The sequence below is a fragment of the Armatimonadota bacterium genome (assembly GCA_017303935.1).
In the GTDB taxonomy this organism is placed as follows: domain Bacteria; phylum Armatimonadota; class Fimbriimonadia; order Fimbriimonadales; family Fimbriimonadaceae; genus JAFLBD01.
In genome coordinates this window covers 1-57,671 of the sequence record JAFLBD010000001.1, presented here as the reverse complement: position 1 = coordinate 57,671, position 57,671 = coordinate 1, and the positions used below count along the sequence as shown (strand labels likewise).

Annotated in this window: 59 protein-coding genes (1 of these 59 running past the window's edge); 32 read left to right on the top strand and 27 right to left on the bottom strand. The window is 52.6% G+C overall.

The window, feature by feature from the left end:
• On the bottom strand, window positions 1-16 hold the 5' end (the start) of the coding sequence (locus J0L72_00295; protein ID MBN8689206.1) for an ATP-binding cassette domain-containing protein. Its footprint begins 671 nt before the window's first position; only the first 16 of its 687 coding nucleotides appear in the window; it begins with the start codon at window positions 14-16; the stop codon falls past the left edge of the window.
• A 37-nt stretch (window positions 17-53) separates the two neighbouring features.
• Between J0L72_00295 and J0L72_00290 the strand changes: the two genes are divergently transcribed.
• The 10 genes from J0L72_00290 (at window position 54) to J0L72_00245 (ending at window position 8,935) form a co-directional block, all read left to right on the top strand.
• Window positions 54-479: an acyl-CoA thioesterase gene (locus J0L72_00290; GenBank protein ID MBN8689205.1), complete on the top strand. Its 426-nt coding sequence runs from the start codon at window positions 54-56 to the stop codon at window positions 477-479.
• Between the two features lie 10 nt (window positions 480-489).
• Window positions 490-2,439, top strand: a complete 1,950-nt coding sequence (locus J0L72_00285) for a hypothetical protein (protein ID MBN8689204.1) — start codon at window positions 490-492, stop codon at window positions 2,437-2,439.
• Window positions 2,436-3,260, top strand: coding sequence for a diaminopimelate epimerase (dapF, locus tag J0L72_00280; GenBank protein MBN8689203.1), 825 nt, complete (start codon window positions 2,436-2,438; stop codon window positions 3,258-3,260). Before J0L72_00285 ends, dapF begins: the two co-directional genes overlap by 4 nt.
• A 199-nt stretch (window positions 3,261-3,459) precedes the next feature.
• A complete protein-coding gene (locus J0L72_00275) occupies window positions 3,460-3,870 on the top strand; it encodes a hypothetical protein (GenBank protein ID MBN8689202.1) in 411 nt (136 codons plus the stop codon).
• Complete coding sequence (locus tag J0L72_00270) at window positions 3,867-4,199, top strand: hypothetical protein (GenBank protein ID MBN8689201.1); 333 nt, start codon at window positions 3,867-3,869, stop codon at window positions 4,197-4,199. Before J0L72_00275 ends, J0L72_00270 begins: the two co-directional genes overlap by 4 nt.
• Window positions 4,199-5,557 (top strand): acetyl-CoA carboxylase biotin carboxylase subunit, encoded by a 1,359-nt coding sequence (accC, locus tag J0L72_00265; GenBank protein MBN8689200.1) that lies wholly within the window; start codon window positions 4,199-4,201, stop codon window positions 5,555-5,557. The genes J0L72_00270 and accC overlap by 1 nt, the downstream gene beginning before the upstream one ends.
• Entirely contained in the window at window positions 5,554-6,168 is a 615-nt protein-coding gene (gene nusB / locus J0L72_00260) for a transcription antitermination factor NusB (protein ID MBN8689199.1), read from the top strand. The genes accC and nusB overlap by 4 nt, the downstream gene beginning before the upstream one ends.
• 92 nt (window positions 6,169-6,260) lie before the next feature.
• Window positions 6,261-6,806 carry an elongation factor P gene (gene efp, locus J0L72_00255; protein MBN8689198.1) on the top strand — a complete coding sequence of 182 codons (546 nt, stop codon included), beginning with the start codon at window positions 6,261-6,263 and terminating at the stop codon, window positions 6,804-6,806.
• Window positions 6,807-6,809: 3 nt separating this feature from the next.
• Window positions 6,810-7,871: a hypothetical protein gene (locus J0L72_00250; protein MBN8689197.1), complete on the top strand. Its 1,062-nt coding sequence runs from the start codon at window positions 6,810-6,812 to the stop codon at window positions 7,869-7,871.
• A complete protein-coding gene (locus J0L72_00245) occupies window positions 7,871-8,935 on the top strand; it encodes a hypothetical protein (GenBank protein ID MBN8689196.1) in 1,065 nt (354 codons plus the stop codon). Before J0L72_00250 ends, J0L72_00245 begins: the two co-directional genes overlap by 1 nt.
• Here J0L72_00245 and J0L72_00240 read toward each other — a convergent pair.
• Window positions 8,932-9,318, bottom strand: coding sequence for a VOC family protein (locus tag J0L72_00240; GenBank protein MBN8689195.1), 387 nt, complete (start codon window positions 9,316-9,318; stop codon window positions 8,932-8,934). The two genes, J0L72_00245 and J0L72_00240, sit on opposite strands and share 4 nt — an antisense overlap.
• 66 nt (window positions 9,319-9,384) lie before the next feature.
• Between J0L72_00240 and J0L72_00235 the strand changes: the two genes are divergently transcribed.
• From J0L72_00235 to J0L72_00225, 3 genes are read left to right on the top strand one after another with little or no spacing between them, the layout of a single operon-like run.
• Window positions 9,385-10,101: a hypothetical protein gene (locus J0L72_00235; GenBank protein ID MBN8689194.1), complete on the top strand. Its 717-nt coding sequence runs from the start codon at window positions 9,385-9,387 to the stop codon at window positions 10,099-10,101.
• Window positions 10,098-10,820: a hypothetical protein gene (locus J0L72_00230; protein MBN8689193.1), complete on the top strand. Its 723-nt coding sequence runs from the start codon at window positions 10,098-10,100 to the stop codon at window positions 10,818-10,820. The genes J0L72_00235 and J0L72_00230 overlap by 4 nt, the downstream gene beginning before the upstream one ends.
• A complete protein-coding gene (locus tag J0L72_00225; protein ID MBN8689192.1) occupies window positions 10,821-11,729 on the top strand; it encodes a glycosyltransferase in 909 nt (302 codons plus the stop codon). It begins immediately after the preceding gene.
• Here the strand turns inward: J0L72_00225 and J0L72_00220 are convergent.
• A complete protein-coding gene (locus tag J0L72_00220) occupies window positions 11,640-12,725 on the bottom strand; it encodes a stage II sporulation protein M (protein MBN8689191.1) in 1,086 nt (361 codons plus the stop codon). The genes J0L72_00225 and J0L72_00220 overlap by 90 nt on opposite strands.
• A gap of 298 nt (window positions 12,726-13,023) precedes the next feature.
• On the opposite strand from J0L72_00220, the gene J0L72_00215 reads away from it, so the two are divergent.
• Window positions 13,024-13,881, top strand: a complete 858-nt coding sequence (locus J0L72_00215) for an RNA polymerase sigma factor RpoD/SigA (GenBank protein MBN8689190.1) — start codon at window positions 13,024-13,026, stop codon at window positions 13,879-13,881.
• Here J0L72_00215 and J0L72_00210 read toward each other — a convergent pair.
• Window positions 13,866-14,759 (bottom strand): carbohydrate kinase family protein, encoded by an 894-nt coding sequence (locus J0L72_00210; GenBank protein MBN8689189.1) that lies wholly within the window; start codon window positions 14,757-14,759, stop codon window positions 13,866-13,868. The two genes, J0L72_00215 and J0L72_00210, sit on opposite strands and share 16 nt — an antisense overlap.
• A gap of 11 nt (window positions 14,760-14,770) precedes the next feature.
• On the opposite strand from J0L72_00210, the gene J0L72_00205 reads away from it, so the two are divergent.
• Complete coding sequence (locus J0L72_00205; protein MBN8689188.1) at window positions 14,771-15,175, top strand: hypothetical protein; 405 nt, start codon at window positions 14,771-14,773, stop codon at window positions 15,173-15,175.
• The gene (locus J0L72_00200) at window positions 15,172-15,768 is read left to right on the top strand and encodes a hypothetical protein (GenBank protein ID MBN8689187.1); all 597 of its coding nucleotides are present in this window, start codon (window positions 15,172-15,174) and stop codon (window positions 15,766-15,768) included. The genes J0L72_00205 and J0L72_00200 overlap by 4 nt, the downstream gene beginning before the upstream one ends.
• On the opposite strand, the gene purE is transcribed toward J0L72_00200, so the two are convergent.
• The 12 genes from purE to J0L72_00140 form a co-directional block, all read right to left on the bottom strand.
• Window positions 15,752-16,258, bottom strand: a complete 507-nt coding sequence (gene purE, locus J0L72_00195) for a 5-(carboxyamino)imidazole ribonucleotide mutase (protein ID MBN8689186.1) — start codon at window positions 16,256-16,258, stop codon at window positions 15,752-15,754. The genes J0L72_00200 and purE overlap by 17 nt on opposite strands.
• Window positions 16,259-16,273: 15 nt before the next feature.
• Window positions 16,274-17,128, bottom strand: a complete 855-nt coding sequence (locus J0L72_00190; protein MBN8689185.1) for a M48 family metallopeptidase — start codon at window positions 17,126-17,128, stop codon at window positions 16,274-16,276.
• Window positions 17,129-17,211: 83 nt separating this feature from the next.
• Window positions 17,212-17,694: a chemotaxis protein CheX gene (locus J0L72_00185; GenBank protein ID MBN8689184.1), complete on the bottom strand. Its 483-nt coding sequence runs from the start codon at window positions 17,692-17,694 to the stop codon at window positions 17,212-17,214.
• Window positions 17,695-17,722: 28 nt separating this feature from the next.
• Entirely contained in the window at window positions 17,723-18,085 is a 363-nt protein-coding gene (locus J0L72_00180) for a response regulator (GenBank protein ID MBN8689183.1), read from the bottom strand.
• Window positions 18,067-18,876, bottom strand: a complete 810-nt coding sequence (locus J0L72_00175) for a protein-glutamate O-methyltransferase CheR (protein MBN8689182.1) — start codon at window positions 18,874-18,876, stop codon at window positions 18,067-18,069. The genes J0L72_00180 and J0L72_00175 overlap by 19 nt, the downstream gene beginning before the upstream one ends.
• Window positions 18,866-19,909 carry a chemotaxis response regulator protein-glutamate methylesterase gene (locus tag J0L72_00170; GenBank protein MBN8689181.1) on the bottom strand — a complete coding sequence of 348 codons (1,044 nt, stop codon included), beginning with the start codon at window positions 19,907-19,909 and terminating at the stop codon, window positions 18,866-18,868. Before J0L72_00170 ends, J0L72_00175 begins: the two co-directional genes overlap by 11 nt.
• Complete coding sequence (locus J0L72_00165; protein ID MBN8689180.1) at window positions 19,906-20,784, bottom strand: HDOD domain-containing protein; 879 nt, start codon at window positions 20,782-20,784, stop codon at window positions 19,906-19,908. Before J0L72_00165 ends, J0L72_00170 begins: the two co-directional genes overlap by 4 nt.
• The gene (locus tag J0L72_00160; protein MBN8689179.1) at window positions 20,781-21,260 is read right to left on the bottom strand and encodes a chemotaxis protein CheD; all 480 of its coding nucleotides are present in this window, start codon (window positions 21,258-21,260) and stop codon (window positions 20,781-20,783) included. The genes J0L72_00165 and J0L72_00160 overlap by 4 nt, the downstream gene beginning before the upstream one ends.
• 29 nt (window positions 21,261-21,289) lie before the next feature.
• Window positions 21,290-21,946, bottom strand: a complete 657-nt coding sequence (locus tag J0L72_00155; GenBank protein ID MBN8689178.1) for a chemotaxis protein CheC — start codon at window positions 21,944-21,946, stop codon at window positions 21,290-21,292.
• A gap of 64 nt (window positions 21,947-22,010) precedes the next feature.
• Window positions 22,011-22,865, bottom strand: coding sequence for a bifunctional 5,10-methylenetetrahydrofolate dehydrogenase/5,10-methenyltetrahydrofolate cyclohydrolase (locus tag J0L72_00150; protein MBN8689177.1), 855 nt, complete (start codon window positions 22,863-22,865; stop codon window positions 22,011-22,013).
• Window positions 22,866-22,898: 33 nt separating this feature from the next.
• Window positions 22,899-26,852: a caspase family protein gene (locus tag J0L72_00145; protein ID MBN8689176.1), complete on the bottom strand. Its 3,954-nt coding sequence runs from the start codon at window positions 26,850-26,852 to the stop codon at window positions 22,899-22,901.
• A gap of 15 nt (window positions 26,853-26,867) precedes the next feature.
• Window positions 26,868-27,719 (bottom strand): caspase family protein, encoded by an 852-nt coding sequence (locus tag J0L72_00140; GenBank protein ID MBN8689175.1) that lies wholly within the window; start codon window positions 27,717-27,719, stop codon window positions 26,868-26,870.
• A gap of 264 nt (window positions 27,720-27,983) precedes the next feature.
• Here J0L72_00140 and lipA point away from each other — a divergent pair, with 264 nt between their 5' ends.
• Complete coding sequence (gene lipA, locus J0L72_00135; GenBank protein MBN8689174.1) at window positions 27,984-28,907, top strand: lipoyl synthase; 924 nt, start codon at window positions 27,984-27,986, stop codon at window positions 28,905-28,907.
• Between the two features lie 73 nt (window positions 28,908-28,980).
• Here lipA and J0L72_00130 read toward each other — a convergent pair whose 3' ends face one another.
• Genes J0L72_00130 through J0L72_00110 form a run of 5 tightly spaced genes read right to left on the bottom strand, consistent with a single transcriptional unit; the run spans window position 28,981 to window position 32,354 of the window.
• The gene (locus tag J0L72_00130) at window positions 28,981-29,217 is read right to left on the bottom strand and encodes a hypothetical protein (protein ID MBN8689173.1); all 237 of its coding nucleotides are present in this window, start codon (window positions 29,215-29,217) and stop codon (window positions 28,981-28,983) included.
• 43 nt (window positions 29,218-29,260) lie between these two features.
• Window positions 29,261-30,037, bottom strand: a complete 777-nt coding sequence (locus tag J0L72_00125; protein MBN8689172.1) for a prolipoprotein diacylglyceryl transferase — start codon at window positions 30,035-30,037, stop codon at window positions 29,261-29,263.
• A 54-nt stretch (window positions 30,038-30,091) separates the two neighbouring features.
• Window positions 30,092-30,658 (bottom strand): guanylate kinase, encoded by a 567-nt coding sequence (gene gmk / locus J0L72_00120; protein MBN8689171.1) that lies wholly within the window; start codon window positions 30,656-30,658, stop codon window positions 30,092-30,094.
• Window positions 30,655-31,968 carry a uridine diphosphate-N-acetylglucosamine-binding protein YvcK gene (gene yvcK, locus J0L72_00115; GenBank protein ID MBN8689170.1) on the bottom strand — a complete coding sequence of 438 codons (1,314 nt, stop codon included), beginning with the start codon at window positions 31,966-31,968 and terminating at the stop codon, window positions 30,655-30,657. Before yvcK ends, gmk begins: the two co-directional genes overlap by 4 nt.
• Window positions 31,965-32,354 carry a phage holin family protein gene (locus tag J0L72_00110; GenBank protein ID MBN8689169.1) on the bottom strand — a complete coding sequence of 130 codons (390 nt, stop codon included), beginning with the start codon at window positions 32,352-32,354 and terminating at the stop codon, window positions 31,965-31,967. Before J0L72_00110 ends, yvcK begins: the two co-directional genes overlap by 4 nt.
• 145 nt (window positions 32,355-32,499) lie before the next feature.
• On the opposite strand from J0L72_00110, the gene J0L72_00105 reads away from it, so the two are divergent.
• From J0L72_00105 to prmC, 10 genes are all read left to right on the top strand, one after another.
• The gene (locus J0L72_00105; protein MBN8689168.1) at window positions 32,500-32,829 is read left to right on the top strand and encodes a hypothetical protein; all 330 of its coding nucleotides are present in this window, start codon (window positions 32,500-32,502) and stop codon (window positions 32,827-32,829) included.
• 101 nt (window positions 32,830-32,930) lie between these two features.
• Window positions 32,931-36,011: a preprotein translocase subunit SecA gene (locus J0L72_00100; GenBank protein MBN8689167.1), complete on the top strand. Its 3,081-nt coding sequence runs from the start codon at window positions 32,931-32,933 to the stop codon at window positions 36,009-36,011.
• Window positions 36,012-36,067: 56 nt separating this feature from the next.
• On the top strand, window positions 36,068-37,300 hold the full coding sequence (locus tag J0L72_00095; protein MBN8689166.1) for a bifunctional 3,4-dihydroxy-2-butanone-4-phosphate synthase/GTP cyclohydrolase II: 1,233 nt from the start codon (window positions 36,068-36,070) through the stop codon (window positions 37,298-37,300).
• Window positions 37,301-37,340: 40 nt separating this feature from the next.
• Window positions 37,341-38,258, top strand: a complete 918-nt coding sequence (locus J0L72_00090; GenBank protein MBN8689165.1) for an endonuclease/exonuclease/phosphatase family protein — start codon at window positions 37,341-37,343, stop codon at window positions 38,256-38,258.
• A 17-nt stretch (window positions 38,259-38,275) separates the two neighbouring features.
• Window positions 38,276-39,325, top strand: coding sequence for a M42 family metallopeptidase (locus J0L72_00085; protein ID MBN8689164.1), 1,050 nt, complete (start codon window positions 38,276-38,278; stop codon window positions 39,323-39,325).
• 113 nt (window positions 39,326-39,438) lie between these two features.
• A complete protein-coding gene (locus J0L72_00080; GenBank protein MBN8689163.1) occupies window positions 39,439-39,708 on the top strand; it encodes a MerR family transcriptional regulator in 270 nt (89 codons plus the stop codon).
• A 19-nt stretch (window positions 39,709-39,727) separates the two neighbouring features.
• Window positions 39,728-41,782, top strand: a complete 2,055-nt coding sequence (locus J0L72_00075) for a tetratricopeptide repeat protein (protein MBN8689162.1) — start codon at window positions 39,728-39,730, stop codon at window positions 41,780-41,782.
• 23 nt (window positions 41,783-41,805) lie between these two features.
• On the top strand, window positions 41,806-42,327 hold the full coding sequence (locus J0L72_00070; protein ID MBN8689161.1) for a hypothetical protein: 522 nt from the start codon (window positions 41,806-41,808) through the stop codon (window positions 42,325-42,327).
• Window positions 42,327-43,595, top strand: coding sequence for a GTPase HflX (gene hflX / locus J0L72_00065; GenBank protein MBN8689160.1), 1,269 nt, complete (start codon window positions 42,327-42,329; stop codon window positions 43,593-43,595). The genes J0L72_00070 and hflX overlap by 1 nt, the downstream gene beginning before the upstream one ends.
• A 35-nt stretch (window positions 43,596-43,630) precedes the next feature.
• Entirely contained in the window at window positions 43,631-44,422 is a 792-nt protein-coding gene (prmC, locus tag J0L72_00060) for a peptide chain release factor N(5)-glutamine methyltransferase (GenBank protein ID MBN8689159.1), read from the top strand.
• Here the strand turns inward: prmC and J0L72_00055 are convergent.
• Together J0L72_00055 and J0L72_00050 are read right to left on the bottom strand one after the other, a co-directional pair.
• Window positions 44,381-45,475, bottom strand: coding sequence for an AI-2E family transporter (locus J0L72_00055; GenBank protein ID MBN8689158.1), 1,095 nt, complete (start codon window positions 45,473-45,475; stop codon window positions 44,381-44,383). The two genes, prmC and J0L72_00055, sit on opposite strands and share 42 nt — an antisense overlap.
• 29 nt (window positions 45,476-45,504) lie before the next feature.
• A complete protein-coding gene (locus J0L72_00050; protein MBN8689157.1) occupies window positions 45,505-46,896 on the bottom strand; it encodes an HD domain-containing protein in 1,392 nt (463 codons plus the stop codon).
• 18 nt (window positions 46,897-46,914) lie between these two features.
• Here J0L72_00050 and J0L72_00045 point away from each other — a divergent pair, with 18 nt between their 5' ends.
• Together J0L72_00045 and J0L72_00040 are read left to right on the top strand one after the other, a co-directional pair.
• Window positions 46,915-47,754, top strand: a complete 840-nt coding sequence (locus tag J0L72_00045) for a polyphosphate kinase 2 family protein (protein MBN8689156.1) — start codon at window positions 46,915-46,917, stop codon at window positions 47,752-47,754.
• Window positions 47,755-47,826: 72 nt separating this feature from the next.
• A complete protein-coding gene (locus J0L72_00040; protein ID MBN8689155.1) occupies window positions 47,827-49,278 on the top strand; it encodes a vanadium-dependent haloperoxidase in 1,452 nt (483 codons plus the stop codon).
• Here the strand turns inward: J0L72_00040 and J0L72_00035 are convergent.
• Window positions 49,275-51,626: a right-handed parallel beta-helix repeat-containing protein gene (locus J0L72_00035; protein MBN8689154.1), complete on the bottom strand. Its 2,352-nt coding sequence runs from the start codon at window positions 51,624-51,626 to the stop codon at window positions 49,275-49,277. The two genes, J0L72_00040 and J0L72_00035, sit on opposite strands and share 4 nt — an antisense overlap.
• A 241-nt stretch (window positions 51,627-51,867) precedes the next feature.
• Here J0L72_00035 and J0L72_00030 point away from each other — a divergent pair, with 241 nt between their 5' ends.
• Window positions 51,868-53,994: a DNA gyrase subunit B gene (locus J0L72_00030; GenBank protein ID MBN8689153.1), complete on the top strand. Its 2,127-nt coding sequence runs from the start codon at window positions 51,868-51,870 to the stop codon at window positions 53,992-53,994.
• Window positions 53,995-54,036: 42 nt separating this feature from the next.
• Here the strand turns inward: J0L72_00030 and J0L72_00025 are convergent, their stop codons facing one another.
• The 3 genes from J0L72_00025 to J0L72_00015 are packed head-to-tail and all read right to left on the bottom strand — an operon-like array spanning window position 54,037 to window position 56,017.
• A complete protein-coding gene (locus tag J0L72_00025; GenBank protein MBN8689152.1) occupies window positions 54,037-54,669 on the bottom strand; it encodes a DedA family protein in 633 nt (210 codons plus the stop codon).
• A 33-nt stretch (window positions 54,670-54,702) separates the two neighbouring features.
• Window positions 54,703-55,164, bottom strand: coding sequence for a GyrI-like domain-containing protein (locus tag J0L72_00020; GenBank protein MBN8689151.1), 462 nt, complete (start codon window positions 55,162-55,164; stop codon window positions 54,703-54,705).
• A complete protein-coding gene (locus J0L72_00015; GenBank protein ID MBN8689150.1) occupies window positions 55,157-56,017 on the bottom strand; it encodes a deoxyribonuclease IV in 861 nt (286 codons plus the stop codon). The genes J0L72_00020 and J0L72_00015 overlap by 8 nt, the downstream gene beginning before the upstream one ends.
• 40 nt (window positions 56,018-56,057) lie before the next feature.
• Here J0L72_00015 and J0L72_00010 point away from each other — a divergent pair, with 40 nt between their 5' ends.
• On the top strand, window positions 56,058-57,416 hold the full coding sequence (locus J0L72_00010) for a phosphomannomutase (protein ID MBN8689149.1): 1,359 nt from the start codon (window positions 56,058-56,060) through the stop codon (window positions 57,414-57,416).
• A gap of 42 nt (window positions 57,417-57,458) precedes the next feature.
• Window positions 57,459-57,671: S-layer homology domain-containing protein (locus J0L72_00005; protein ID MBN8689148.1), on the top strand; the 213-nt coding region annotated here is incomplete at its 3' end.

The following is a 57,671-nucleotide window of genomic DNA, read 5'->3' as shown; positions in this document are numbered from 1 at the left end:
ATGGCGAGCCCGTCATCCGTAAACAATCAGCGTACCCGCGTCATACTCTTGGCGTGAGCGAAAACGTGACTTCCGAGAAAATCCGAGTCCGATATGCCGAGACCGACCAGATGGGGCATGCGTACTACGCCAACTATTTGGTTTGGATGGAACAAGCTCGATCGGCGTTCTTCCGCGAACGAGGCTTGCCCTACAAGCAAGTCGAGGAGTTGGGATTCAAGCTTCCTGTCGTTGAAGTCGGGTGCCGCTACAAGAACGAAATCAAATACGATGATCTTGTTGAGGTTCGGACTAGGCTCGGCGAGATAAAACGTGCCGCCATCAAAGTCGAGTACGAAATCTTTAATGCCGAGACGGGCGTGTTATGCGCCACCGGGTTCACATGGCACGTTCTGGTTGGGCCAGAATTTAAAGCGGTTTCCATTCCACCATTCCTTCGCGAAATCTTGGAAGCCAGTCCTGTCGTAGACAAAGCGTAGGTTTTTTGTTTTGAGTTCTTTCTGTCCCTCTCACGCCGCGATCTTCAAAGAGCTAGACGCTATCGCACCTGGTGCACCGTTCCTCGCTCTCGGTCAGACCGCACTCTGGGATGAACCGCTGAAGATCGGCGTGGCGAATTGCGCCAAAGAACTCGGATACGAGCGAAGATTCATCGCCGGCGTTCACGACACCGACTATTTCGCCAAGCACAGTCGCAAGTTGGCAGGTGACGTTGACTATGCGATTCTGCCCCACAACGACACCACAACCAGAGAACTTTGGAGTGCCGCGGGTGAGATCTCCACATTGTTCGGTAGTGAAACCGTGGTTACCCGCGAAAAGCTGCAAGCGTCTGGCGCCAAACTCGCCAAAATCGCCAAATCTCGGCCCACGCTGCTCGATGAAATCACAGAAGCTTGGGGATGGCGGGGTGTTGCATTCATGGGCGATGAAACGCCCGTCATTGCTGAAACAGCACTAGGACCGCTGGAGGCCAAACTGCTCGAGGCAATCGACTGGGCGATCAGTGAGTCTCTTTCCCGAATTCCGGGGTGCCAGATCTGTATTCCAAAGCAAAAAGCTGCGGAACTCCGAAGCTTGGTTTGTGATGCTATCGAGCAAGCAAACGGGCAATCTCTAAGTCAGTTTTTCCGTGCTCTGCTGCCCAGGCTCCACGAGTTTGTCGCCGGAGTACCCAGCGTTGCTGAGACAACAAGCACGACCGAACTTCTGAGGTTTAACACCAGTACAGCGTCGCTCGCACGGTTTAAGCTCGTCGATCTTTTCCTCCGACCTGAGACCAGTGAGATCGCCAAAGCTGCCTACAATGATGCCGTCAGGCATTCCGAGATTTACACCTTAGATAAGTTCAAATCGTGGGCTATCCCCTTCGATTTGGTCGTGCCAGGACATGGCCGCGGGACATTGAGGATCGCGCCAAAGGCCATCATCGTCATGGCTCAAAGGCCGCTCTTTATCACGACCAAGAAGCCTGTGAAGTCGATCGAAGACTTGGCAGCGGCGATCGAATCCAAATTTGGGCCGAAATGTACGCTGGTTGGAAAAGCGGTGAGCCTCATTGGGATGCTAGCTCAAGAGCACGTGTTTGTGTTCCACGAAGGCGCGTCAAGCTATGTGCCGCGGTCAACCCAATTCCACAAGAATCTCGGCGAACACTGCCCACCGATGAACCCGATCCTTCGAATCAAGTATTCGACCTGGGATGAACTGGCGAACTGCAAGGTTTGGTTGAGCCTTCCCGATCCGTTCCGAAGGCCATTCGGTGCGGACGATATCTCATCCTCTTCGTTTGGGTCACTTTGGCGGACTACTGTCAAGCAACAATCTGAACTGCTCGACCGGCTCAAAGATCTGCGGCGCCCAGTTGATCTGGTGAATTTCCTGAGCACGCAGCAAAGCTCGGCATGGTCGGACCTCGCGAATCGGTACGAAGTGATCCAAGAGGGGATGATCAACCTTCAGTCAAACGTTGAGAAATTCCGAGTCGAGAAGGCGGAACTGCTCAAAGAGATCAAACTTTTAAAGCAAATCAGAAATACGACTGAACACGACAAGGGGCGACATTGGCGGGCTGAGATTTTTGAAAAGTCTCCGTCGCCAGAAGAACTTGAAAAGCGCGCATCGTTCGAATCTAGAATTGCCGAAATTGATGCCCAAATTGCGGACGGCTGGGTCAAATATGCCGATATCCGAAGCAAGCAAAATTCAGTCGTTTCTTCGGCCGAAATTCAAGAATTACACAAGTCCCGCAAGGATTTGGACCTTGAGGTGGAACTCAAACGGCTGCGACTCGTCCGAGATGCCGTGACCGTTTCAAAAGGGCTTGTGAAAGCAGGATTACGACCCTCTGCATGGTGGTTCCCATTGGTTTGTCCCGATGGTGGTTGGTATCACGATACCGTTGCCTCGGCTCAGTATTCGTTGGAGCACGTTCGTTGAGATTCTGGAAGTACGAAGCTGCTGGGAATGACTTTGTTCTGGTTCACCATCCTGGGTTCCAACTAGATCTTGAGCAACTTGCCCAGCGCACCTGTTCACACCATTTTGGAATCGGCGCAGACGGGCTCTTGGTCCTAGACAAGGGCCAACTGCGCATGTTCAACCCCGATGGGAGCGAGGATTTTTGTGGAAACGGACTGCGCTGTGCGGCAGTCCACGCTCACGAGATCGGATGGCTCCGAGAACATGACGTCATCCACCACTTCTCTCGAGATGTGGAGGTTTGGATCACGGGCCCTTCATCGGCAAAGGTGAATATTGGCTCGGGCTCGTTCAATCCGGACGCGATTCCAGCGATCACCGAAACCGAGATCTTCGACTATCCAGTGCAATTGAACGGCCGAGAGTGGCGGATTTCGAGCTTATCTACCGGTTCAGCCCACACGATTATCGACGATCAACCGTTTTCCGACGCCGAGTTCTTTGAAACTGGTGCCGCTCTGGAACATCATCTGCTTTTCCCTGAGCGGACGAGCACAATGTTCGTCACGACGATCGCACCAGGGCAATTGAGGATGCGACCATTCGAGCGCGGGGTGGGTGAGACGAGGGCTTGTGGAACGGGTTCGGCCGCTGCGGCGATCGTCCATTCTAGGAAAACCGGGACCACTGGAACGATTGAAATCTTCAATACTGGCGGGCTCGTCAAGGTCGGCTTGGAGCACTATGAATCCGAAGTAACATTGGAATCCGAAGTGCGGTGCGTGTTCTCTGGTGCGATTTCGTCGCAAGTGATTCAGGAAATCGAATCTAGGACTTAAGTCGCGGTTCAAGATTTTCCAAATCAATCGGAACTTTCTTTCAGGTTTAATGCGTTTAACATGCAGAAGGGCATAAGTATAAGCCCTCACCTAAAATCGAAGCGAAAATCGCAAACGAAGACAGCTATTAAGCGGGTGCAACTCTCCTCCCAAGCCAGAAATTGCGCCCGCCCTTTTTTTGTCCGGTACACTCGTTCTCATGTCTGGTTTGGATGGAGAAACCATTAAGCATGCTCTTGAGGCCGCCAAGGACCTCGGTTTCCGGCATGTTAGGCTCAAAAATGGCGACGAAAAGTTCTCCGCGGTGATTCAAGCAGAGGCTCCTGCTCCGATCGCGATCCCATCGCATGCCGTCGCTGAATCGGATTCTGTCGAACTTGCGCCCGACTTCAAAGAAGTGAAGAGCCCTTGCGTCGGGTTCTTCCAAGAAGGCAAAGTCGAACTGAAAGAAGGCGCCAAGATCTCCAGCGGCGATGTGATTGGGTTTGTTGTCGCTCTCGGGATCAAGAATGAAGTCGTCTCCAACGTCAGTGGTGAAGTTACGGAGACTCTAGTCGTGACCAATCAACCAGTGCAATATGGCCAAGCGATCGTGAAGGTGAAGCCATGACCCTGAAGTACATCGCAGTTGCCGGGCTTTTAATCTGCCTCCAAGGGTGCCTTTCCGTGGACGGAAACCAGCGCGCGGACAAAGTTGGCAATACCGTTGTGGGCCAATCGATGGCCCGCGCGAAGGACGAAGTTTGTATGGCAAACCTGCGGCAGATTCGACAAGCTGTTGCCGCATACATGACCTCTGACGAGACTCCTCCATCCGATATGTCCGTCTTAAAATTGCCGCCAGAAATGTTGGCAGACCCCATCGGCAAAGAGCCGTATGAGTATGACCCAGCGACCGGAAAAGTAAAGTGTCTCCACCCAGGACACGGGAAATACTGATGTTCAAAAAAGTTCTGATTGCAAACCGTGGCGAAATCGCCGTACGTGTCATTCGATCCTGCAAATCGCTTGGCATCCCCACCGTCGCCATTTATAGCGAAGCGGACCGGGAGAGCCTCCACGTCAAGCTTGCCGACGAAGCGATCTGCGTAGGTGAAGCGACCAACACAGATTCGTATTTGAACCTCGCGAACGTTCTGATGGCGGTCGAAATCAGTGGGGCCGATGCCGTACACCCTGGTTATGGCTACTTCAGCGAACGACAAACTTTTGCTGAATCACTGGAGCGGATCGGAGTCAAATTCATTGGGCCTCCACCAAGCGCAATCTTTTCGATGGGTGATAAGGCAGAGGCCAAAAAGGCTGCGATCAAGGCGAATTGCCCTGTCGTGCCCGGTTCCGAAGACGTCGTCCCCACAGAGCAAGAAGCCATCGAGCTATCCGAAACGATTGGCTATCCAGTTCTGCTGAAAGCTGTTGCCGGCGGCGGAGGTCGCGGAATCCGACGTGTGGACGGACCCGACGATTTGGTCAAGCAGTGGAAGATTGCTCAAGCCGAAGCACAAGCGAGCTTTGGAAATGGCGACATGCTTGTCGAGAAGTGCGTTGTCGAACCGCGGCACGTCGAAGTTCAAGTGTTGTTCGACGAGCATGGCAATGGCGTCTACTGCTTTGAGCGCGAGTGCAGCATTCAGAACCTAAGACATCAGAAAATTGTCGAAGAGGCGCCCTTCGCCGGGATGCCAGAATCACTTCGCAAGGAGATGGGCGAAGCGGCTGTTCGAGTCGCGGCATCTGTTGGCTATTGGAACGCTGGAACGGTCGAGTTCTTGGTGGACAAAGACTACAAGTTCTATTTCCTCGAAATGAACACCCGGCTCCAAGTCGAGCACCCGGTCACCGAATTGATCACTGGCCTTGACCTGGTTCACTTGCAGCTTCGAATCGCAGCGGGAGAGAAGATGCCGTTCAGCCAAAATGACCTGAATATTAACGGTCACGCGATCGAAGCGAGAATCACCGCACAAGATCCGGACAACGACTTCGCTCCATCAACTGGCATCGTCACCCAATGGATGGCGCCTGGTGGAATTGGTGTCCGGATGGACACGCACATCTACACTGGCTTTTTGATCTCGCCATTTTATGACCCGATGATCGCCAAACTGATCGTCTACGGACCAGATCGGGCGACAGCAGTGAACCGACTTCGTGTGGCTCTAGATGAGTTTCATGTCGAAGGCATCAAGACCAATATCCCGTTCTTGCGGCGACTTGTTCGAACTGAAGGGTTCATCTCCGGTGAGTTTTCAACTGCGTTCGTGCCTCAAATGATGGAAGTCGAGCTCGTCCAATGAGTGACGAATTGAATCCGGAGGAGCAGGAACAGCCGGTTAAATTGGTTCGGAGCCGACGGTTGGCGCGTGAATCAGCGTTTCAAGCATTGTACGAAATCGATACTGCCGAAACAGAGGTTGATGAAGCGATTCAATCGGCGACAAATCGCGAACCGTTTGTTCCAGAAGCGATCGAGTACATCGAATCACTCGTCAAGGGCACGGTCGAACAACTTGAAGTCATTGATGAGCAAATCTCAGCACTTCTCTCAAAGAATTGGGATTTGAGCCGAATCGCCAAAGTCGATCGAGCGATCTTGCGCATGGCGTTTTTCGAGCTCGATCACATCGAGTCGATGCCACCCAAGGTGACGATCAGCGAAGCGGTGATCATGGCGAAGAAATTCGGCTCCGAAGAAAGCGGCCGGTTCGTAAACGGCGTTTTGGGCAAATATCTCCCGAGTTCCTCGAAGGCAGTCTGGGACCCGAGCAAAGTTGGCACTTCGACACTCAGCGAAGACGATGAGCAAACCCCACAACCAATAGAAGTGGATCACATGGACGTAGAGGAAGGTTCTGAGGAACATGAATTACTGCGAAAAGGTGGTTGGTTACTTAAGCGCGATTCGTAGTTGCTGCGGCGGTACAATAGCCTCTTGAATCTACCAAGAAGGTAGAAACGGAGAAACTTTTGGCAGTAGATACCAGTGATTTTCGTAATGGCATGGCCATGAAGATTGACGGCGCAACCTATGTGCTCGTCGAATTTCAGCATGTAAAACCCGGAAAGGGCGGCGCATTTGTTCGCACAAGACTTCGCCGAGTCGATAACGGGAACGTCATCGAAAAGACCTTCCGATCGGGTGAAAAGGTGGATGCGGTGTTCCTTGAAAAGAAGGAATTGCAGTTCCTCTACAAGAACGATATCGACCAAGAAGCGGTCTTGATGGACTTGGAAAGCTACGATCAGCTCTATGTCCCGCTGAACATTCTGGGGCAAGGAGCCGAGTTTTTGAAGGAAGAAAGCAAGATCATCGGGCTAGCCGTCGACGATCAAGTCATTACTTATGAACTTCCAAACTTTGTAGAGCTTCGTATTGTTGAGGCAGAGCCAGGCATCAAGGGAGATACCGTTAGCGGAAGCTCGACCAAGGGCGCGGTAGTTGAAACTGGTGCTAAAGTTCAAGTGCCTTATCATATCAATGAAGGCGACACGATCAAGATAGATACCCGCGACGGTAACTATATCGAACGCGTCAACAAGAAATAACGCATGCGAAAATCTGGAGAAGGAGTAGAGGACTTTCTAAGTGGTCTGCAGGATACTGTCAGCAGGCTTTTGTTTTATGCCGGGGGAATCGGACTCCTCGGCGGTATAGGATTTCTCCTTTACTACTTCTTCAGCTTTGCCGGTGCACAGCCGACCGATGTCGCCAAAGCGACCCAGATGGTCGACATGTTTGGCCGAGTCGCCGCGATCAGCGGACTGATCATGGCGATTGGTGCCGCCATCGTTTTTTGGGGCGAAGAAGTCCTCAGCGTCTTACTCATCATCGTCACGATAGCGATCGTGATGGCCCCAGTTTTCCTGCCTCAATTCGTAGGGGGTAGTGTCGAACAAGTTGCCGCGACGGCGCTCCAGCGAGTTCAAACGGCTGGGTTCGCGATAGGAATCGTCACGGTCATCGTCACCCTTTTCGACGTCATCACGCGCGTTCGTGACCGGGCAAAAGAGGGCAGCAAAGCTGATTCGCTCAAGTACGGCAAGGGCGTTCGCGAAGAAGACGATCGCCAAAACGTGTTCATGGGCAAGTGCTGGCAGCTGCCGTACTGCCGAAAATTTGTCCGCGAAAAATGTCCGATCTATCACACTCGTCTTACCTGCTGGAAGGAGCGCGTCGGGTGTATGTGCGAAGAAAAGGTGATTCAAAACGCGATGGAGGGCAAGCCGATCCCGAAGGATGCAATTGCCGCCGCAAAGTTCATTCCGTATAACACCAGTTTGCCGATGGAGATTAAGATCAAGCGTTGCCAACAATGCGTGATCTACAACGAACATCAGAAGCATAAGTACAAGCTGTTGCTTCCACTCACTCTCCTCTTCGTCCTTTCGATTTACCTGGTTGGCAGAGATGCCATAAAAGCTGGAGTGGGTGGGATTTTGAGTTTCGCCGACAAGTTCTTGGGGCAAGCAACTCTCACGGGCAAACCAAACATCGCTCAAAACGATCAACTTCCAATCATGCAGGAAGTCTTGAGCGTGCTTTTGATGATCATGGTGCTGGCGTACCTTCTCAAAATGCTGGAATACATGATCTTCAAGCTCAAAATGTAATGCGAGCCCAACAAGATCCGCTGGTCATCAATGGCTCTCAGGGCGAAGGCGGCGGCATGCTACTGCGCACCGCGCTTTCTCTAGCAGCGTTGACCGTTCAACCCGTGCGAATCCATCACATTCGAGGCGGAACGCGCAAGCCAGGCTTAACCAGTGAAGACCTCACGTTTTTGCAGGCCGCGGAATATATTTGTGAGGCTAAACTCGGCGGCGTTGATCTCGGATCGGAAGAAATCCTGTATGTCCCCACTCGCGCTCCCCGTCCATTGAAGGGCATTTATGACGTCGGTAGCCACGAAAAAGGCAGCATTCCGGGCAATGCGTTGATGATCATCGACTCCTTACTACCGATCTTGGCGAAGTCTGGGGCGTATTCCACCTTCAGCGTCAAGGGGGAGACATACAACCCAAATACCTTGACCTTTGACGCGTTTCAGCAAGCGACCTTGCGCCTTCACGCCGCACAAGGGCTCGTGGCGTTTGCAGAGCAAAATCTCGCCGGATTTGGGTTCGCTGCCAAGGGCGAGGTGTTTGCTGAAGTCGAACCAAGCGCACTCCATGGATTTGATTGGTCTAACCGCGGCGAACTTGAATCCGTCGTTGCCGTCGTCAGCCACTCCGGAATATCGAAGGACATTCCCGAGCGCGCAGTGAAAGCGATGACGGAGTTTTGCGAACGGCTGTGCAAGACTTTCGAAGTCGAAGCTTGCGAAGTTCCGTCCAAAACCAACGGCATGTTCGTCACGTTTGTCGCTCGGTACGAACGTGGCATCGGGTGCGGCACAGCCATGGGTGGTCGCGGAATCCGAACGGAACAAGTCGTAAGATCAGCAGGTGAAATGCTGATGCGATTCGTCAAATCTGACGCCACATTGGACCCATTCTTGGCCGATCAAGCGTTGGTCGCCGGTGCGCTCGCTTCGTCACCGACACGATTCAAAACCTTGACCATCACTCCCAGGCTCCAAACCATGGCTTGGGTCATACGGCAATTTATGCCGATCAGCATCACGATTTTGGGTCAACCAGGAATGCCAGGGACTGTGACGATCAACCCAAGTTAATTCATCAAAGCGGAATTTTCGCTCAGCATGACGGCGTAACCGTCTGGGTCGGCCACCAACAACGACCGCTCGCCCAACGAGGTCGATTCAACGTTTCGCAAAACCTTGATTCCAGTATCTTGAATCTCGGTGAACAGACCTAGAAGGTTGTTTACATTGAAGTTGAGCACGACTCCACCAGCCCGATCATATGCGCTGTTTTGTTCAAATGGCGAGCGTTGGACCAAAATCACTTCGGTTTTTCCCGCGAGCAACGACGCCAACTTAACGCCATCGAGGTTCGAGTGGTGCTGAACCGATAGGTGCAAGATGCCCTCATAGAACTGGAGCGAACGATCCAAATTCTCGACATCTAAAATGAGTTGGCTGAACGACGAGGCCATTGCCGTATCCTCCGTTTTCGACAATTCTGCGCCGATGTCCTTCAACTAGACCATAATCAATTGTTCATGTCGGACAATTCTCTTTATCTGCTGTACCGGCTTCACCTAGTCGATACCGAATTGCTCCATCTCAAAAAGCGAGCCGCATCGCTTGATGGAGGCAAAGCTCTGGTGCAAGAAATTCGAGACCTAAAGCAAGCCAATTTAGAGATTTTGGAAAGGCCAGCGAAGCTCAAAGCTGCTTTGAAAGAGCTCGAAGACAAAGTTACCGCGAGCACCGAAAAGAAGAAAACTCTGGACAAAACTCTGTACGGTGGTTCTGTCGTGAACAGCAAAGAGGCAGCAAGCATTGAATTAGAGATTGCTTCTCTAGGGCAAAAAATCAGCGATTACGAATTGCAAATGCTAGAGATCATTGATCAAGAACCAGCGGCTCTGGCAGAAGCCCGCCCGATCGCAAGCCAGATTAACCAAATGGTTAAAACTTTGGAATCGAAGAAGACGGGCGACGCGCAGCTTTTAGAGGAAATCAAAGCCAAGTTTGCTGCGAAGCAGGTGGAGAGGACCTCGGCGGCCAAGGAAGTCGAACGTGGATTGCTCGACAAGTACGAAGCCATTCGAGCCAAATATCACGGAATTGGGATGGGCGTTGTAGAAAATGATAAATGCACCGCATGCGGAACGTCTCTGGCGCGTCGAATCATTGAAGCGGTGAATACCGACAAATTGATGACCTGCGAAACATGTCATCGAATCCTGTTTAAGGTTGTTCCTTCCGAATGAAGATTCTGAAAAATCGGCTTGTTGCGCTAGGCGGGAGTGGTCTTCTGCTGGTCTTGGGCGGCTGTGCCAAATTCCCAGCGACCGGAACTCCGCGATCGACGCGGCTGATCTTTTCTTACACGATGAGCGGCCCTGTTCGTACTGGAGCCGAGACCGGCGCAGGTGGCGTTCCCTACGTGTATATGGTGGCGATCAATTTTTCTCCAGATAGCCCACCGCCGACCCAAGGTCCAATTCCGGTGATTGCTCCACCATGGGGCAACGGCTTTGTTGCCGGAAACGCTACCCACTTCGTTTGGTGGGACCCGACACAATCCAACGATTATCTAATTTACAAATTCCAGACTACGGACCTGACAACGTTCATCACGACGGGCGTCCCGATCTCTGGCGATTTGGTTAATGTCGGTTCGCGCCGTATTCGGTTCGAACTTGACCTCGCGCAAATGATCCCGGATGAGACCGAGCGCAACAATACACGGGCAATGCAGATCAACTTCCTGACGATGGACCGTGTGCCAGCTTCCGGCACCGACAAACAGTGGGATGCGCTAGGCGACGGCCGTTTTCCTTCGCAAATCAATACCGTCGTGAATATCCCATTGGACCGCGCAGGAACTTACAGCAACACGACCGCCGGCAACATTGAACCGACTGGCGACCAGCCGAATCCAGAATTGGATATTGAGGACTGGAGTGTCGAGGTGAGATTCGACTAAATGCCGAAAGTATCTGTACTGCTCACCAGCTACAATCACCGCGATTTTTTGCCCCTCGCCGTCGAATCGTTGCGTGCCCAGACTTTTAAGGACTTTGAGATTCTCGCCCTCGACGATGGGTCGACCGACGGCTCCCGCGAGTGGATCGCCGAGCAACCCGATCTGATCCCGCACTTTCATCCCAAAAATCTGGGCACCTACGGAAACCTGAATTTTGGAATTGAGCATTCGAAGGGTGAGTACATTGCGGTTTTCAACGACGACGATCTTTGGGGGCCGGAGAAGTTAGCGCAACAAGTTCAAGCGCTCGATTCAAACGCGAAGGCAGGATTGGTACACACTGCCGGGTGGTTCATCGACGACCAAGGCAACGAGATTCCAGGTGCGCCGCTTGGGTTTCCTTGGCCCAAGACCGAATCTGGTGATGTGTATCTGGACTTGATGGAGCGCAACAAAATCATCGCGAGCTCAGTGATGTTCCGCCGTTCAATCACCGAAAAAGTGGGGCTGTTTGAGCCCGGATTTTGGGGATGCGGCGATTGGGATATGTGGCTGCGAATCGCACAAGTTTCAGAAGTGGTCCATATCGATCAGCCACTAACGTTTTACCGAGTTCATCCAAATCAGGCGTGTCGGTTTGAAGACCGAATGAATGAAGATGGAGTGGTCATTCGCACCAAGTTGGCAAAGATCGCCGATGAGATGGCAAAGATATCGGCGCGTCACCAGCAAGCTTTCGCACATAACTTCGCTTGTCTCGGCACCGAGATGATGTGGCGCGGTAACCGGGCTGAAGCGCGAAGAAATTACCTTGAGTCGCTACGCTTGAACCCGCTCCGTTTCAAGAGCATCCTCCGATTGGTCGCCACGTACGTTCTGCCAACCCGAGTATTCAAGCGGCTGGGTTGACGGCTCGCGGACAAACGAGCGGATCTTGCTCACATTCTTCTTCGTCCTGCCGGCAAACAACCAGAAGGACATCCAAAGTGCGAAAATGATCAACCCAACGATCGCTTTCAATGGTTGGCTAAATGCTGGGCTGAAGCTAAAGAAAGCTTCGAACGGCGCTGCGATGTACATCATGACCACCCCCATGACAAAGAGGGCCATCGCATCTTTGGATTTTTCGACGAGTGAGTCGATTCGCCGCCTGCGACCAGGCACGAGAATTGCCCACCCCAAGGAGTAGCCCGATGCACCTGAAATGATCATCCCAGAGAGTTCCGTCGCACCATGCGGAGCAAGTGATGTGGCCAAAAATCCTAGCTTGCCCACCGACCTCATGTCTTGCCCCAATGCCCCAAGCAAAATGCCGTTCTGCCAAAGCGAGTATGCTGAGCCGATCCCTAGTGTCGAGGCGCCAATTGCCGCGGTTCTCAGCGAAACATTCGGGTTGTTGCTCGCATACATCGCGAGCATTGAGAGATTCTCTCCGCCGGATCTCTGCTCAAACTCCGCCTTCTTCCATTGTGTAAACAGCTCTTCCTCGCTTGGTGGAATGACCGCATATCGCAAGTCTGGGCGATTGGCCAAAGTCAAACTCGCGACCATCGTACCGGCGATCACGGTGAACAGGCTGAGCAAAACGAACCGGTATTGCCGTCGAAACGCCTGCGCGCAGAATACGATTGCATTTAGAATTCCTGCGCCAACTTTGCGCTTTGGCTTTGAATAGAACGAGGAATATCCTTGAGCAACGAGGTTATTCAGGCTCCCAATAAGATCTGGATTCGTAGACTCGGCACGTGCTCGGGCAAGGTCGCTTGTCGCCTTTCGGTACAACTCAAGAAACCTCTCGATTTCTCGCGGCAGCAAAGTACCCGGCGAAACTTGAAGCCGGAGACTGAGGTTCCTGAGCTCTTCCCACTCCTCCTTATTTGAGTTTACAAATTCTGTTTCGTTCAAATGGGTACCTCGTGAGGTTGCTGGTTTTGCAGTTCACCACGAAATCGGTTTGCTCTATGAGATAATATTCAATACGCTCTCGTTTGGTTGCGAATGAGGCCACTTTAGATTGTTTTCTCGCAAACTTGCGCGCGCACCACGCAGAAAAAACTTCGTCTGAACATCACTACTTTTTTTGGCGTCAGACGTAGAAACGGATAGATTGGCACGAAAATTGTTCTAGCCATCTTTTGGGCACGCGTGTGCCGATTCGAGGATTGCTTTTCAAAGCAGGAATCTAAAGGAGAAATATTAAGAGTTGACGCGGCACACTTCAGCCGACTCGGATGACGGGCACAACAGCTATTGGGGACGACTTACCCAAGCGCCGTTGCTGACGCCTGAGGAAGAGGTCTCACTCACCCTCGCCGCTCAGCGTGGCGACGAGCAAGCTCGTGAGCGCCTCATCGAATCCAATATGCGCCTCGTGATCAACATTGCGCGGAGCTATCGTTGCCAAGCGATTCCTCTTGAAGATTTGATCCAGGAAGGCGCGATTGGGCTCATGCACGCCGTCAAGCGATTTGATCCTACAAAGGGCTTCCGATTCTCGACTTATGCCACGCACTGGATTCGCCAGTCCATCGGTAGGGCGCTCGATGGTAAGTCCAAGGCGATCCGATTGCCAGCTCACATTTCACAATCCATCCGCAGGATTGAGCGCGAACGACTACGCTTGACCCGCGAGTTAGGACACGAACCCACGCACGATCAGCTGGCCAAAGCAATTGGACTCAGCCCCAGAAAACTCACCCATTTGATGGTTGCATCGCAGGATTTGCTGAGCCTTGACATGCGAATCGGCGACACTGAGCAAACAACTTTGGGAGCGATGATCCACGACACCAACTGCGAGAACCCGGAAGACGAAGTGCTGTTCGCTGAACGGACCGTTGAGCTCCAAGAAATCCTGAAAGAGTTGAACGAAAGAGAGCAGCGCGTTATGTCGCAAAGACTTCGGTTAGAAGACAATGAGGAAGTGACAATGCTCCGAGATCAGCTCGCTAACGAAATGCGAGTCAGCCGCGAGCGAATCCGTCAGATAGAGCTTTCAGCGATCAAAAAGCTGAGAATCCTCGCCCAACAGCGCAAACTCCGCGACTATCTCGGGCGATAAGCCGCAGAGATTTCTGGTTGCTCCGCAATCAATTGTAGTGCTTCAAGCATCGTCGGCGCGCCTGCACTGGCGCCTTCCTTTGTAGCGTTCAACGCCCCGACCGCAGCACCGAGCATCAGTGCCTCCTCAAATGGCTTTCCTTCGTTCAACCCCGCAATCACTCCCGCTCTAAAACAATCGCCACAGCCCGTGGCGTCAACTACCTGTGGAATTCTGAAGGCAGGATAATGTCTGAGCGCGTCACCTCTGCCAGCGAGGCACCCTTGTGCACCAGCAGTCAGAATCCCGTTGAACCCATATTCATCTGTGAACGCTGCAAACGCATCATGATTGTCATGCAGGTTGCCCTTGTTGCCCCACCAATCGGTGCTCGATTGCCAGATCGTAATGCAGTCGTATGGATCGTCTGGTTGAAAGAAGTCCATACCGTAAGTCTTTTTGCCTTGGCGAAAGGCTCGTCGCAACTCTTCACGGCTGGCTTCGCCTAGATTCGGATCACACGAAACCCACTCGATGTCATTTCCCCACGGCACTGAATCCGGTGCTAGAAGCTGTCTCCCGAACATCGTCCGTTCACCGTCAGGCGTGAGGTAGATGTCACAGCTAGGTTCGGGTGAATCGCTGATTGGACAACCGTGAACGTCGATTCCATTTTCGATTAGCCAAGGGTGGATGTGCTGCCCATTACCGACATAGTTGGATCGAAGGACGACGCTTTGCCCAAGTCGATGCAGTGCTACAGCAGTGTTTGCGGCCTCCCCGCCAAGCTGTAAGGCCTCGTGGTGATATTCGGCATAACCTCCAACTTTCGGCATTTCCATGATGTGCCGAAACCGGTCCATGACCACCGTTCCAAAGACTCCAATAGGCGCGCTCACTGTTCGAGATTATGGCCGCCATCGGGTACCTTGAACTCGTGATCTTTCTTCAAGGCTTACCCGCACTCATCCTGTGGCTCGGCTACGGCCTTTGGATGCGCAAGCAGTCAGAGAGATTACACACCAAGCTACTCTCTCGGCCAAGGAACAAAAACATCGGGCTCGGAATGCTCGGCTTCTTCGGTTCGGCGGCGATCATGCTCGCAGGGCTCTTTGCCATCTCGGCATTGGGTGGGATGACAAAGTCCGGCCCATCGATTTTGGCTTGGATCGCCATTGCTGCCCTCGGGCTCATCTTCGTGCACCTACAGGTTCTGGCGGCAGCGAATTTCGTTGTCGTGTTGGAACAGAATGTAACGCCACCTCCCGCCAAACCGTCCCAACTACAGGACTTCCCGGAAAACAAGAATTCATGAACTTCAAATGGACCTTTAGTATTATTGCGACGCTCATTTTGGGCACGATTGTCAGCGCACAATTGACGCAAGCAGAACGCGCCCGCCGCTCGGACGAAATTCTAGCGAAGGCGCGCCAGGTTGAGCTGATGAACCAGTTGTTGCCGTTGCTACTCACTCCAGAACAGATCGAAAAGCTGGTGCCGGTGATCGAACAAGCGCGAAAAAACGTTCAGGAAGCGGAGGTCAAAGAGTACGAAGTCTTGTTGAAGCTTGAGCCAAAGCTCGATGCTGCGATCACCGAAGGCAAGGATAAAAAGCAGATCCCCAGCCAGACGCTGCTCGCCGAAATGAAGAACACGTTCAACGCGCTCAACATGTCGCGCGAGATTTTGATTTCGCAGAACGTGGACATGATCATGCCGGTGATGAAGTCGACGTTCAATAAGGGACAATTGCGAGCGGCGATTTATGCGATCAAGCCGCAGTTATTCGATCCGAGCCTCGACCCAACCAAGCTTGATGACGACGCCAAACTCCGGTTTTTCATCAAGGTGATCATCCTTGATCAGCACTGCGCACCGGTTTTGAATTCTCTTAAAGAGAAGAAGTAACGTTCTCGTTCATCTTCTTCACTTTTTCGCTAAGCTGGCGGCGATGGTCTGCCAGCTTTGCGGCTAAGTCAGCATCGCTTAGCGCGAGAATCTGGATCGCGAGGAGTCCCGCGTTCTCCGCCCCACCAATCGCGACGGTCGCGACGGGAATTCCAGCTGGCATCTGGACGATGCTATAGAGCGAATCGACACCGCTCAAAGCTTTGGTTTGGATCGGTACGCCGATAACGGGAAGCGTCGACATGCTCGCAGTCATACCGGGCAGATGGGCTGCCCCTCCGGCGCCAGCTATGATCACCTTGATGCCACGATCTGATGCGGACTTCGCGTACTCCACCATCCGATCCGGTGTCCGGTGAGCAGAAACAACTTCGACTTCGAACGGAACGCCGAATTCTGAAAGCACATCGGCAGCCAGCTTGAGCGTGGGGAAATCGCTTTCGCTCCCCATGATGATTCCTACAATCGGCGTCGTGGCTGGCGTGGACATACTCGATAGGATAGCTTAGACGGTGGCGACTTCTCTTGGGTAATCGCCGGCCATGATTCTGCCAAAGTCGCCCATCTCGACCCAACGATCCAACATTTGCACGCGGTGTACAAACATCGGGTGAGTGCTTTGCCAGTTTGCAACCAGGAACCAGATCACCTTCCCTAGCGAATCCCAAGTTGGCATGTCGTGGTAGACGCGAGCTTGGTCCAGAAACGCATCGGAACTTGCCTCATGCGACAATCGGTTTGGCCCTGCGCACATATTCAGACTGGCGTCCAACGAGATTTGGAGTTGCTGAGAAACCAACAAACCGGCGCGATCCGCGCTGATCTCGGCTTGGCGCGACCACTCGTAGAACGCCAAGATCAGACCATAGCTCAACGCATCGCCCAGACCAAGCGTACGGCGACCGATCAGTTCGAGAAGCGGCAAGAGGAGCGAAGCGACCGAGAAGTAGAGTACGTGCCCTGCCTTGATGTGGCCAAGCTCGTGGCCGATCAAATGATAAAGCTGTTCGTCAGTTAAGTTTTCGATAATGCCGGAGCGCAGGACGATATACGGCCGCTCTACTCCGCCAGCAAACGCATTCGGAAATGGATTGCTGCTCAAATAGAGCTCTGGTTCTGGCATATCCAGAACCTCACAAGACTCACGCAGGATGTTGTAAAGCGTAGGATATTGATTGGGTCCACACCGAACCGCACGGCCCATGTTGTAAACGTACATCCATCGGTCGAGCCCCATCTCATAGAACTTCTTGACGATGTCGTTGAGCAGCGGCACCTTCTTCAGTGCATCCAGCGCGCGGCGATCTGCGTCCGATACAAACGCGTTTGCAGAGATGTCAGGAAAAGTACGTCGCTCCATGGCTATCAAGATTACGACAAAAGCCAGCAGTGGGTGGCACCCAATTGCTGACTTTTGTGACTTCCGTTCTTTAAGATTTGGTGTTAGGCAGCGGCGCGAGCTTTTCGCTCTTGCAAGCTGACGTTGATTTCGATTTCGCCAATGTTAGCAATGGTTATCGGAATCACCAAGGCGGGGATATTTGCGGTGAGAATCCGCACATTTGATCCGCGGATGATTGTCGGCGGAGTAATGTCGCATGTGTAACCCGTTGACGCCAGCTGGGTCATCGAATTGCCGCTGATCATATTGCCCATTTCCGCAATCGCCGATGCCGCCAGGGCATCAAAAGTGGTGATTGCTTGACCAATCATGAGTCCTGCGATCTTATCTGCGGTTTGAACGCTCATTCCGTAGATAACTTGACCTTCGATCATGCCGGTCACGCCGCAGACAACATTGATCTGCTGCGTGGTAAAGATCTGTGGACGCGCGCCCAATGCTCCTCTCTCTGGCTTAGACGAGAGCAGCATTTCTAGAACCGACATGGCTCCAGCGACAAAAGGAGTTACGTATTCGACTTTCATATTAGTTTTGCCAGTACGCCTAAGCGAATTAAGCGGCTAGCTTGCCCATTGCTTCAAGCACACGTTCGGCTTGGAATGGCTTCACGATAAAGTCCTTTGCTCCAGCTTGAATTGCTTCGACAACCATGTTCTTTTGGCCCATTGCGGAGCACATGACGACTTTCGCATTTGGATCATGTTCTTTGATGCCCTTGAGAGCGGCCAAACCGTCCATTTCGGGCATGGTGATGTCCATTGTCACGATGTCTGGGTTCAATCGCTTGTAAAGATCGATCGCTTCCGCGCCGTTCTGAGCTTCCCCAACAACTTCATAGCCATTCTCGGTGAGAATCTTCTTGAGCGTGACTCGCATAAACAATGCGTCGTCAGTAATTAAGATGCGTTTCGCCATTTTGTTTCCCCTGTCTTTGGTTTCTTATAGAAGAACGGAACTGGTTGTTCAAAGCCAATCTTCTGGGCGGTGCTGATTCGTTCGGTGCTGCCGACGAACAGGATTCCACCCGGCTTCAATGCCTTGAAAAACCTCTCGTACAATTTATCTTTGGCATCTTCGGTGAAATAAATCACAACGTTTCTGCACAAAATTAAATCAAATCCGGATTCGAAATTATCTTCAAGGAGATTCTTGTACTTAAATGACAAGAATCGCTTGATCTGAGGCAGAGCCACCCAATCGGCACCATCTTTCACGAAGTACTTTTGATACTGCTTGGGCACGCCGCGCATGTCGGCCTCATTGAATCGGCCTGCTTGCGCCTGTGAAAGGGCCGCCTTGTCGATATCTGTGCCAGCGATGGTGTGCATTCCCTTGAACTTCTCTTCAAACAAAGCCGCCAAGGAGTGCGCTTCCGCTCCGTAGCTACAGCCAGCGCTCCAGCACTTTAGCTTTGAGCTGTTGGACAACAGTTCTGGAATGACGATCTTTTCAAGTTGGTCCCACTTCTCTGGATTCCGAAACAGCTCGCTGACGTTGATCGCCAACTTGTCTTGGAACCAAGTGATCCCATCTGGAGTTGCGGTCAGCGCGGTCCAAAACTCAGCTAGGGTTTTTGCGCCCTTGAGTTCCATCATCCCGATGATGCGTCGTTGAAGCTGGGCAGGCTTGTAATCATACAAGTCGAGGCCAGTCCGAGCCTTCATCTGCGCGTAAAACGCGTCCCATTCAGATTGCTTAGGAAGCATTTGCGATTCGGCCCTCCAGCGCCTCGGTGAGTGCTTTGCCGATCTCTTCGATTGGCATTTCGCGGGTGATTCCACCCGCTTGGAGTGCCGCTTTCGGCATTCCATAAATCGTGCAAGAGGCTTCGTTCTCGCCGAAGACCTTGCCACCGGCAGCGACAATTCCAGCCGCACCAGCTGCGCCGTCCTTGCCCATTCCGGTCAAAACCGCGCCCACGAGCCTCTTTCCACCAAAGTGTTGCAAAGCGCTATCAAACAGATAGTCTGCGGCGGGTCGAGTACCATGGAGAATCGGCTTATCGTTCAGTTCGATGTGACCATTTTTCCCTACTGTCATGTGCCAACCGCCTGGTGCGAGCAACGCCAATCCTGGCACGATGTGGTCGCCCGCTTTGGCTTCCTTACATGGAACTGTTCCGATGCTGTCCAACCGCTTTGCGAAGGATTCGGTGAAGCCTTGAGGCATGTGCTGGACAATCAGAATTGGTGCAGGAAAACCTTTCGGCAGAGTATGCCAAAGAGCGGTGAGTGCCTTTGGTCCGCCGGTAGAACTCGCGATGACCACAACTTTGTCCGTCGTCGTTCGGATTACAGGAGCCGCACTCTTGACAAGTTTCAGGGATGGGCCCGCGCCCAGCTTGGCTCCCTTGCTCGCCCGGATTTTCTGAAGAAGTTCCGCCTTACAAGAGATGACCTTAATGCTGGTACTACCTTCCGGCTTCGTCACGAAGTCAAGTGCACCGGCTTCCAGGGCGGAGATTGTCGCACTCGCGCCCTGAGACGTCACGCTACTGACCATGATCACCGCTGTTGGGCAGTCTTTCATGATCTGTCGAAGGGCGGTGAGGCCGTCCATCACTGGCATCTCAACGTCCAATGTGATCACGTCTGGCTTTAGCCGGGCGGCCATCTCGACGGCCTCTCGACCGTTAGACGCTGAACCGACAAACTCAAGATCGTTCTCTCCCTTGATCCAGTCTGAAATGATTCTCCGGATGAACGGTGAATCGTCAACAACAAGTACTTTTTGGCTCATTTCTCGTGCAGTTCCTCAAAGATCGCTTCACATCGTTCGTAGGCGATCACAAATTCGTCAATTAGCGCATCTAAATCTTCGGCAGAAAGTCCCCGCCGCCGCAACGCTTCATCGTCAAATTGATAAAGTAGTCCGTCTCCACCAATCCCGCATCCGACCGACATCGCTAAGAAGTCGCCAATGTGGATGCAATCACCGATCGCGGTCGGCTTGACCGAGTCGCTCGGATTGTGGTGATATCGAATTCCGGTGACGATTTCTTCGGGCAGATTCCAGTGCTCGCAAAGATGCGCACTGACATCGCCGTGCGTGTGTCCGATCACCTTTTTCTCGACTTCGTTGAAGGTCATCCCAGCCTGCAATCCTAGGCTGACAAGCAGTGAAATCTTGCCGTCAATGATTTGGCTGAGTGCGAACTTTCCGATGTCCGCGAGCAATCCAGCGATGAAGGTTGAATCCGGATCGCCGCCTGACTTCTTTGCGATCATCTGGCCGCCGACGGCAACAGCCATCGAGTGATGCAGAAGGTCTTTTGGCTGCAATTCGTAGCCTGGCAGTGGTTCCTTCATCCACTTATAGGTTCCGGCTACGAGCGCGATGTTGCGCACCGTGCGATATCCCAAAAGGACGACAGCGTCTTGAATGCTCTTGACTTGTCGCGGCAAACCGAAGAATGCGCTATTGGCCAATCGAAGAACTCTGGCCGCCAAAGATTGATCCAAAGAGATCGCCTCTGCAACCGATTTCGCTGTGGCGTCGGATCCGTCCGTCAGGCGCACAACCCTGAGTGCGGCCACTGGAATTGAAGGCAATTCTGTGGTTTGGCGAAGAATCGCTTGCATCGAGAATCGAGGCGATTCGCTTGGGCTGTTCATCGGAGTTTGCATAATGGTTTCTCCCCTGTCGTCACCGATCGCACGGTGATCTCGCCCGTTGACGCGTTGTAGTTCACGGTTCTACCAACCGTGCCACCGATATCTTTGGCTACTGTCCGAATTCGAAGCGAAGCCAAAATCTTCTCTACCGCGTCCGCGTTTCGCGCACCCACTTCAAGTTTAGTGTCGGTGTTTCCGCTGCCAAACTTGAATACTTGGGCGCCTCCTGCGTAAGCACAAGTGAGCCGACTGGTGTTCGCTCCTAGGCCCTCCATCATCTTGAGAATCTCTTCGATCCCGGTGTCGGCAAATTTTCCAACCTTGTCCACCGGCCTGTTCGGAAACTTGCCCGGCAGCATAATGTGAATCATTCCGCTGACTTCTGATGCAGAGTCAAATAGCGCAAGACCAATGCAACTTCCGAGGCCGAGGCACGAATAGAGCGCGGGCCCTTTCCGGACTGCAATTTCGGCCATTCCCACCATGATGGGAGAGGCCACTGAACTCAAGCAGCCTCCGAAATTCCGAGTTTCGAAAACATGAGTTGCAAGCCTTCGGTACTCGGAATACAGAGGAAGTATCCCGAGGTCGAACTAGATTCATCAAAAATCTGGGTTTCGACCGCGAGTGCGACGGCATCGTGCTCTTCGGCCTCGCTGACGATTGCTGACAAAATGGCTTGAGTCATCTCCACCGCGAACGCCGGCGGCGTCGCGTGCATTTTGAGATCAGTCATGTCGCTGATCGCGTTCAAGAAATTCGAATTGATGATATTTCCCACCTCGAGCATGGCTGAGGCTTCCATATCACCGACCAAGCTGGGATCATCGGGCGCAGTACCGAGCAACATCTCCCAAAGATTGGCTGCCGATTGCCAAGGGAAGAGGAAGGCAATGTAGCCAAAAACATCTCCCTCGAACGGCATATACACTGCCAACGCCGTCGATTCTGGACCGCCCATCAGCTCGCTGAGTTGTGCGACGGGCACCGACTCGATGTTTGGCACCGACATGTTGAAGGACCTTCCGGTCATATCTGAAAGCGCTGTTGCGGCGTGACCGAGTCCAATGTTGGACATCTCTTTGACAGCCGATAGCTGCAATCCAGAGAAATTAAACTGTTCCTGTTGCTCCATCCCGTTCCCCCAAAACATGCGCGGCAAAGCGCACATTCCCAAACGAGTCTTTCCACAAGGGAAAGTGCGGGGTAACAAGCAGAATTACTGGCTATCTTAAGAGCGCTTCAGCAGCGTCAACGGTGTTTGAAAGGAGCGTTGCAACGGTCATTGGCCCCACCCCACCGGGCACTGGAGTGATCGCAGACGCAACTGCCGCGCACTCTTCAAAATGGACATCTCCGACGTCGGAATCTCGACCTTCGACTTTGTTGTAGCCGGCATCAATGACGACCGCTCCAGGCTTGATCCAACTCCCACGTACGAGTTCTGGCCGCCCGACGGCAGCAACAACGATATCAGCCTCACGGCACAACTCTGAAAGATCCTTTGTTTTGCTGTGCGCGATGGTCACGGTCGCATTCTTTTCCAAAAGCATCAGTGCCATTGGTTTGCCCAAAATCACGCTTCGACCGATGACGATCGCTTGCTTGCCTTCGACCGGAATGTTGTAATGCTCCAGAAGTTTGATGATTCCGAACGGCGTTGCGCAACGGAAACCTTCCATCCCTGCAACTAGCTTCCCTAGGGATTCTGGCGAAATACCGTCAGCATCCTTCCGAGAGCCCAATTCGATCAACGCGGCATTTTCATCCAAGTGCTTCGGAAGTGGGTGCTGCAACAAGACTCCATGCACTGTTGGATCTGCATTCAGCTTTTGGATGTGATCGATCAACTCAGATTGAGTTGTCGTTTCGCTCGCAAACCATTGACCGCTGACCATTCCCGCCTTCTCGGCCCAGGCGCGCTTCATCTTGACGTACGCCAGACTGGATGGGTCCTGCGAGGCGACGATCGCTTCCAGTCGCGGCACAATTCCCTTTTCCCGGAGCGCACTCACGCGCTGTCTTACTTCTTCGCGAAGGAGATTGCTGACCAGACGACCATCCAAAATAGTTGAAGCCATAGCGGTACTTCTATTTTGGACGGTAGCGCCTATTTACTGCTCTGGAGTCGGTTGTAATCGCGCGAGTTCAAGCTGCTTGACGCGCAGCGAAATTCCGCTTCGAATCTCGTTCGCCAACTTATCCAGATTCTGGACATTTCCTTTAACTTCGAAAGTCGACACCGTCTTGCGCTGACCGTTCGAGTCGATCCTTTGGACGAACACTTTGATCGCGATGTCTGGACCAGTCACGGTGTATTCACCCGACATTCGGTACACGTTTGGATGCTTGGTCACGTCGAACCAAGCCTTGACCCCTACCGAATCCTTCATCGATGTCCGGATAAAGTCCTCAAAGTTAAGTGGATCTTCTTGTTCCTGCTCAAACGGCCCAACGATCACGATTGGCATTGGCGGCTTCAGCCCGATGAAGCCTCGATCAGCCGGTTCTAGCACTCCGATATCGAACGACTTTCCGGTCTTGGACCGCTTGAATTCTGGCTTTTGCACTCCGGTTAATCCAACTTCATTCTTGAGGGATTCCACCCGGTTGGCCGCATAGTTGAGCCACCGTTCGACGTCCAAGAACATCTCACCGCTCGGAGTCTGTCGCAGGCCCTCGCCTGTGCCTTTGTCGATCGCCTCAAGCAACGAGTAAGTAAGCATGCCGTGCTCCACGTTCGAAGATTCGTAGCTCAGCTGATTCGCTGCTGCCCCGGCCAGCATCCATGTGCCTGTGGAGTCTTTTAGGGATTCCCAAGCACGCTGGTAATCACCGCTAACCGATCTGTCATCGCCGATCAAACTTCCGGCAGCCGCGCCACTGTGGCACGTATCGAGAATCAGAATTTGCTTGTTCGCAGAGATCTTCGAAAGCTCGAGCCGGAGGTCTTCTGCACTGATCGAAACGCTCGGCAACGATGCCTCGGTAACGGTTGCGGGGTCGCACTCAGCAGTCAGGAAGTAATAACCTACACGCGATCCGAGCTTATCCAAACCGTGCCCGGCCATGAACACCAGAATGATGTCGCCAGAATTTGCCTTCTTCGAGACGGATTCAAACCAGCTGATGATGTTTGAGCGCGTGGGCGGCTGGAACCCTTCGGAAGTTGCCAAAACGCTCACGTCGACTCGGTCCTTCAGCAGTCCATCGGCCAGCTTGGTCACTGCGCCAGCCAACTTGATCGCGTCGCTCGGAGGAGCTTTGAGGTCTTTTGCTGAACCAGCGTAATCTCCCGCGCCGCAAAAGAGGGCGTACAACTTGACTTGCGGAACAGAAAGCCCGGATGGAATTCCGATATCAATGGGGTTTGGCAGACTGGTCAGGGTCCCGTCTGCATTGCTGACTTTCACCGAGACGATGTTGCCCTGTCCTGGAGGAAGTTGAGTCTCGGGCAAAAGAAACTGCTTGAATTCATCCACCTTGAAAGAGAAATATCCGACGCCATCTTTCTGAATGATTTCGCGGCCATTCAACAAAACAACGCACGAGCCGATGCCGCCATTATCGCGTTCTTGCAGGCTGATGCTGACTTCCCCTTTGGAACTCAGACTGAGCTTTGAAGAAGGGTACAACCGTAGTGAATCGAGGTTTGGAACTTGGCGCAACGGCTCCTTCGACATTCCGAGGAGCTTTTCGAGTAGGCCTGGATCCCAGAACATGCTCTTGAATTGCGCCACGTCGACGGTCTCTAGCCCGCCTTCCCAATTGATCACGTACAATGCGCCCGTCACGTCGCTTGGGTCAGTTGCATCGTATCGACCTTTCAGGTCCATCACCAAAACCGAGCCATCTCGCATCTGCACAATCTTCCCGAGCTGGCTGGCCTGCCCACTTTGTGGCACGTTCTGGAGGTCCCAAATCACCACTCCGTCGCTCCGATCGACCGTAATCAACTTTTGACCATTTGGTGAAAATGTGGCTTGGTCGATGGTGTCAATGGTTTCAAAACTGCAGAGTTTTGAACCATCTTTTGCATTCCAAACTGTCCCCTCGTTTTCATCAAACGTGACGACTTTGTCCCCAGCAGGGCTGATTCGACCCTGCCGAACCTGAATGAAACCGGTCGGCTTTGTCTCAGCTTCTCGCAAAACACTGAGGTCGGAGAGTCTGAGAATGGTCACTTTGTCCAGCGCGGTGATAAAGAGAGTGCTATTGTCTTTTGAAATTTTTAGATCGCAAGCCGCTGCTGAAATCGTGATCTCCTTTGAGATCACGACCTTGCCGGTTTTGGTGTTCCAAATTCCGATCTTGCCCGCTTTGCTTGCACCCGCGACCAATGTTGCATCATCGCTGATCCCAGCATAGTCGATTGACTCAAATCCTTCGATATCAAAGGTGGTTTCACCCTTTCCGGTGGTGACATCCCAGGTGCCGAATTCGCCGCCCATCACCCCAAAATGCGCTCCGGTGATTCCGTTCGATGAGACTGCGCCGCGAATTGGATTGGCAAATTCCCACTGCCAACTCTGAATGAACTTGCCCGCATCGAGGTCGAGGATCGCGCATGCACCCTCGTCCAATGTCAAAAACACGAAATTCGAATCTCCAATGAACTCGGCCGTTTTGATGATCGGCTCATCTAGTTTGAACAGGATTTGGTTCAAAAACCAATCCGCCGTCATCAATGTCGAATATCCCGCTGAGTTTGGAGCCGATTTCAAAGCCATAAAACGGCCATTCGAAGAATAGGTGGCACCTGCAAGTTCTTGTTTTGCTGTTTCACTACCCTCTTCAAAAACGCGAAGAAATTTTGTTTCGCCGAGATCGCCGATCATTGGCGCGCTATAGGTTTCTGGACCGATCAAAAGAATTCGGTCCTTGCCCGCAAAACTCACTCGAGTGATCGGGTTGACGGAACCTCTTCGTTCGGCGAGGATCTTGCCTTCAGGAATGGAATAGCGTCGAATGATTCCATTCATAAATCCAAACCAAAACGCCTTTGAATCCGGGGTGAAGGAACCTGCAGTAGGAGAATATTCGGGTCTCTTAAATGGTATTTCTTTAAACTTCGCGACGTCCCAAAAACGCAATGTTTCGTCATCCGCATAGGTGCCGACTAACTTGCCATCAGCGGACACACGAATTTCACGAATCCTCTTTGTGTGGCCTTGCAACTGGCCGAGCTCAACGCCCGTTTTGGCATTGCAAATGTGCATCAACCCGGTGTCGTCGCCATAGAGCATTCCCGTGTCTCCTTCGAGCACAAATGGCGAGCCCATGTAGGTAATCAAACTTGTCGTTCTATTGCCCACAGCGTGAGGCTTTTCGTATAGCTTTTCGCCGGTTTGCCCATTCCAAGCGATCACTCCATTTCGACTCCCAGTCGTCAACAATACAGCGCCGTCTTTGCTAAAGGTTGCCCACTTAACTTGCCCAGTGTTGCCCTTTAACGTTGTGACTACTTTGCTAGTCTTTAGATCATAAAGCGTCGTCGAACCGTCGGAGCATCCAGCAGCCAAAATGCCCTTAGCAGAAATGTCCAAGCTAACAACAGCGGCCGAATTCTGTTTAAGATTCGTAACTTGGTTGGATTTGGAAGTGTCCACCATGTAGACCATTCCCTTATCCGTCCCCGCAACAATGTATCTGTTATCTTTGCTGATGATTGCAGAGTAGTATTCGTCGCCTTCGGGGACCTTCAGTTCCCATTTCAAATTCGCCTTAAGGGAATCCCAAATTCGAACTTCCGTGCGACTCATTGTCAAGATAGACTTCCCGTCACTGGAGAATCTGACTATGGGAATGAGCGACTTTGCACCGCCTAAAATTCGCAGCAACCTCATCGACTTTGCATCCCAAAGTCGAGGGGCGTACTTTCGATCGTGAGTAATCAAACGCGTCCCGTCCGCAGATTCCTCGATGTCCGCCAAAATCGTGTCGGAAATCTGAGGCATGAGGCGAACTTTGGGCTCGTCGGATGGCGCCTGTAAAACAGCAGCCTGCCCCCAAATCGGGAGCAGACTGCCTAGCGCTATGATCGAAGTGACCGAATGCGCGAATTTCATTTTGTTCTTGAACTCTTACTTAGCAACTAGAATGATCGGCTGGTTGCTTCGATCCTCGTCGCTAAACTCAAAAGTTGGTTCCTGATCGATCTCGTTGTCCTTCAAGAAGGAAGCAATTGCTTCGATCACTGGCTTCGCTGGAGCGGTTGGCTCTTCGCTCACAATTGCGGTGAGTGCGAGAGTAAACAGACCGTGCGATTCGACCTTTGGATCATCGCTGCCCAAGTCGATGGTTGGCTGATCTTCTCGGCCAGCGTAAAGGAATGCGAAGCTGCCCTTTGAGGCCATTGCCTTCGTCGTCGCGTTTGGACGAACAGCTGGCATGCTAGGCAATTTTGCCTTGAAGGTCTTATAATTCTTGTACTTCGTAACGTTCGGCAAAAACTTGAATCGCTTGTTTGGACCAGCATCTCGTGACATTCCGCCGGAGAAGCAGCTATCGAAGATGCCGGTAAAGTTAATGCCGTTTGTAGTCAGGATATTTCGCAAGTCGTTGATCAAATCATCGACAACCAGCGCACCATCAGCGAGAACGAACACTTCGTCCTTACCATCCTTTTCGCTCTTATCTTCGGTTGGAATTTGTCCGCCGTGGCCGCTGTAGAAAAGCACGACTTGATCGCCTGGTTTCGCGGAATTCATGATCCATTTGAGAGATTCCAAAAGGTTCTTACCGCTGGCGTCCTTGTCCAATAGCGATTTGATATTGCTTGACTTAACACCATAGTTTTTAAGCATCAGGTCTTGAATAGATTTTACGTCATTCTTTGGACCGCGCAAATCGTTATCAATGACATTGCCCTTCTCGTCCTTCATCGGTTGACCCTTTTCGTCGGTCGGAGTCGGATAGTCATTAATACCAATCATTAATGCGTAAGTTTCAGCATGTGCCACCATTGCAGAAAATGCAATTGTCGCGCCTAATGCAAATTTCAAAAATCGATTCATTATTCTAAATTCCCCTGTCCTTATCGCTCAACTTGAGCTTCGAGAGTTCAAACGGCTGACCTGAAAAAGAGTTTCATAATTTTTAAAATTATGTCAATTCTAGTCGGTCCGGACCGCCACTTCGCGCCAAAATATGCTCCAGCTAGGTTCAAATTCGAGCGTTCGTGACGGTACAATCCTACCATGAACCAGACGTTGCCGGAGTGGTTGAAGATTCGGCTTCCGCGGCCCGACACCATCAAAGAAGTCGAGCAGCTCATGCGCAGCAAGAACCTCCACACGGTTTGTGAAAGCGCGCGATGCCCTAACCTTCCCGAATGCTGGTCCAAGAAGACCGCCACCTTCATGATTCTGGGCAACACCTGCACCCGGGCTTGTGGGTTCTGCGCAATCAACACCGGTAAGGGCGAAGAACTCGACCCAATGGAGCCGATGAGCGTCGCCATGAGTGCCAAGCGGATGGGCATGAAGCACGTCGTGGTCACTAGCGTCGCCAGAGACGACCTCAAAGATGAAGGAGCTGGCCACTTTGCCAAAACCATTATGGCCTTGCACAAGGTCGTACCAGAGACGATTGTCGAAATTCTGACTCCGGACTTCAAGGCGAAGCCGGAGCTGATCAAGATCGTTGTGGATTCCTTCCCAGAAATCTACAATCACAACATCGAAACCATCGAGCGGCTGCACACGATCGTTCGGCCACAAGCACGCTATGCCCGCACGATGCGTGCTCTGGAGATCGTCAAGGAACTCAATCCGAAGATCTACACAAAGAGCGGGATTATGCTTGGCCTTGGCGAAACTAAGGACGAGGTCCTCAAGACTTTGCAGGATCTGAGAGCCATTGGAGTGGACGCCGTGACCATCGGACAGTACCTTCGGCCGACGATGAAGCACCTGCCGGTCGTGCGATTTGTTCACCCGGACGAATTCAAGGAATACGAGAAGATCGGCGAAAAAATGGGGTTCGCGTTCGTCGCATCAGGACCATTCATTCGGTCGAGCTACAACGCCATCGAGTTTTCGAAAAAGGTGATGAAAGAGCGGCTCGACAAGGCTGATGAAGTCATCAGGCTGCGAGAAGCTGAGGAAGCCGCCCAAGTCTAACCCAGTTCACACAACAAAATGCCCCCGGCACCAATCGGTTCCGGGGGCATTGTTTCAATAATTTTTTGCGCGATTACTCAGCCGCGGCTTCTTTCTTCTTAGCTGGAGCCTTCTTTGGCTTGTCTGCGGCGGCAGCTGCCGGCTTCTTTGGCTTTTCAACCACGGCCTTCTTAGCGACAGGTGCCTTCTTTTCAGCTGGAGCCTTCTTGTTGCCAGCCTTTGCGTCGGCAATAGCTTCTTTCACGAGCGCTTTAACGTGCTGCTTCTTGCGGTTCCAGCGCTTTTTCAATTCCTTGTTTCGAATTCGCATATTTCTCGTTGGTCCTATTCGAGGTTCAGCCCAGCAGGATACCTCAGCTTACGGTCTCCGATGCTACCAATTGCGAGCGCTTTGCTTGATAGAGGTAAAGCCCGAATCCAAACATGGCCATCACTGCAGCGGCCACGTGAGCTTCAGTCATGCCGGTTGACCCCATTGTTGTCGAACTTGTGCCAGCACGGAAGAACTCGTAAATAAACCGGGCAACTCCGTAGACAACCAAGACTAAGGAGAAGGATTGGCCCCGCTTCAGCTTGCCGCCAAGTTCAATCCGGCTAACGATAAATGCGCCGATCAAGACCAACGCAAAATCAACCAGCTGAGCCGGAAGAAAGTAGCCTGGAAGCCCTTCGACATGGACGCCAGGCGGAGAGGTCTCGCAGGCGTGGCCGTAGCAGCAACCATTAAGCAAACAGCCGACACGCCCAATTGCGTGAGCCACGAGCATCGGAATTCCGACCGTGTCAAACAGCTGGGATGGCTTGAAATTCTTGAGTTTGCTCACGATCAAAATCGCGAGCAATCCACCAAGCAAGCCCCCAAAACTGGTGAGGCCGTCCATCTGAATTTTGAAAATTTGGTCTGGGCGACCGGCAAACTTTGGCCATTCCTGGACGATGAACAGCACTCGAGCTCCTATGATCCCTGCAACGATGAGCCAGATCGCTGAATCTTGCACGACCGAGCTTTTCAATCCAAATCGCTCGGATCGGCGAGACGCCATCGCGATTCCTACCAAGAACCCGATCATGAGCATCACGCCAAAACTGCGCAATTCAAAACCGTTGATGTTAAAGAGGATTGGGTGCATGATTCACGAACTTACAGAATTGCCGAATCTCGACGGCATCATTATGGACAACTTTCAGACTTCGACCGCTCCCACAATTTGTTCAAGCTGGTCGACCACCCCTTCAATGCTCTGATTCACGATGTGGTGCAGATAGAACTCTGACCGCTCGATCTCCTCTTTGGCGTTCAACAAGCGTTGCTCTATGGCTTCCTCGCTATCTGTCGCTCGGCTGCGAATCCGTCTTTCGAGTTCTTCAATTGATGGCGGCAACAAGAAAATGGTGACGATTTCTGGATGAGTCCGAACCACTTCCTCGGCACCTTGCACATCGATCTTCAGAACGGCAACGCCACCCTTTTCAAGAATTGCATTGACGCTCGAAATCGGAGTTGCGTACCAATTGCCGTGGACATTTTTGAACTCAAGAAAATCTCCGTTCGAGGCTCTACTCTCAAACTCGTCGAGTGAGAGAAAGTGATAGGCGTCACCATCGATTTCTCCTTCTCTCGGCGACCGAGTTGTTGCCGCCACCACCCGCTCAACTAGGGGATTCTCGGCCATCCATCGGTCGAGCACGGTGTCCTTGCCGACACCGCTTGGCCCGCTAAGAATCACCACTCGGTTTTGGGCAAATTTCATCGGTGGAAGATCTCCATCAAGGCATCGGTCACCCGCAACGGATCGTGCCGAACAAAGTCAGATTCGCTCATGAAATCTCCTGGTTTAACCCGGAATCCCATGGATCGAATGCGGTCGATATCTGGCTCGACAGGGTACTGGTCCCGATCCCGATACTTGCCGACCGCTGCGGAGGAAGGCACTTGGGTGTTGACCAAAATATATTCAAAGAGGCGATGTTCTACGTTCGCTTCGATAGCCAAAAGGTGCTCCGCGGCGGAAAAAGCATCGCTCTCGCCGGGCTGGGTCATCACGTTACAGACATACGCCTTTACGGCTTTGCTATTGCGGATCGCCTCGGGAATCCCCTTAACCAAAAGGTTAGGAATGACGCTGGTGTAGACGCTCCCTGGTCCGATGACGATCATTTCTGCTTCCTCAATCGCCTCGATCGCTTCAGGGTATGCCTGCACGTCTTGTGGGTCAATGAACAACCGGCGAATTCGACCGCCGCTCTCGACAATCTTTGTCTCACCACAGACCTCGCTGCCGTCTTCAAGCAAAGCTCTTAAACGAATCCGTTCGAGGCTACTGGGCATGACTCGCCCACGGATCGCCAAAACTTCGCTGGCCATGTTGAGCGCTTTCTCGAAGTCACCAGAACTCTGTTCGATGAGTCCCGCGATAAGAAGATTCCCCAAACTGTGGCCGCTCAACGAGCCTGATTTGCCTTTAAACCGATATTGAAAAAGGTCGGTCATCAGCTTTTCCGCATCGGCAAGAGCCACCAAGCAGTTGCGCATGTCACCAGGCGGAATGATGCCTAGCTCTTCACTCAGCCTGCCGCTAGAGCCACCGTCATCAGTGACAGTAACGATTGCAGTGATGTTTGAACTATGGCTTTTCAGTCCCCGGAGCAAGGTCGAAAGTCCGGTTCCACCTCCCAAGCAAACAATTTTTGGACCGCGGGCCAACTGCTGCTTGCGAACGTATGCGGTCGCCATGTTCGGACCAATGTTTGGGTTCAATGTGCGGACAAACGAATTCATGATGCCTTTGCCGCCGACCCACAAGAGTGCCAAGCCGAGAAGCAAAAACGCCCCACCAAGAAGGTGATTGGAAACATCAAGGCTCTCGACGCCAATGGTCGATCGCAAAAGCGAGTTCCACCCTCGTTCGAGGCCACCCATCAAGGGATTGACCAGCGCGCGAAAGCTCAAGCTCAGCCCGGCGAGCACAATCGCAAGGCCAAAAAGTAGCGCAACCACGGCCCAGAGAATCTCAGCCGTCGGTGCGAGCCACCGCTTGAGCATTCTCCGGTTAATGATCATTCGTCATCTTTACCTTTTCGCTTGGAATCTTTGTCTGGGATAAGGAAAGAACCGACGACCGCATTGCAAATTGAGATCAGGATGCTTCCGACAAATGCCGAAAGGAAGTTGTCCACCTTGAAACCGAACCCGAGAGAGCCCACCCACCACAATATCACGCCATTGATCACCAAACTCATTAGCCCCAGCGTGAGGCAGTTCAACGGGAGGGTGATCAGTTTGAGGATTTTTCCAAGAGTGGCGCCCAGGAACGCGAGCACCGCCGCTCCGACAAAAATCTGGAGTACATCGCCGACTCCTTTGATGGGAGCTGTGAACGGCAAATTGATCGCGTTGCAAATGGCCGCCGTCAGAATAATCGCGACGGTCAGCGTGACCCATTTCATGAGCAAGATTTTCATTGGAGTTGTAAGCGTTATTCTATCTCTTTGGGCACAATCTTTCGGCTAAAGTCCCGGATTCTGAGTACGCGATAGGCCAAAAAAGTGAGAATTCGAACTCTAGTCCGGTATCATTCGTTAGAGAAATCGCGTGATTCAATTTCTGCCCGTTTTGCTGGCGTTGCTACTCAATGGTCCCATCGGTCCGATGTCCGATGATTTCGGATCGCTACGCCTGGCAGAATCCGCTTCGAATTCACGGTTCCTGAAGAACGAGCAGTCGCCTGCTGGAGAGTTCCAGCGAATGGCGATTGTACTTGCGTTGCAGGTTATCAAAGAGTCTCGAGACTCGAACATCGAGGTTTGCTTCGCCGAAGATGAACCTCAATCTCCTGCAGTCAGGATCATTTCCCGGACGTCCGCCCGAATCAACCCAGGATTCGCACGTTCGGTTCGTAGCCGCGACGGCCCGAAAATCTGAACGATCAATTTTTTCATCCCCCGAGGGCAATTCTGCCTTCCTTGATCGGTTTAGCTCAGTAATTTTGCTGGGTGAAAACTCCCCAGATTTAAGTTCAATCCATGTTACAACTTTTACGAAAAATGTTCGACAACAGCGACCGCGATGTGAAGGCGCTGTTACCCACTGTAGAGCGGATCAACGCTCTTGAAGATGCAATCGCAGGGCTCTCAGACGAGCAACTAAAGGCCAAGACCCAAGAATATCGGGATCGTCTCGCCGCAGGCGAGGATCTCGACGAAATCCTTCCAGAAGCCTTCGCAACCGTACGCGAGGCCAGCCTACGGACCCTTGGAATGCGCCAGTTCGACGTCCAGCTTATCGGTGGCATGGTCTTGCACCAAGGCCGAATTTCAGAAATGAAAACCGGTGAAGGAAAGACCCTAGTTGCGGTCGCCCCGATGTATCTCAATGCCCTTGGCGGGCTTGGCGCGCACCTTGTGACGGTCAACGACTATCTCGCACGACGCGACGCGACCTGGATGGGTCCTATCTACGACTTCCTCGGTCTCAGCGTCGGAATTATCCAAGGCCAAAGCATGGATAGTGACGAGCTTGGTGGGTCCTACCGCTATGTTCCCGGCGCCGACGTCTTGAACGATCCTCGATACGTGAACTTGGTGCCATGCTCCCGCCGAGAAGCCTATCTTTGCGACATCACCTACGGTACGAACCATGAGTTTGGCTTTGATTATCTGCGCGATAACATGGCGTTCCGAGTTGAGCAGCTCAGCATGCGCGAACTCAACTTCGCGATCGTCGACGAAGTTGACTCGATTCTTATTGACGAAGCACGAACTCCGCACATCATCAGCGGACCTTCCAACGACGATGTCAGCTTGTACAAACAGATCGACCTGATCGCTCGGCAACTCGTGCAAGGCGAAAAGGATGACGTCGATAAGCCAGGCATCCACTATGTGATCGACAAGAAGAATCACAGCGCGACGCTTACGGAGCAAGGCATGGACACGATCGAAAACATGCTCGGTATCGACAACATCGCCTCTGATCCTAAGCTCTTCCACCATATCAATGCTGCCATCAAGGCGCATGGTGTCTTCACCAAGGACATCGACTATGTGGTGCGCGGAAACGAAGTCGTGATTGTGGACGAAAACACCGGCCGCATGATGTTTGGGCGTCGCTATTCCGATGGTTTGCACCAAGCACTTGAAGCTAAAGAAGGTGTCGCCATCCAGCGCGAAAGCCAGACCGTCGCGGTCATTACTTTCCAGAACTTGTTCCGAATGTACGACAAGCTGGCTGGTATGACCGGTACCGCAAAGACTGAAGAGGACGAATTCCGAAAGATCTATGGCTTGGACGTGGTGAGCATCCCTACCCACCGAGGGCTGAAGCGCGTGGACAAAGAAGATGCTGTATTCAAGTCGGAAGAAGCCAAGTTCCGGGCGATCGCTTACGAACTTCTGATTCGTTACGCGAAGCAACAACCTGTTCTAGTCGGTACGCGGTCCATCGAAATGTCGGAAACCGTTTCGGCTCGGCTCAATCCAGACATGCTCCAAAAGGTGCTCTTGCTCTATCGACTCTACGAAGTCAAAGAAGATAAGTCCACCAACAAGGAAACCAAAAAGCTGATTGACGAATTGGTGCAACTGCCATTGTCCGAAATCAACTCGCAGACGATGTCGTTGGTTTGCAGCAAGGCCGGAATCCCTGGAATTGCGATCGCTTCAGAAAACGAAGAGTGGTTCCTCACGAAGCACGGATTGCCTAAGGAGAACATTTCCTACTTAGATGAAGCTTTGCGGCACGGTGCACCACACAACGTTTTGAACGCGAAGTTCCACGAAAAGGAAGCTCTGATCATCAGCGAAGCCGGACGCAAGGGCGCCATCACAATCGCTACGAACATGGCGGGTCGTGGTGTGGACATTTTGCTGGGCGGCCGCGTGGCGGATGCGATCATCGAAAAAGATCGCGCCAAGGACGCTGAAGAGGAAGACGAACTCAGCTTTGACCCTGAGTACGCCGATACCTTCAAGCACTTCCGACGAGGTGGTCTGGAACGCGCCGCGCCTCCGCTCCCGCTCGACGACCAAGAGCGAAAAGGACTCGCAGAGGAAGTCCGCGCGCTCGGAGGATTGTTCATTCTGGGTACCGAACGGCACGAAAGTCGCCGAATCGATAACCAGCTGCGCGGTCGTGCTGGACGACAAGGCGACCCAGGCGAATCCAAATTCTTCGTCAGTCTTGAGGACCAGCTCTGGAAGATCTTCAACGCCAACATGGCGGATCACCCTGTTCTGAGGGGATGGCCCGTCATGGAGGAAATCAACGCGAGCTTCCTCACGAAGGCGATTTTGAAGACTCAAGAACGAATCGAGAACCACTTCTTCGAAGCTCGAAAGCACGTTCTGGAGTATGACGACGTTCTGAATTCACAGCGCGAGCATATCTATGCGATGCGCCGTGAATATCTGCTCGGCAAAGATGCTCGAGAAGAACTCGAAATCGGCTTGGAAGAAGTTGTCCACGATGCCATCGCAGCGGGTTGGGACTTTGACGACAACGGCAACCGAGTGTTTGATTCGACGGCTGTATTCGAGCGATTGAACGAATACATGCCGATCGTCGACTATGTCACTCCGTCTGAATTGAACGGCAAGTCGCAAGAAGAACTGGATGACTTCTTGTTCGAAACCGCGATGAAGGCATACAAAGACCGCGCAGAAATCTTCGCCGGAGAAATGCCGGATGTTGAGCGCATGATCATGCTTCAAGCGATCAACGATAAGTGGATGGAGCACTTGCAGACCATCGACTACATCCGAGAAGGAATTGGGCTCCGCTCGTACGGTCAGGTCGATCCGCTCGTTGCGTACAAGCGCGAGACTTACGACCTCTTCAACAGCACGCTCAAGCACATTCGCGAAGAATCCGTGAAGTTCTTGTTCCGAGCTCAACCCGCGCGGGACGTCTCAAGCGAGGAGGAAGGTGTGCCATCGATGATGCAAATCGAAGGCTCGCAACTACCTGAAGGAACTGGTGTTCAAGGCGAATGGCCGCAAGACGTCGATCCAAAGCGCGTTGGGCGCAACGACACTTGCCCTTGCGGAAGTGGCAAGAAATTTAAACAGTGCCACTATCCTTCGTTCCGTGAAGACGGACTGATCTAACACACCAAACGAGTCGGTGGACTGCACACGCCGTCCGCCGACTCGTAGAACATCTTATGACCACGGAATCGCCGATCGCAACGATTGAAGAAGCTCTCAGCGAGCTGAAGAAGGGACGAATGATCATCGTCGTGGATGATCCTGACCGCGAGAATGAGGGTGACCTCGTTTGCGCCGCAGAAGCTTGCACGCCCGAGATCATGAATTTCATGATCATGCACGGCCGTGGCGTTCCGTTTATTCCGACTACCGCGGAGAGACTCAAAGAGCTCGGCATCCCGATGATGACGAAGCAGAATACTGCTCGCCATGGCACAGCGATGGCCGAAACCGTGGATGCATTGCACGGCGCCACAACCGGTGTTAGCGCGCATGATCGAACGTTGGCGGTCAAGATTTTTGTCGATGACAAAGCAACGCCCGGCGACCTTGCTCGGCCAGGACACATTATTCCGCTAAGAGCAGAAGAAGGCGGCGTTCTACGAAGGGCTGGTCATACCGAAGCCATCGTCGACTTGGCAAAGTTGGCAGGCTTCAAGCCTGTCGGCCTAGGCTGTGAAATCCTCAATAACGACGGGACGATGATGCGGCTTGGTGGCGAGCTCGAAGCTTTTGCTAAACACCACGGCCTGATCATTGTCACCATCGCCGACCTGATCGCCTACCGCCGGCATCACGAGCGGTTGATCGTAAGGAAGGCTGGTCCGATCGACTTCCCCACCAAATACGGCAATTTCAAGCTCTACGCCTATGAGCCGACTGTCGATCGCGACCCTTACGTCGCCATCGTAAAGGGCGATGTGGCTGGTGACGAACCTGTGCTCGTCCGGATGCACAGCTCATGCCTGACTGGCGATCTTTTGGGATCGTTGCGCTGCGATTGCGGCGATCAGCTGGAAATCGCCCTTCGCAAAATCGAGCAAGAAGGCAAAGGCGTTGTGGTCTACATCCAGCAAGAAGGTCGCGGAATTGGGATCATCAACAAATTGCGCGCCTACGAACTTCAGGATCAGGGCATGGACACAGTGGACGCCAACCTTGCGCTCGGATTTGCTGCGGACAGCCGCGATTATTCGCTCGGCGCACAGCTTCTCGCCGACTTAGGAATTCGCCGCATTCGGTTGATGACCAACAACCCGGCTAAGCGTGCTGGACTCCAAGGCTATGGCCTCGAATTTGTCGAGTTTGTGCCTATCATCGCGGATTATGAAGAATCGCGCGAAGAGTATCTGAAAACCAAGGCGGAGAAGATGGGGCACATGCTTCCGGCAAGCGATGGAGAAAAGTAAGTCTCCAAAGTCCAAAACGAAACGCCCGTACTGGATTCTTTTGCCAGTACTTTCTGCCGTCTGGACGATCTGCGTCTACCGCTTTTGCGACCAGTATTGGTGGGCAACACTCCTCGGGACTCCACCGCTCACCTACATGGTCGGCACCACCCTGTTCTTGCTGATTCTGATGCTCATTCTGGGAAAGGGCAAAGAGGTGAAATGGCTTGCGGCTGTGCTGATGGCAATTGTCGGATTTTTGGCCTATCACCCAATCCCTGCAGGTCCCTCCCCGGGCCAGCATCTGATTTCTGTGATGAGTTGGAACGTGCGCAGTGGATATTCGCCTAGCGAAGCGCTTGCCAAACAGATCAAAAAGTACGATCCAGACGTAGTTTGCTTGCAGCAGTCCACACCGCAGATCACGCAGGAGCTTGCCGACATTTTGGGCGGCTACAACTACCGCGCGAGTGGACAGATCGGGATTCTCACCAAACTCAGTATCATCGAGGACCAAACTGTCGTGGTCGGCGAAGCCAAGGAACGGAGCTCAATTCTTGGATTGCGCCTTGCCCTCGAAGACAAAAAATTCTGGGTGGCTAGCGTCCACCTGGTTCATGGTTTCCGCCCCAATTGGCTTAAGCCGGTCGACGATCTCCAAAATCGACTGGATCTGGGATCACAAGTCCGTACAATGCAGCTCGATGCGGTCTTGAACACATTCGCCACGAAGGAAGAGCCGGTACTTCTGGCCGGCGATTTTAATATGCAGCCGACGGGATTCTTGTACAGGAAGATCACTCGCAAGTTTGTGGACACGGCGCCAGCCTTTCCTCCAGTTGCGACATATCCGAACTTTGCTCCGGCCTGGAATATCGACCAAATCTTCGTGAAGGACCTCCATTCCACCCATAAAAAGTCGATTTCGACCACTCTCAGCGAACACCTTCCAGTGATGGTTGAAGTTTCATTGCCGTAATCGCGCTAAAATGCACCATGGCCCGGCTCGATATTGACCGCGATTATCTCGTCAAGACTCTCCTTGACCTTTTGCAAACCCCCAGTCCTACCGGAAGCACCGATTGGGCCATCAGCATGGTGGAGCAAGAGTTGGAAATGTTCGGGCTGCATTGCGCGCGGACCAATAAAGGCTCGTTAACTGCCTTGATTCCTGGGATTCGGGATGATCGACCGCGAGCGTTGACGGCTCACGTCGATACACTCGGCGCGATGGTGGCACAAATCAAGCCGAGCGGCCGCCTCCGCGTTACTGCCATCGGCGGAGTCATGTGGCCCGCCGTCGAAAGCGAAGGAGTGACCGTTCAAACAAAGAGCGGTAGAAACATTCGTGGGTCAGTTGTTTTGACGAATGGCGCCGCTCACGTCAACAAAGATGCCTCCACGACAGCCCGAAACGCAGATACGCTGGAAATCCGGCTTGACGAACGCACGAACAACGCCGAAGAGACGCGGCTTTTAGGGATCGAGGTTGGAGACTTTGTAGTGTTCGACCCAAGAACTGAGCACAACGAATCTTCAGGATTTATTCGCAGCCGATTCCTCGATGACAAAGCGTGTGTGGCCTGCTTACTCGCGGCTCTCAAGGCTCTCAGTGAGGCTGGAGTGACGCCTTTCCAGCGAACGACCGTTGCGTTTAGCAATTTTGAAGAAGTTGGGCACGGTGGAAACGATGGCTTGCCGGAAGATCTTGCCGAATACGTTGTTCTGGACATGGCAGTCGTCGGTGATGGCCAGCAAGGGAGCGAATACCGGTGCTCGATTTGCGTGAAAGATTCGAGCGGCCCTTACAGCAGGCGTCTCACCGAAAAGCTCCGAGGAATCGCCGAGCGAAATGCGATCGACCTGGTGCCGGATGTTTACCCACATTACGGTTCGGACGGTTCGATGTATTGGCGCTCAGGTGGCACCGCAGAAGTTGCCTTGATCGGGCCTGGCGTCGACAACAGCCATGCTTACGAGCGCACCCATGTTGAGGCGTTGGTACAAACTGCCACGCTGATCGCTGAGTATTTAATCGAAGAATGAGCGGTTTTTGGAGTAAAGCACTCCAGTTCTAGACAAGCAATACCGACAAAATTACTGGCAGGTCTGCAATCAGTACAAAACTGATCAAGGCCACCAGGAGTTTTTGACTAGGCATGTCGACGAAGAAAATGCGCCGAAACGATCAAGCTGTGGGGATCAGTGTAGCCAGCTCTATCACAGGAGTTGAAGTTCACACCCTACGCTATTGGGAAAAGGAGTTTGAAGAATTCCTCCAGCCCTTGCGCACCGAAGGTGGTCAGCGTCGATTTCGGCCTCAAGACATCCAAACAATTTTCCTACTGAAGCGACTTCTGCGCGAGGAAATGTTTAGCATCGCCGGTGCTCGAAAATCTCTACGCGAGCACTTTAAGCGAGCCGCCTAACGGTATGAACGATTGCCAATTGGCAGTAGAATCGGCGCTCAAGCTGATCGGTCAAGAAAAGTTGGCCGATGCCGAGCAAGTGCTCGAACAAGCGCTCTCCGAGCTAGGAGACCATCCTGAACTGCATGAGCAGTTAGTTCGAATCGAACTCCTCTCCCAGCGAGAATTGCAAGCCGTCTCCCGGCTTGAAAAGTGTGTCGATACCACGAGCTTTGCCAAATCGGGACAAGCACTTTGTGATCATTTTTTCTTGCGGGCAAAACTGGCCAGCAAACTCGGCGTTGTTCACGACGCCCAAGGCGAAGCGGCTACCTCGCAACTCGCCAAACTAGGATTTGACACCCCCACTTCCGGAATTGGGATCGGAATCACCGCATGCCTCATCGTCAAGAATGAGGAGAAATTCATTCGAAATTGTCTGGTAAGCATCCAGTCGATCGTCGATGAAATCGTGGTCGTCGACACCGGAAGCACGGATCGCACTGTTGAAATCGCTAAAGAGTTTGGCGCGGTCATCGGTGAATTCGAATGGATCAACGATTTCGCGGCGGCCCGAAACAAATCGCTAGAGATGGCGACCCAATCGTGGCTGCTGTGGATTGACGCGGATGAGGTTCTCGATGCCGCTGGTCATCACATGATCCGCGAGGCAGTGATTCGGCCTCAGTTCGGCGGATACCAAATTCAGATTGTCAACTATCTTGCCGACACTGGCGCAAAGGAACTGTTTGTTCACATGCCTGTACGGCTCTTTCGAAATCTGCCCGAGATCCGGTTCGAAGGCAAGATTCACGAGCAGATTGCCAGCAAGTTTCCAGAACTCGGACTCTCATCGGCGCACTTGCCAGGAGTTTTGCTCCATCACCACGGCTACCGACCAGAATTGATGAAAGAGCGCGACAAGATCAATCGCACGATGAACATGATCTTGGCGGAGCTTGAGCAGAATCCAGACGACGTTTTCCAGCTTTTTAATTTGGCGATGACCTATTCGGTCGCGCTCGAAAGCCAAAAGTGCGTTGATGTCTGCGCAAAGGCGGCAGGACTGCTCGAACCAGGCTGTTCCATCGGTTACAACATTTATCAGCTGTGGATGAGCCACCTTTCGAGGTTAGGCCGATTTACGGAAGTCCAATCGATTTTGAAGAAATGTGTCGATCAAGGATTCGACTGCATTTTGGCGAGATATGAGTCCGCATATGCTGCGGTGAACGCTGGCGATCTAGAACTCGCGAAGGAGCAGATCGAAATAGCTTTGGATCAAGATTGGCCACCACGATTGGCCGGGGATTACGGCGTCCATAGCTACAAGAAGCATCTTCTGCATTCGCGGATTATGTTGCAACTGGGCGAGCCTGAAGTTGCACTCAACTCCGCTGAAAACGCGCTGAAGAACGACGCAAATCTTGACGAAGCACTCGGCATCAAGGCTGCTGCTTTAGGCAAACTGGGCCGGTCGGACGAGTCGCTCGAGATTCTAGAAGTACTGATCGAAAAGCCAGCGCAAAAAGCAGATGCTTTGCTGGCGGCGTGCACTGTCTCCCGAGAGGCTGGTCAGCTTGACCGATCATTACAATACGCAAAGGCTCGATGGGATAGCGGAATTTGCGACGAAGCAGGATTCTTGCAGTGGGTCACCACCGCCGAGGCACTTTGCAACAGCAACGAAATCGTCGAAGCGTACCAAGCGTACTCGAGCAAGTTTGAGGCGAATTCAGCCCAAATGGTGAATTGGGGCCGCGCCTTTGCCGAAACCAATCAGCCCGATCAGGCGATCGTTTGCTTCACCGAGGCGTTCAAACTTGACCCAACCAACGCAAACGCGCTGTTCAATACCGGTGATATTCAGTATCAATCTGGGCACTTTCTTGACGCGGCGCACTGCTACGAGCAAGCACTAAGGGTTGAACCTCTGAATGCTCAAGGTTGGTTTGTGCTTGGAAACTCGCTCTTCCAGGTGGGTGCGGTGGACGGTGCGAAAACAGCCTATCAGCAATGTTTGCAAATCGATCCGAACCACGCTCAAGCCGCACATAATTTGGCATTGTTGGACGAAGTTCAACGCAGCGCATAAAGTTCTTCGGTAAAATCGGCGTCATGAAGCTGACTTCTTTGATCGCCGTTGCTGCATTTGCCACTGGTGCTTTTGCACAAGAACAACCTCGGCTGGGCCTCCAATTGGGCCTCGGCGTGTTCTATCCCAATAGTGCTTATGTCCGCTCGACGTTCGGTGATAGCTGGACACGGATCAGCATCGCTCCTGGCACAATGGGGGCATACAAGGGCTCTGGTTTAGACTGGGATATCAACGCGATTTCGGTCGGACGCAACGGAAACAGACTTTTCATCATTTCACCAAGTGTTGGCTTCTACAAGACCTTTGGCAATTCCCCTTCAAATGTGCCTTATTTCGCCGCTCGACTCGGTGGCGCATATGTGGATTACCGCGTGGGTCTTGGCGACGACAAGTACTTCACGACTTCAGCTAATGCTGAAATCGGAACGACCATTAACAACCGCATCAATCTAAACGTTCGATACGACTTCTTCCCGAAGCGAAACGGACTGGATTTCAGCGGGTTGAGCCTTAATGCCCGTTTCGTTCTCGTTAATTTTTAATGTCTCAAACTGTTCCTAACCCGTGGGAGATACGGGAATCTGCCTTCCTCGTCTACGTCAATTCGATCGCAGACGAGGATCTTTATGTTGAAGAAGAGCTCGAAGGGCTCTGTGAAGCGGCGCACATCACTCCAATCGGGTCGATGCGCCAGCGGATCGACAAACCGTGGAAAGCTGCCTACATCGGGAGCGGCAAGCTCGAAGAGCTGAAAGCATATGTCCTCGATGCAAACGCTGACGTCGTGATCTTCGATTGCGAACTCACCGGTATTCAAAATCGCAATATCTCGGATGCATTACAGCGTAAGGTCGTCGACCGGACGCAGCTGATCCTGGATATCTTTGCAAGACGCGCCCGAACTCGCGAAGGCCATCTACAGGTCGAACTGGCTCAGCTCAGCTACCTCCTGCCTCGCTTGATGTCTGTCTACACCAAGTTCGAGCGACAGCGCGGCGGTATTGGAATGCGCGGTCCAGGTGAAACCAAACTGGAGTCCGACCGCCGTATGGTCAATGACCGCATCGCAAAGCTGAAGGATGAAATCGAGGATGTCAAAAAGCACCGTGCGCAGCAACGCGCCGCTCGCAAGAAGCACCCTTACCCATCAGCCAGCATTGCCGGATACACCAGCGCTGGGAAATCGACGCTGATGAACCTGCTCAGCGGAACTGACGTTCTGGCAGACGCGATGCCATTCGCGACGTTGGACCCGACCACTAGAAAGTTAGAATTACACGGGGGATACTGCCTGTACCTCACCGATACGGTCGGATTTATCCGCAATTTGCCGACGAATTTGGTGGCGGCGTTTCGCGCGACGCTGGAAGAAGTTGCTCAGTCCGACTTCATATTGCACGTGATTGACGTGAGCCACCCGCAATGGGAGACGCAAGAAGAAGCGGTGTTGCATACGCTGGGCGTGCTCGATGCTGCGGATAAGCCGATGTTGACGGTGTACAACAAAATCGATCGGGTCGAGGATAAAGCGATGCTGAGGGAATTGGTCGCGCGCACCCCGAATTCGGTCGCAATTTCGGCGATCACCCATGAAGGGATGGAAGACCTCCACCGACACCTCCGTCAGATGGTCGAGAAGTTCCTGGGGCGCGTGAAAGCCGTTCTTCCCTATGACAAGGCGAGCCTTGTCGAAGAGTGCTACCGTTTTGGACGCGTGTTAAACGTCGACTACCAAGATGATGGAATCCATATCGAAGCAGAGCTGGTGGAAGAAATGCGCCAAATTCTCGCGAAATACGTGGTGCCGTGAACTTAGGAGAGTGGTTACGGTCAGCGAGTCAGAAATTGGATTCATGTGGAATCGAATCCCCAGCCCTTGAGGCATCGCTTTTGGCGGCTTACGCGCTGAATGTCGAGCGCACCTGGGTTCTTTCTCATCCTGAGGCAACAATTGATAATGGGAATCTCAACCTGCTCTTGAGCCGAAGATGTATGCGAGAACCACTGGCATACATCCTTGGCCAAAAGGAGTTCTATGGCAGGACATTCGCGGTTCGACCAGGAGTTTTGATTCCTCGTCCAGATTCAGAAACGCTGATCACCGCTGCCTTGGAACTCATCGCTACTGGTGCCAAAGTTTGGGACCTTTGTTGCGGATCCGGGTGCTTGGGGATCACGATTAAGTTAGAGCGTCCTACCACCCATGTGTCCCTTTCGGACTTGTCACCCATTGCCATTGAAGTATCGCAGTCGAACGCGAAGAACTTGGGAGCGGAGGTCGAGGTTGAACTGGCGGATGGCCTGGTGGCTTTAGGAAACCAGCGGTTCGACCTGATAGTATCGAATCCACCTTATGTAGAGATTGGCGCCGAGTTACAACCCGAGGTCGGCGAGTTTGAGCCGCCAGAAGCGCTCTTTGCAGGTGAAGATGGGCTTGACTTCTATAAGAAAATTGCCGCTGAATTCGAAGGTCGTCTGGCACCTGACGGATGGCTGTTGCTCGAACTTGGCGCAGGTCAATCCGACGCTGTGAGCAGTTTGTTCAGCGGTTTCACCCAACACGAATGGCGCGATCTCAGCGGGCAGATTCGAGTCTTAGGCGTGCGGAACAGGCACGTCAGCAGCTTGTTGGCGTAAACCCCGAAGGTATTGCGCCAACTCCAAGGCTACCGTGAGCAGCACTGGCCCGGCGAACAATCCGATCGGTCCCATCACCAGAACTCCGCCGAGAAGCGAATAGAAAATTGGCAAATAGCTGAGGCCCACCCGCTCGCCGATGTATTTTGGCCGAAGGAAATTGTCGATGTTGGAGACGATTCCGAATCCGATGATGAGCAACGTTGTGCCTTGCCAGATCTTGCCCTGGGAGAATAAGATCAACGCCCAAGGAACGTAAATCACTGGTGCGCCCAACAGTGGAACCGCACACAAAATCATCGTGGCAGCGCCCCACATTAGCCACGGTTCGACGCCTACAACGACATAGAGCCCAGTGGCAACAATGCCCTGCACAAACGCGACCAAAATCACTCCCATAAACACCGCATGGAGCGTCTTGATCACGCGGTCAAGGATGTGGTTGGTCACTTCTTTCGGCAAAGGCATGAGCTCAGCAAACGGGCCCCGCAACTTGTGACCATCCTTAAGCATGAAGAACATCGTGAGGAAGGCGATGACCACCAGAACTGTGTTCACAACCAAATTGGTCGCAGTACGAGTGACTGGGCCGCTGATCTTCTCAGTGATGTTCCGCCGATTTTGATCGTCCTGGACGTACTTCGTAGCACTAAATCCCGGACTGATACTCTGAACCATGGGTGCGATGTTCTTATCGAATTCCTTTGCCACGAGATCAATTGAGAGGGACTGACGTGACCCATCAGGGTTCTTTTCGAAGTTGTCAATCACACCTTTGAACTGGACAAAAACGAGCAGTCCAACCAAAGCCACTGGCACGCCGACTAACAAGAACGTCGAAAGCATGGTCAGAAGCGCGCTGGGGGTTTCGGCGAATTTTCCTCGCAACTTGGAATAGAGGGGATAAGTCAGCACGCTCATCACCGTCGCCCATGCCAAGCTTGTCGCAAACGGGGCCAACACCACCACAATCGAACCCACAACGATCGCAAGTACGAGATACCAAACGAGTTTGCCGTATTGCGCCAGATTCGGAGTTTGCGACGTTTGCATGCTTATCGAAGTTTACTGATTCTGGTGACTCAACGATTCAAGAACTTGCGCGCGGCGAGGATCGCCCCCGGCTTATCGTCAGAATTGAGTTCGCCGTCGATCACCAATTGCTCAAGATGCGCCTTGATCGCCTTGATCCGCTCACCGGGTTGGAGATCAAATTCAGAGATGATTTCAAATCCCGACAAAGGACTTTTGAGGGTCTCGACAGGAGTTTCCTTCTTAACAGAATTTAGCTTTGCGCGCAACCTGGCAATATCTTGCTTAGGCATGTCCGGGTGGTGTGCCTTGGAGTCAGCATCGAGAAGTTCTAGGAATGGTTCGAGCACGCCGTCCATATCGCGGAGGATTCGCCTCAATCCTGGCTTTTTAAGATCCTCTATTCTCGATACGCGCATGTGATTTCGGACGAGCCGCTTCACAGTCTGAATCTGGTCGTTCGAATACCGAAGTCTCCTAAGGATGGTGCCCGCCATTTCGGCCCCAACGGACTCGTGGCCAAAGAATCGAATTCGCCCATCGGGCTCGATGGTCTTTGTTTTTGGCTTTGCGATATCGTGCAGCAGGCACGCCCATGCCAATTCCAAATCGCCGAGTGGAGCGTAATCCAAAACCTCGAGAGTGTGCCCCCAAACATCTTTGTGATGAAAGTGTCCTTGCTCAACGCCGACTAAGTCGCGAAATTCCGGGATGAGGACGTCGAGGAGCCCAAGATCCATCAGGTCCTGCATCGCCACAGACCGGTTTGGGCCGAGCAGAATCATATCTAGCTCCAATTGAATCCGTTCCGGACTCACTATCTCCATTCGGCCGGAATGGTCTTTGATTGCCTGGATAACCTGGCGATCAAGTTCAAATCCCAACTTGTGCTTGAACCGCACCGCGCGTAACATGCGCAAAGGGTCATCGCTAATCGTCACACCAGGATCAAGCGGCGTACGCAGAATCTTGGAATCCAGATCGCTCAAGCTCGTCTCCAGGACGTCGACAACTTCCGAGGACCAAAGGTCGGCCATCAGCGCGTTGACAGTGAAATCTCGCCTCAGTGCGTCATCACGCAGAGTTCCCTGCCGAACATCCGGCTTGCGCGAGTCGGGATGATAACTCTCTTTGCGGGCGTTCACAAACTCGCACTGGACATCTCGAATCGTGAGCATCGCCGTGCCAAATCGCTCAAAAATGGCTGGTGTCTTTGTGAGTTTGAGGCTTCGATAAAGAAATTCAACAAGTTCGCCCACATCACCTTCGTGAACAAAATCCAAATCGGAACTTGGAGGCCTGCCCATAACGGCATCCCGCACTGCGCCACCTACCAAGAAAACCTTTCGTTCAAACGAAGTATCAGTGAGCGAGTCCCGGATTGCAGTAAGCGCCGGAACACTGTCAATCAGGTTGGTGATTGCCCTCGAATCGGCGCGCATTGGCGTATGATAACAGCCATGAGTCTTCTTGCGCATCGCTTCGACGGGAGTAAACCGTTTCGAATTGACAAAATCGAACCCAATGATTCGCGAGGATTAGAAAAGGAAGACGCCGAATCGAAGCTAGAACCGATTTGCGAAGAACTTTCCGAGCTTGCGGATTTGCTCTTTTACGCTGGGAAGCATCCTTTGCTCATCGTGTTGCAAGGCATGGATACGAGCGGAAAAGACGGCACGATTCGGTTTCTGCTTCAGCACATGAACGCTCAAAGCATCGACATTGTCAGCTTCAAGGTGCCTACCCCGGACGAACTTGCCCACGACTTCCTTTGGAGGTGCCACCAAAACACGCCAGGCAGAGGAGAGATCACGATCTTCAATCGATCGCACTATGAAGACGTTCTGGTGGTTCGGGTTCACGACCTCGTTCCAGAAGCCAAATGGCGGTCACGGTATGGGAAGATTGTCAACTTCGAGGACCAACTCTCTGATAACGAGACCATCATCGTCAAGATTTTTCTTCACATCAGCAAGGATGAGCAAGAACAGCGGCTGATCGAACGTGAACAAGAAACAGAAAAGTCTTGGAAACTGAGTGTGGGAGATTGGAAGGAGCGGCAGAATTGGGACGCCTATCAATCCGCCTATGAGGATGCGATCAACGAAACCGCGACGAAGGACTCGGCCTGGCATGTGATCCCTGCCGATAAGAAGTGGTTTAGAAATTTGGCCGTCGCCGAGGCAATTGTTGAGGCGCTCCGTCCTTACAAGAGCGGCTGGATGGATTCGCTCAAAGCAGTCGGCGAAAAAGCTAAAGTTGAGCTTGACGCCTACCGAGCCACCTTGCCAAACAAATAAATTTTGGATTTTGCGAAAATCTTGTTACACTGGTGCAGTCGTCTGCAATTCAATTGATTGAGGAAGTCCCATATGAGCAATAGTAATTTCTCCAAATACTCACGGCGCGACGCGCTCCGAATGATGGCTGCGCCGTTCGCGCTGACGATGATCGGTTGCGGAGGCAGTTCGTTGAGCAGCAACCCGGTAACGCGAAGCGTTTCCTACCGTTGGACTTCCACCTTGCTCGATGCGATTTCGAACGGCACACTGGGCCCGCCAATGACTGCCCGCGCGATTGGAATGGTCGCCACGGCAGCGTATGACGCTTGGAGCGCCTATGATGCCGTCGCTGTGGGTACAAGGCTGGGTGGCACCCTGCGACGTCCGCTCGCGGAGCACACGAGAGTCAATAAGGAACAAGCGATTAGTTTTGCGGTGTACCGCGTTCTGGTTGACCTGTATCCCGCCCAGGTTGCCCGGTTCAATACGATGATGGCGGACCTTGGCTATAACCCAGCGAATACCACCACCAACATTGCCACGCCAGAAGGAATCGGTAATGTCGTTGCCGCGGAGCTTTTGGCGTTCCGGCACATCGACGGTTCAAATCAGCTGGCAGGCTATGCAGACACAACTGGGTACGTTCCAGTCAATACTCCTGACACGGTTGTCGACCCGAGCAAATGGCAGCAGCTTCGATTTGCGAATGGCAACTCACCCGCTTACATTGCACCGCACTGGGGCAATGTGGTGCCGTTTGCTCTCACTTCTCCTTCGGCCCTGCGGCCGCCACCACCGCCAACCTTTGGTTCTCCGACTCACCGAGATCAGGCACAAGCTGTCGTTGATCTGACCGCTGGCCTAGACGACACCAAGAAGGTGATCGCCGAATATTGGGCAGATGGACCGCGCTCGGTGCTTCCTCCAGGGCACTGGCAGGTATTCGGCCAATATGTTTCGGCTCGGGACGCACACACGCTCGACGAAGACGTAAAGATGTTCTTCATGCTCGGTAACGCCGTGTTTGACGCTGGCGTTGCCTGCTGGGATTGCAAGCGCTTCTTCAATTCCTCGCGCCCGATTACAGTTATCCGAGACTACTATGCTGGTCAAACGATCCGCAGCTATGTGAATCCAACGGTAGGTTTTGCCGATGTTGATGGCTCACAGTGGCTGCCGTACCAGTCGCCGAACTTCATCACACCGCCATTCCCTGAATACACCAGCGGACATAGTACTTTCAGTGCTGCCGCAGCGGAGATTCTCAAGCGGTTCACGGGAAGTGACTTCTTTGGCCACTCGGTCACAGTGGCGGCGCACTCGTTGGCTTTTGAACCGACGTTGCCAGCGTCGCCAGTGACGCTCTCTTGGGGCACGTTCTCGGATGCCGCGGACCAAGCCGGAAGCAGCCGGTTGTACGGTGGAATCCACTTCCGAGCCGGAGACCTCGAAGGCCGAAATTGCGGTCGCCAGGTCGGCGAACAGGTCTACAACACCTGCATGGCGTATATCAACGGAACTGCAACGGCATCCAGGGTCTAACCCTTTCTGATGTTGAATTTGAGCTGGGCGAACCCGTCCAGCTCAAAGTGCTCAATGCGGAGCCGGTGGGTTCCGGTCAGCTTGACCGAACGTGTATAAGTGGTTGGGCCACTGTACTTCCACTCGTCTACGATCAGGTTGTCATCGAGATAGAGCCTCACGCCGTCATCGGCCGAAACTTCCAGCACATAGTTCCCTGGCGTCACATCAATTTTGGTGGTTGCAATCGTTGCGAAGTGATTTTCACCAATTCCCTTGGCCGGTGAATTCCACCAATCATAACTCAGTCGATCGGTTTTCTCTGACGCGATCGGCCACTTAGAGACGACTTTCTGAAACGCTTCATACTGCGTTCTTGGATCCTGTGTCTTGGCATCGTAGTTGAACCAGCTGACATCCCAATTTGTTCGAACATTGAAGAACGACCAGCCGAAAGGAATGAGCACTCCTGCAGGAAGCTCATTTCCCTTGATATCCGTGCACTTTGATCCTCGGTAGTTGAGCGAAATGCTGACATCCGCAAGTTTGCCGCTCGTCGGAATGGTTGCCTCAACGAATCCCGGGACAGTCCCCGACGATGCGCTGAGAGTCGCGCCTTTCAGATTAGCCACCGACCACCTCCCTCGTGGTCCAAGGACTTCAAAGCGGATAACGCGGTTCGAAGCATTCGATCGCTCAGATCGTCGGCACAGGAAAGGTCGCCGAAAATCGTACGGCCCCCATTCATCCATCAAGATGTAGCGTCTTCCGCGCACCGTGCCCGGCTTGAGGAATGGATTTTGACCGCCTGTGTATGGTTTGACCCAGTACTTCTTGTTGTGCGACTGGATTGTTTCATCCATGGGATTCCAGCGAGAGAATCGCCCCAAGTATTCGCGCGTAGAGCCTTCAGTCGCCACGACCGAATTCCCTGTCGATTCCATCGTTTGAGGCTTTGGTCGACTCATGACGTCTTCGATCACTCGGTTGACGCCTTGCCCAATCTGCGAAACCGCTAGATCCTTTAACCTCGCCACCGACGGATCTCTATTAGCGCGAATATCGTTGTTTGCAAAAATCAGCTTTTCCGTCAGCGGCAGATCGTTGGCCAGCCGCAGATTCGCGCGAAACGTATTGTTTTGGATTTTGATCCCATGTACTCCACGCAGATCGAACACCATCTTCGCGGTGTTCTCGAAAACGTTGTTACGGATGTCATAGTCACGCGATTGGGTGTCCCGGGCTTTGGCATAACCCCAATCTTTGGGCTGGTCCGCCCGTTCCCAAATTTCCATTGCCTTGGCATTCCCGCTAAATCGATTGCTGACGACCGAAATGTTCTGGCCGTGCTCGATCGAAATTGCGGAGCCGTTGCCAGAAAGGGTGTTCCCAACGATTAGGGACTCGTAGCTGTAGCCTCCCCAGATTCCATGCCAGCACTCCTGAATCAAGTTGTTGACGAACCGGTTTCGACTGAAGGTCGCCTCGATTCCGTTGGTCGGCGAGTGGCTGAAGTCGTTGCCGTACAAAAGATTATCGTTGCACCCACCTTGCCCCGAGTCCATGGTGCTTTGCCCTGCCCATAGAAAGAACCCGTCACCACCATGAGTCACGCTGTTGTAGGCGAATACGTTCTTGTTGGATTGCTCATAGACCAAAATCCCGGCAGAATCTTGACCTCGATTGTAAACGCCGTGGCTGTAGCCTCGCACGCACCAGTCGACTTGGTTGTGCATCACTACGTTCCCGCTGGATCGGTAAAGTCCGATTCCGACTCCACTTAAAAAGCTGAAACGGCTGTTGATGATCGTGCCAGAGTTGCACCGATTCAGGAGTACACCGTTGAGTGCGCGCTCGATTCGAACGTTGCGCAGCTTAAATCCATCACAACCGTCGAGATAGATTCCGGCACCCTTTTGCGCCCATTCCCCTTTCTCGTTTTGGTGATAACTCATCCAATCCGATAGGTCTTCGCGTTCGGGCGTGCTCAGCAATCTTGGACGATACTGATCGCTCAGGTCGCACTCCAACAGCATCAGGTTCTTTGCGTTCTTGGCGAGAACGCCAACCTTATATCCGCGCATTCGAAGGTTCTTGATCGTGACGTTGTTCCCTTCGACAACGAGCCCAATTCCTTTTCGCTGGTCAGGATCTGATGTCTTTGGTGAACCTTCGAGATTCGCCTGCTTAAAGTCGACAACTAGATTGTCACCTTTGATGAGGATCGCTGGGGAATCGCCATCGGTGAACCGGTTGTACGAGCCGCCGATGACCGAACAACTTTTTGTGATGGTGGTTGTGCCCGGGCTGAGCACTAGTGTGGGATTCGCGCCCGCAAGCCCCGCTACGATCAGAGAAATCCAAGCCATCGTTCCTAGGGACTATACCGGGCAGGCGGTTCAAATGTGGTTGCGCGCATCAGGTTGGAATCGGCCAACGTCTTGAACTTAAGCGACCAAGAATTGAAGTCGGCGCTGGGGTATCCTAGAGGGATTCTAATCGCAGAATTGTACGCCTTACTTTGAGGCCAAAATGGCCATTCTGCGGCCTCCGATCCGTGGAGAATCCACCTTAGTGGAATCGCCGTGCGCCGGACCAAGAAAGATTAACATGAAAGACGATAAGAAAGACGGGCAAGAAAACCAAAAGGCTGATGTGAATGAGGGCATCACAGAAGCAGATGCGAGCCTATTGGAAGGCGTCTCTTCTGATGTTGAGAATTCAATCGCCAGCAAAGTCGAAGGCGATTACAACGCTGACTCGATTCAAGTCCTAGAAGGTCTTGAGGCAGTCCGTAAGCGACCCGGCATGTACGTGGGTGACAACGGCAAGCGGGGCCTGCACCAGATGTTCCGCGAAGTCCTCGACAACGCTGTGGACGAAGCCCTTGCAGGCTACTGCACGGTCATCGACGTCAAGCTACACGCGGACAATTCGCTATCCGTCGCTGATAATGGCCGCGGCATCCCGGTCGAAACCCATAAGAAGATGGGCGTTTCGACGCTTCAAGTTGTCATGACTGTTTTGCACGCCGGTGGAAAATTCGGCGGCGAAGGCACAGGCTATAAAGTTTCTGGCGGTCTTCACGGCGTCGGTGTCTCCTGTACAAACGCTCTGTCTGAATGGCTGACCGCGACCGTCCGGCGAGACGGAAAAGAGTATCAACAACGGTACGAAAAGGGTGTTCCGTGCGATGAAGTGAAGGTCGTCGGCAAGTCAACAGAAACGGGTACCACGGTCCGCTGGTTGGCAGACGCTACTGTGCTTACCGACACGACATACGATCTCCACATGATCAAGAGCCGTTTGCGAGAACTCGCCTACTTGAACCCGACCGTCAAGTTCACCTTCGAATACGAGCAAGACGAAAACCAAAGCGACGTCTATCACTACGAGCGCGGCATTGTCCAGCTTGTCGAGGACCTCAACTCCTCCAAGGAAGAAATCCATCGCCGAGTGGCCCACTTCAAGCGCGTCAAAGAAACCTACGAACTGGAAGTTGCTCTTCAATATCACAGCGGCTATAACCAGACCGTCCTCGCGTTCTCGAACAATATCCACCAGCCAGATGGCGGAACCCACGTCAGTGGATTCTCGATGGCGCTCACTCGCGTGATCAATCAGTACGCGCGGAAAATGGGCTTCCTCAAAGAGAAGGATAAGAACTTCACGAGCGACGACGTTGCCGACGGGCTTACCGCGGTGATCGCTTTGAAACTCGGCAATCCAAGCTATAACTCTCAAGACAAAGTCAAGCTGGTGACGCCAGAGGTCCAAGGTCTCACAAACTCCCTGGTCGGCGACGGACTGCTGACCTTCCTTGAAGAAAACCCTCAAGACGCCCGCCGCATTGTTGACAAAGCTTTGGTCGCTCAGCGAGCACGTGAAGCAGCCCGAAAGGCTGCCGAAACCGTCAAGCGCCAGAGCAGTATGGAAAGCTTTGGTCTCCCAGGCAAACTCTCGGACTGCATGAGCAAAGACGCCGATAAGTGCGAGCTCTTCCTCGTGGAAGGTGACTCTGCGGGAGGTTCGGCAAAGGGTGCCCGAGACCGAATGACTCAGGCGATTTTGCCACTTCGAGGAAAGATCCTCAACGTTGAGCGTGCCCGAATCGACAAGGCGCTTGACAATGAAGAAATCAAGTCGATGATCGCCGCGCTTGGTACTGGAATCGATATCTCGATCGGGCGAAAGCCGATGGAAGAAGACGAGGAAGGCGGCTCAAGCGGCAACGGTAACGGCAATGGCAAGGATTCCGGCTTTGACCTATCAAAGCTCCGCTACGGCAAGGTGATCATCATGACCGACGCGGACGTTGATGGTGAACACATCCGAACGCTGCTGCTGACGTTCTTCTACAGGTATATGCGACCACTGATCGAAGGAGGACACATCTATCTGGCTCAACCGCCACTATTTGTGGTTAAGATCGGCAACAACGAGCGGCACTATTGCAACAATCAGGCCGAGATTGATGAAATCGTCAAAACCAAGGGGCGGCGCAAGAATCCTCAAGTCACACGCTTTAAAGGTCTTGGTGAAATGAACGCCGATGAACTTGAAGAAACGACGATGAACCCCGCAAATCGAAGGTTGGTACAGGTTCACTGGGATCCGAACTTCGAGCTGGAAATTGAAGAAATGTTCAGTACTCTAATGGGCGACAAGGTCGAACCACGGCGAGAGTTCATCGAGCGCCACGCCAAAAGGGCGATGGATGTCGACTGGCACTATTAAGAAAAAATCGTTCGATAATGCGCTGAAAAATGCCTGCTTGAATTAAGCAGGCATTTTTTCATTATTTTTCTCTTTGATCCGACTGTAGAGCCATTTTCCGATAAGAAACACCAAGCCAGCAACGACTATGTAGTCCACGTATTTCCAGTTCTTTTCGACGACGGACCAATTTTCGCCCATTTTAAATCCAATATAAGCCCAGCCAAAACACCAGGGAGTTGCGCCCAAAAATGCAAACAAAACAAATCGGCCGAAATTCATGCGATAAATGCCGGCAGGGAGGGAAATGAAGGTTCTGACCAGCGGAATGAATCTCCCCCAAAGAGTGACCCAGTCACCGTATTTTTCGAACCATTTTTCGCCGTGTTCGACCTCTTTTCGGCGAATTAATAGGAATTTTCCGTATTTTATGACGCCCTCCGGACCAAGCTTCATCCCGAGAAAATAGTTTAGAATGCTCCCCAAAACAGTGCCTATCGTGCCAGCCGCACCGACGGCCAGAAAGGACATTTTCCCTTCGGCGGCAAGAATTCCGCCGAAAGGCATAATGACTTCACTCGGGATCGGAATATTTGCCGAATCTAGGAACATCAGGAACGCGATGGCCACTGGCCCCATCTGCGTGATGAGCCCTTCAGCCCAAAGCTTGATCGGCAAAATAATGGTGTCTAACAAGGCTCTATTGTGCCTCGCAGCGGACCCGGTTTGCTATTCAACTTTTGTGTACATGTCCGTGAGCAATTCTGACTCAGGAACCTGACTACAATCGTTGCGATAGATTTCAAAGCATGGCATTGACCCAAGCTTCACTCCAGAACCGATAACACTAGTCACGAACTCGCCCCATGAGCTGTGGAGCCCTTCGTAGGGACCTTTGTGCGTTCCCACAACATATTCTCCACCAGGAATCTCAACTAGTTCGAGATCCAAGTCTGCTGAGATCTCTGTCCCGGGGGCAAAGCAGACACAAGCGTGGGAGCGCAGTTCACTTTGAGCCACCGTAGACTGATCGTCGTGAAAAACGCCGAGGACTTCAGTGATGGGCAATCCGGCTGATTGAACGATGCCCATTAGCGGTCCAAACTTGGACCCGATCATCGGATATGGCCCTATGTGTAGCAAGCCATAGGCTTTCCGGGTTGGTTCATTTGAGTGTCTGAAATCAGCCATTTGAATTCGACTTTACCATCTCAAAAAGCGATTTAACATTTCGTTCATGGTTCTCTTCTGCGTCGGGAGTTTCGACGATCATTGGAATGTGAGCGAGCCTTGTATCGGCCATCAAGTTCATAAATGCTGATCTTCCGATTTCGCCCTCCCCAATGTGATCGTGGCGGTCAACCCGGCTACCCAGCGGCTTCTTGCTATCGTTCACGTGGATGCATTTCAGGTTTGAGATGCCAATCAGCTGGTCGAACATGTTAAACGTTTGCGTGAATTCTTCCGGCGCCGAAATCGGATATCCCGCTGCAAAGATGTGGCAGGTATCAAGGCAAACTCCGAGCCGTGGATGCCCCTTACAAAGCTCAAAAAACTCTGAAATCTCTTCAAATTTTGAGTTCAAACAGCTTCCTTGACCAGCCGTTGTCTCCGCCAAAACCATAACGTCATCGGGAGAATTTTCGAACACCCAGAGCAAGCTTTCAGCCGATTCTTTTAACCCAGTTTCGACTCCGCGGCCCGTATGCGCGCCGATATGGCTCACGCACCAGCGAATCCCATATTGATGACATCGCTCTATTTCTGCCTTCAGGCCTTCTCTGCTCTGCTGCTTCTTTTCCGGCAATTCTGCGCACAAATTCACGAGATAGCTGTCGTGGCTGACGACGCAGTCGATTCCTGTGGCTTCTTTGGCGGCTTTGAAGTCGGCGACCATTTCATCGGTGATTGGTTTCGCGCGCCATTGTTGCGGGCTCGATGTGAACACCTGAACCGCCGTACAACCAATCTTCTTGCCGTTTCGAACCGCTTCACCGAGCCCTCCCTTTGTGGGCATATGTGCGCCGATCAGCCGTTGAGTCATGGGGCGAATCTACCACCTTCTGGGGTAAACCTTCAGGCATATGGGCCAGCTTGTTCCTTGCTTCAAAGCCTACGATGTACGCGGCAAAGTCCCTTCCGAACTTAACCCTTCTGTGGCCTATGCAATCGGTCGGGCGTATGGCCGAATCATTGGTGCCAAAACGGTCTGCATTGGATACGATATTCGGCTCAGTGGCCCAGAACTCGGCGAAGCGTTAGCTGCGGGTCTCAATGCTGAAGGTTGCGACGTGGTTGATCTCGGGTGTGTCGGCACCGAGATGGTGTACTTCGCCACCGCTTTATACAACTACGACGGCGGCGTAATGATTACGGCTAGCCACAATCCGCCTGAATACAACGGCATGAAGATGGTCCGATCCGAAAGTCGTCCGATCAGTGGCGACACCGGATTGCTGGACATCGAAGCCGAAACTCGAAAAATCCTTGATTCCGAGCCTATTCCCGACTCGTTCCAGGCGAAGCAGACTCCAAAGGATGTCTATGCGGACTACATCGAACACCTCTGCAAGATCGTTCCCATTGATGAGCTGAAGCCACTCAAAGTGCTTGCAAACGCAGGAAATGGAGCCGCAGGACTCGCCATGGAAAAGTTGGCCGCGAAGTTACCGCTAAAGGTCACACCAGTTTTGTTTGAACCCGATGGTCACTTCCCGAATGGAGTTCCTAATCCGATTTTGGAAGAATCGCGTGTTTCAACCCTGCAAAAGATGACCAGCGATGGCCCATTTGATTTCGCGGTGGCTTGGGATGGCGATTACGATCGTTGCTTCTTCTTTGACGAGAAGCAGCGGTTTATTGAAGGTTATTACATCGTTGGTTTGCTCACGCAGGCGATCTTTTCCGTTAATCCAAATCAAACGATTATTTATGACCCAAGACTCACTTGGAACACGCTTGAAATTGCCGAAAAACTAGGAGGGCGAGCGGTCGTTTGTAAGAGTGGCCACGCATTCATCAAAGAAAAAATGCGCGCCGAAGACGCGATCTATGGCGGTGAGATGAGCGCGCACCACTATTTCAAGCAGCATTGGTACTGCGACAGCGGCATGATTCCATTGCTGATGATCGCCCACCTCGTCAGCACTTCTGGAAAATCTCTGGGACAACTTGTCGACCAGATGATGCAGGACTTCCCATGCAGCGGAGAAATAAACTCCACTGTATCCAATGTGGCCGATGTCCTGGCAAAGGTCGAAGCAGCTTATCCTGGAGGATTAGTCAGTAAGCTGGATGGTCTGAGCATCGATTTTGACAATTGGAGATTTAACCTTCGCGGATCCAACACAGAGCCTGTGATCAGACTTAATGTGGAAACTCGCGGAGATCATGCGCTTATGGAGCAAAAAACTCAAGAATTGCTCGACATTATTCGCGGATAACTCATCCACGCAAAATTAAGGGTAAAAACGTGCTTGGTTGGGATGGACCTCAACTGGGGCCATGTTTGCGCATGGGCGAGAGAAATCATGATGAAAAGCACTTTTAGAATTGCTCTAGCTGTTGCCATGACGACACTGTTTGTCGTACCTGCAATGGCACAAGATAACTTCCCGGACGTACCGGAAAATCACTGGGCATTTGAAGCCATTGAGAACCTGAAGCGAGAAGGAATTCTCGTGGGTTACCCAGATGGC

Coding starts and splice junctions, on each gene's coding strand:
- J0L72_00035 (MBN8689154.1), bottom strand. CDS start 51,626: ATGGCTTGGATTTCTCTGATCGTAGCGGGGCTTGCGGGCGCGAATCCC.
- lipA (MBN8689174.1), top strand. CDS start 27,984: ATGAACCAGACGTTGCCGGAGTGGTTGAAGATTCGGCTTCCGCGGCCC.
- J0L72_00230 (MBN8689193.1), top strand. CDS start 10,098: ATGAAGATTCTGAAAAATCGGCTTGTTGCGCTAGGCGGGAGTGGTCTT.
- J0L72_00030 (MBN8689153.1), top strand. CDS start 51,868: ATGAAAGACGATAAGAAAGACGGGCAAGAAAACCAAAAGGCTGATGTG.
- J0L72_00085 (MBN8689164.1), top strand. CDS start 38,276: ATGGCCCGGCTCGATATTGACCGCGATTATCTCGTCAAGACTCTCCTT.
- J0L72_00270 (MBN8689201.1), top strand. CDS start 3,867: ATGACCCTGAAGTACATCGCAGTTGCCGGGCTTTTAATCTGCCTCCAA.
- J0L72_00190 (MBN8689185.1), bottom strand. CDS start 17,128: ATGGAGCGACGTACTTTTCCTGACATCTCTGCAAACGCGTTTGTATCG.
- purE (MBN8689186.1), bottom strand. CDS start 16,258: ATGTCCACGCCAGCCACGACGCCGATTGTAGGAATCATCATGGGGAGC.
- J0L72_00205 (MBN8689188.1), top strand. CDS start 14,771: ATGGCCGCCATCGGGTACCTTGAACTCGTGATCTTTCTTCAAGGCTTA.
- J0L72_00125 (MBN8689172.1), bottom strand. CDS start 30,037: ATGCACCCAATCCTCTTTAACATCAACGGTTTTGAATTGCGCAGTTTT.
- J0L72_00145 (MBN8689176.1), bottom strand. CDS start 26,852: ATGAAATTCGCGCATTCGGTCACTTCGATCATAGCGCTAGGCAGTCTG.
- yvcK (MBN8689170.1), bottom strand. CDS start 31,968: ATGATCATTAACCGGAGAATGCTCAAGCGGTGGCTCGCACCGACGGCT.
- J0L72_00040 (MBN8689155.1), top strand. CDS start 47,827: ATGAGCAATAGTAATTTCTCCAAATACTCACGGCGCGACGCGCTCCGA.
- J0L72_00225 (MBN8689192.1), top strand. CDS start 10,821: ATGCCGAAAGTATCTGTACTGCTCACCAGCTACAATCACCGCGATTTT.
- accC (MBN8689200.1), top strand. CDS start 4,199: ATGTTCAAAAAAGTTCTGATTGCAAACCGTGGCGAAATCGCCGTACGT.
- J0L72_00095 (MBN8689166.1), top strand. CDS start 36,068: ATGACCACGGAATCGCCGATCGCAACGATTGAAGAAGCTCTCAGCGAG.
- J0L72_00070 (MBN8689161.1), top strand. CDS start 41,806: ATGAAGCTGACTTCTTTGATCGCCGTTGCTGCATTTGCCACTGGTGCT.
- J0L72_00240 (MBN8689195.1), bottom strand. CDS start 9,318: ATGGCCTCGTCGTTCAGCCAACTCATTTTAGATGTCGAGAATTTGGAT.
- J0L72_00235 (MBN8689194.1), top strand. CDS start 9,385: ATGTCGGACAATTCTCTTTATCTGCTGTACCGGCTTCACCTAGTCGAT.
- J0L72_00245 (MBN8689196.1), top strand. CDS start 7,871: ATGCGAGCCCAACAAGATCCGCTGGTCATCAATGGCTCTCAGGGCGAA.
- efp (MBN8689198.1), top strand. CDS start 6,261: ATGGCCATGAAGATTGACGGCGCAACCTATGTGCTCGTCGAATTTCAG.
- J0L72_00165 (MBN8689180.1), bottom strand. CDS start 20,784: ATGAACAGCCCAAGCGAATCGCCTCGATTCTCGATGCAAGCGATTCTT.
- nusB (MBN8689199.1), top strand. CDS start 5,554: ATGAGTGACGAATTGAATCCGGAGGAGCAGGAACAGCCGGTTAAATTG.
- J0L72_00140 (MBN8689175.1), bottom strand. CDS start 27,719: ATGATTGGTATTAATGACTATCCGACTCCGACCGACGAAAAGGGTCAA.
- J0L72_00185 (MBN8689184.1), bottom strand. CDS start 17,694: ATGAAAGTCGAATACGTAACTCCTTTTGTCGCTGGAGCCATGTCGGTT.
- J0L72_00015 (MBN8689150.1), bottom strand. CDS start 56,017: ATGACTCAACGGCTGATCGGCGCACATATGCCCACAAAGGGAGGGCTC.
- J0L72_00100 (MBN8689167.1), top strand. CDS start 32,931: ATGTTACAACTTTTACGAAAAATGTTCGACAACAGCGACCGCGATGTG.
- J0L72_00010 (MBN8689149.1), top strand. CDS start 56,058: ATGGGCCAGCTTGTTCCTTGCTTCAAAGCCTACGATGTACGCGGCAAA.
- J0L72_00045 (MBN8689156.1), top strand. CDS start 46,915: ATGAGTCTTCTTGCGCATCGCTTCGACGGGAGTAAACCGTTTCGAATT.
- J0L72_00080 (MBN8689163.1), top strand. CDS start 39,439: ATGTCGACGAAGAAAATGCGCCGAAACGATCAAGCTGTGGGGATCAGT.
- J0L72_00160 (MBN8689179.1), bottom strand. CDS start 21,260: ATGGCCGAAATTGCAGTCCGGAAAGGGCCCGCGCTCTATTCGTGCCTC.
- J0L72_00110 (MBN8689169.1), bottom strand. CDS start 32,354: ATGAAATGGGTCACGCTGACCGTCGCGATTATTCTGACGGCGGCCATT.
- J0L72_00180 (MBN8689183.1), bottom strand. CDS start 18,085: ATGGCGAAACGCATCTTAATTACTGACGACGCATTGTTTATGCGAGTC.
- gmk (MBN8689171.1), bottom strand. CDS start 30,658: ATGAAATTTGCCCAAAACCGAGTGGTGATTCTTAGCGGGCCAAGCGGT.
- J0L72_00275 (MBN8689202.1), top strand. CDS start 3,460: ATGTCTGGTTTGGATGGAGAAACCATTAAGCATGCTCTTGAGGCCGCC.
- J0L72_00250 (MBN8689197.1), top strand. CDS start 6,810: ATGCGAAAATCTGGAGAAGGAGTAGAGGACTTTCTAAGTGGTCTGCAG.
- J0L72_00020 (MBN8689151.1), bottom strand. CDS start 55,164: ATGGCTGATTTCAGACACTCAAATGAACCAACCCGGAAAGCCTATGGC.
- hflX (MBN8689160.1), top strand. CDS start 42,327: ATGTCTCAAACTGTTCCTAACCCGTGGGAGATACGGGAATCTGCCTTC.
- J0L72_00175 (MBN8689182.1), bottom strand. CDS start 18,876: ATGCTTCCTAAGCAATCTGAATGGGACGCGTTTTACGCGCAGATGAAG.
- J0L72_00150 (MBN8689177.1), bottom strand. CDS start 22,865: ATGGCTTCAACTATTTTGGATGGTCGTCTGGTCAGCAATCTCCTTCGC.
- J0L72_00130 (MBN8689173.1), bottom strand. CDS start 29,217: ATGCGAATTCGAAACAAGGAATTGAAAAAGCGCTGGAACCGCAAGAAG.
- J0L72_00170 (MBN8689181.1), bottom strand. CDS start 19,909: ATGAGCCAAAAAGTACTTGTTGTTGACGATTCACCGTTCATCCGGAGA.
- J0L72_00200 (MBN8689187.1), top strand. CDS start 15,172: ATGAACTTCAAATGGACCTTTAGTATTATTGCGACGCTCATTTTGGGC.
- J0L72_00050 (MBN8689157.1), bottom strand. CDS start 46,896: ATGCGCGCCGATTCGAGGGCAATCACCAACCTGATTGACAGTGTTCCG.
- J0L72_00055 (MBN8689158.1), bottom strand. CDS start 45,475: ATGCAAACGTCGCAAACTCCGAATCTGGCGCAATACGGCAAACTCGTT.